The following is a 57671-nucleotide window of genomic DNA, read 5'->3' as shown; positions in this document are numbered from 1 at the left end:
TTCATATCCTCTCTTTATATTCTTACATTATTTTAAACACAAAGAAAAGAATCAACGAGATAAAAACAAATCCACTATTTTCACCCCATCTAATTTCAATATAAAAAATAAAACATTAGTAATTTATTTTTTGATCTTTTTAAGTCTAGATACATACTTAACGCATAAGCATAGCCGTTTAATGCTTATATTTTTAGGTAAGTAAGAAGATGTACTATGAAAAAACGATAATATTTTGAACTAGGACTAAGTAATGCTCGAAGGGCTCAGCTATTACACTTGGGTATAGTAGTACCAGTTCAGAGTAGTAATGCCAGCCCAGCAATAGAGCAACTAGTTGCTTACATTAGAATTCCAATATTTAAAGTTAAAAATAAACAGAGTTTAAAATTAGTTATCTTTTTAATTTTTAATCTGATTAAAAATTAATGACACAGGTTAATTCCTAAAGTCATTAATAAATAAGAGGTCTACCATGAAACGAATTGCTACTTTAATTTTTGCTTGCTTGGTATTTTCTTCACCTGTTTCGTTAGCTCAAAATGAAGGACATGTTTTTGGTGCGGGCGTAGACTGTACCTTCAGTGACGGCACAGTTAAGCAGTTGCCTCGAGAATTATGCAAGATGTATGGGGGCGTATATAAATAGCCTCTGAAGCTAATTGATTAAACGAAGTTTATCTGAGTCAGGTAATCCACTCAGGTGAACTTCGCACGCAATATAAAAATATTAATTTCTCAATGATTAAAACTTGTAAAAGTCAGAGCCGATAAAAGCATCCCACCCTCTTTGCCATTCAGCTTTAATCATTGTCTCTTGTGGCTGATCAGCACATTGGTCATCATAACGAACACCCTGAACACCTTTCTCAAACGCTTTAAAGGGATCGCAATACGCAGCTTTACCTGCGTCATATCCGCGCTTGTATGACGCCTCATCAAAAGCGACGGTTTCTTTCAACTGAGGTAGAATGTCGTTGTTATATTGGTACCCATTTGCACCAAATCGTTCGCCTTGACCAAACCAGTATTCTTCTGCTGTTTTAGGGCCATTACTACATGCTTGAAGAGAAAGAAATACAAGTGAAACTAATAAGACTTTCTTCATACCCCCCCCCTTTAAAATACTAACGATAATGTGCAAAAGATAAAAAATATTAAATAAAAAAGCTGAGCACATGCTCAGCTTTTTATAATTACTAATTATTTTACACCGAATGGCATAGTTAGAATTAGTTTAAAGTCTGTTTCATCATTAAATGCGTTAGAGTATGGACCCCAATCTGGCGCATCTGAATCATTGTAGAAGTTCGTGTAGTAGAAGCTGATGTTAGCATCTTTAAGCGCGCCACCTTGAATTGCATAGTTTGCGAAGAAGCTGTAAGCGTACTCTACCAACTCATCGTAACCTGATGCTTTAGCACCACCACCGTAAGCACCGCTCAGACCCGCACTAAATCCGTTACCACCGATATCCGAGAAGTCACGAGCTGCAGACAAGAAGAATGCATATTCACCATCGTGGTTAAAGTCAGAGCGGTTGTTCCACCAGATTTCATACGCACCGTTGGAACCACCGTATTGCTCAGTTAAACGGTAAGCCATGTTACCGACTTGACCACGTTTGTCATCAGAATCAGCCGATGTGTAAGTCGCTTCAGCACGGAAGCTGTATTGATCCATAGATTTAGAAGTCAAAAGCGCTACCTGGAACGCTGTGCTGTCGTATTGGTTGTCATCATCAACAACGTAAAGTTGTGGAGACCAGTAAATACCGCCATCTGTAGTGCCTTTCACTTTGAAATGGAAGTTCTTACGATCGCCGTCAGTCAGACCGCCGTAACCTGCATCAAAAGAGATACCGTTATCTAGAGCGTAACGAGCACCAAATGAGTAAACATCGCCTGCTTCCTCACCTGCTCCGCCCCAGAAAGAGCCTTCATTGAACTCGTAAGTTTTTTTGAACCATGGCGCCTTGTATTCATCTGCGTAAACAAAGCCAAGCGCAAGTTTGCCGAAGTTCGCACCGATTTCACCACCACGGTATGTGCCTGGAGCGAATGACCAGTTCACACCTAGAGAGCTAGGAACTGATGGTTGGAAGTAACCTAGTTTTGCATTAAAGTTTTCACCAAACTTAAACTTAGCTGCTGCTGTAGCAAACGAAACGCCATTATCCGTTTCGTATGAATCACATGAACTACCAGCACCATATGGTGAGTCACAATCGAAGAAGTTCATTTCGTGTTCGAATGAAGCATTATTCCACATATCGAATGTAGAGTAGATAACTGCATCAAAACCAACTGTGTCTGCTACGTAGCCAGAGTGGAAACCGAGGTTAGCAAAGATTGAACCGTGGTCTAGGTTAGCAACTTTAGATGTATCATTTCCGTTTTCATCTTTACCTGCACGGTCACGTGCACGCAAAAAGAAGTTTACGTTACCGCTGATTGTTGACTCAGAGAAAAACTCTGAAACTGAACCCGCGTAGGCTGGGCCTACTGGATCTTCAGCCATAGCAGGAGCAGCAACTACAGCCCCCATCATTGCTGCAGTAAGAGCAGATACCTTAAAAAATTTGTCCATGGAAAAACTCCTAAAAATAGATATAGCTGTTTTTTCTATCTCTCCTTAAGTTGGCCGCCGAAGGAGAGAAGTATTAAGCTTCGTTATTCCTAACTTAGCTTTTTTAGTTTCTGCATACACACCGTGTATCACACGTCATTAAGACTAACTTCGCGACTAAAAACATCCAAATGGAACTTATTTTTTTTCTAAAAAAATATGAGCCACAACAAAGTTCCATATAAGTTATTGATCCAGATCTTATTTTTAAATATATCGAACACAAATAAACATTATCCAATACAAATCAACAACTTAGAATAAAAACCTCAACCAACTTGAAGTGCCTCGCAGAGTAGATAACAAAAAAATTTAATAATTCAGGGGGAGATCTTTATCACTGAAAAGATTAAAAACGTAAATTTTAGAGACGAGTTTAGAACTTAAAATAAGATGAAGAAAAGCCCCAGAGCCATAGCTACTGGGGCTTATTAGAAAGGTGTCTGCGTTTTTGTTTGACTTAATTCATTAAGTCGAGCAAGTCTTGCTCGGTTTTAATTTCAATCCCCAACTCTTGGGCTTTTGCCAATTTAGAGCCCGCATTTGCACCTGCGAATAAAATATCCGTTTTCTTAGAAACACTGCCCGTTACTTTCGCCCCAAGCGCTTGTAGTGCTTCTTTCGCTTCGGTACGACCTAACTGAGAAAGTGTCCCTGTTAGCACTACTGTCTTACCTTCTAGCGGTAATTCCACGCCTTGCTCAGGAGCATTAATTTCTGGCCAGTGAATACCCTGATCGAGTAAATCTTTAACCACTGCTTGATTTTTCTCTTCACCAAAGAAGGTCGTGATATGTTTCGCTACCACAACGCCAATATCCTGAACTTCAATTAACTGCTCTTCAGTCGCTGCTTGAATCGTTTCAAGGGACTTGAAATGCTGAGCCAAGTTGGCTGCAGTGGCTTCCCCTACCTCTCGGATACCCAATGAGTATAAGAAGCGAGGTAACGTAGTTAACTTCGACTTTTCTAATGCATTGACAATATTTTGCGCCGACTTTGGCCCCATACGCTCTAAGACCGTCAATACTCCTGCTGACAACTTAAACAGATCCGCTGGGGTTTCCACCATCTCGCGATCTACAAGTTGTTCAATAACTTTATCACCTAGGCCATCCACATCTAACGCTTTACGAGACACAAAGTGCTTCAGAGCTTGCTTGCGCTGCGCCTGACAAACCAATCCACCCGTACAGCGAGTAACCGCTTCCCCTTCGATACGTTCCACATGTGAACCACAAACTGGACAAAGTGACGGGAATACGATATCTCGCGCGTTTTCTGGTCGGCGCTCGCGAATCACTGAGACAACCTGAGGAATCACGTCGCCTGCACGACGAATCACAACCTGGTCTCCAACCTTCACTTGTAGACGTTCAATTTCATCAGCGTTGTGTAGAGTTGCGTTACTTACTGTCACGCCTCCAACAAAAACAGGTTCTAGTTTTGCTACCGGTGTAATTGCTCCGGTACGCCCTACCTGAAACTCAACTTCATTCAGTGTGGTGATCTCTTCCTGGGCCGGGAATTTGTAAGCAATCGCCCATCGCGGTGCTCTAGCGACAAATCCCAATCGTTCCTGAATTGCGATATCATCAACTTTAATCACGACACCATCAATTTCATACGGCAAATCATCACGACGCTGTAAGATATCTTGGTAATACGCTTTCACTTCAGCCAAGCTTTCCACGCGCTTGGTTTCAGGACACATCGGCAGCCCCCAGGACCTGATTTGCAGAAAGCGTTCATAATGACTAGCCGCCAATTCTGCTCCCAGAACAACGCCAACACTGTATGCATAGAAACTAAGTGGGCGCGAAGCGGTAATACGTGAGTCTAGTTGGCGCAAGCTACCAGCCGCTGCATTACGGGGGTTAACAAACACTTTGTCCCCTTTTTGACGAGCCAGCTCGTTCAGCTTTTCAAAACCTGCTTTTGGCATGAAAACTTCACCACGCACTTCAAGACGAGCAGGCCAATCATCACCTCTCAACTTCAGTGGAATAGCATTGATTGTTCGAACGTTTTCAGTAATGTTTTCACCAGTTGTCCCATCACCACGCGTCGCCGCTTGCACTAGAATCCCGTTTTCGTAGAGCAAGCTCACGGCTAAGCCATCTAATTTAGGCTCGCAACAATATTGCTTAACACTTTGGTTGCCGACTCGGTCTTGCGCTCGTTTGTGGAAGCTGTCTAGTTCACCATCATCAAAAGCGTTGTCTAATGAGAGCATCGGTACTTCATGTGTTACTTGGCTAAATTCAGATAAAGGTTTACCACCAACACGCTGGCTTGGAGAGTCAACAGTAACTAAGTCTGGGTTTTGAGCTTCAATTTCCAGTAATTCACGCATGAGGCGATCATACTCAGCATCAGGAATCTCTGGGTTATCTTCCACGTAGTAACGAACAGCGTGGTAATGCAACGACTCTTTTAGTTCTTCTAGTCGTTGAAGTACTGATTCAGACATATTAAAGCCCCGTATTTTTTCAATCGGTGAGGTTGGAATCGAAGAAAAAGGGCTCCAACCGGAGCCCTTCTTTATTTGGTATTAAGATTATGCGTTAGCCGTCTTAAACTCAACTATTTGACGACGATAAGCGGCCAAACGGTCTGGGGTCATCAGGTTTCTGCGATCATCCAGAACATTTCCTCCCATGTCGTCAGCAATTTGTTGCGCAGTACGAAGCATCAGGTTGAAGTTTTGTTCAGCTTCACCAAAGCAAGGTAAAGTCATAAAGAACGAGATACCTTTGGTGGTAAATTCTGCTGGGTCACCATGTTCTAACGTACCTGGATGCATCATGTTGGCAACACTAAACAACACTTTACCAGTACCAGACAGGTCAACATGTCGATGGAAGATATTCATCTCACCATAGAGAAGACCATTTTGCTGCATGCTATCAAACAGCTCTGTTCCCACAAATGGTTCTTCACCAGCACAATGCACGTTAAGAACAATCACCTGCATTTCTGGCTCAGGTTTTGGTTCCTCTTTAGGAGCTGCAACAGATAACTCTTCAGTTACTTCCGTCTCGTGCACCGGAGCAGAAAACGCAGGCGCTACAGATTCTTCTACCGTTGTTTGAACAGGACTTTGCATCACTGGCTCTTGTATAAACGGCTCTTGACCTACGACTTCATCATCGTGGTTTTTCGCAGCCACAAATGAAGGAACCTCTTCAGGCTCATCCTTGAATGGCTTGTCTTCCGGTACTCCGCCAAACAGAGGATCCGACTCAATCCTAGTATCAAACGTATTTTCCATCCCAAAGTCTGGTTCTTGGCGATCTTTACGAATGATTTCAAAATCGTCTTCAGGAGCAGAAGCGACATTTCGCTCTGGCTCGATTAGGCTAGCTTTACCTTGGTCAACTTCCAACTTGCCGAGCGGCTTGTTACCAAATTTTGCTTTGCCTTCTTTTTTACTGCTCCATAAACCATGAAACAGCAGCGCTGCGATGGCTAATGCGCCAACAACAATGAGTACGAATCGCAATTCCTGCATTATTTACTCTCAATATACTTGTTTGTTCTACTCGCACTTCCTTGAGCAGCAACCCAAGTGCAATAATTCTTAATGATACGTTTACTTTACCAAAACTATATGCAGGTTTAGAACAACTTAATGCAAGAAGTTCATTTTTTTGTTGTGATTCTTGCCACGATTCCACTTTATAAGAGGTCATTTGTTAGGGCATTGAAAGAAAAGTCGCGACAGGTACAATAAGTTTTCATTCTCTCAAAACGAAATGGATATGACGCTAAACAATCAGCCAAGAACCGGATTCGGTTATTTCCTATATGGGATAAAGCTAGCACTCTCACCTAAGATAAGACGCTTTGTCGTGTTGCCTCTACTTGCGAACATTCTGCTTGTTGGTGGAGCCATTTTTTATCTGTTCTCTCATCTTAATGCATGGATTGAAGGCTGGATTGGGCAACTACCAGACATTCTGTCCTGGCTCACGTATGTGCTTTGGCCTTTACTCGCGCTAACGATACTTGCGACTTTCTCTTATTTCTTTAGCACATTAGCTAATTTTATCGCCGCACCATTTAATGGTTTGTTGGCGGAAAAGGTAGAAGAGAGCCTGACCGGACAAAAAATCAATGACGATGGTTTTACCGCTGTGATTAAAGATGTTCCACGAGTATTAGCTCGAGAGTGGAGAAAATTGCTTTATACACTACCTAAAGCGATTGGCTTGTTTTTGCTGCTACTTATTCCAGCATTAGGGCAAACGGTAGGACCATTCCTGTGGTTTATCTTTACCGCGTGGATGTTGGCGATCCAATATTGTGACTACCCATTTGATAATCACAAAATCCCGTTCAATGATATGCGTTACAAATTGAAACAAAAACAAGGTAAGGCCTATGGGTTTGGTGTTTTGGTTTCCGTGTTTACCACTATCCCCATTTTGAATCTCATCGTAATGCCGGTTGCGATATGCGGAGCCACCGCAATGTGGGTCGCAGAATTCAAACATCAGAGATAATCAACTAGTCGCTTAAGAATAAGGAAAGGCTTCAGCTTTTCCTCTATTCTTTTGCTGAAAGAACGGACAACCTAATAAGATATAACTTTTTAATCCTTTTCCGTTTTTTTTAGACCTAATATTCTTCTAACTATATTCACAAAACGTGTAATGAAGGAACATCACTATGAGCAAGATCTACGAAGATAACTCTCTTACTATTGGTAACACTCCCCTAGTTCGCTTAAACAAAGTGAGCAAAGGTAACGTTCTAGCGAAAATCGAAGCGCGCAACCCAAGCTTCAGTGTTAAATGCCGTATCGGTGCAAACATGATTTGGGATGCTGAAAAATCAGGCAAACTTAAGCCAGATGTAGAATTAGTAGAACCAACCAGTGGTAACACAGGTATCGCGTTAGCTTTCGTAGCAGCCGCTCGCGGTTACAAACTGACTCTGACTATGCCTGAGTCTATGAGTCTTGAACGTCGTAAGCTTCTTAAAGCACTAGGTGCAAATCTAGAGCTTACTGAAGCAGCTAAAGGCATGAAAGGGGCAATTGCTAAAGCAGAAGAAATCGTAGCAAGCAACCCTGAAAAATACCTTCTTCTACAACAGTTCAACAACCCAGCTAACCCAGAAATCCACGAGAAGACAACTGGTCCAGAAATTTGGGAAGCGACTGACGGTGCTATCGACGTACTTGTCGCTGGTGTTGGTACAGGCGGTACTATCACAGGTACAAGCCGTTACATCAAAGGCGAAAAAGGCAAAGCGATTACTTCTGTTGCAGTAGAACCAGCAGAATCACCAGTAATCACCCAAGCACTAGCAGGTGAAGAAATTCAACCAGCTCCACACAAAATCCAAGGTATCGGTGCAGGTTTCATCCCTGGCAACCTAGATTTAGAACTTCTAGACCGTGTTGAGCTAGTAACTTCTGAAGAAGCAATTGAGATGGCTCGCCGCCTAATGGAAGAGGAAGGTATCCTTGCAGGTATCTCTTCAGGCGCGGCAGTGGTTGCAGCAAACAGAATCGCAGAACTTCCTGAATTTGAAGGAAAAACTATCGTAACAATTCTGCCAAGCTCAGGCGAACGTTACCTAAGTACCGCACTATTTGCAGGTATCTTTACTGAAAAAGAGAACGAACAGTAATACGTGTTCAAATCAATTTTTCGTTTAAAAAAGCCCCGGTCAGGGGCTTTTTTGTTGATCCCTGCCCCACCTTTGGTAATATCAGGGTGTTTTATTTCTAGCTTCAAAATAAAGAAGCAGAACACAAAAAGGTTTCAAAGTGATTACGCACGCAAACAGTTGCGTAATTGCAGAACTTTTGACTAGTATCAGATCTAACACGCTTTGAACTCTCCCGTGCTAGCGCACAAGTTATAAAGCAGTTAAGCTAAATCTAGTCACTACTAACAAAAAAATACATTTATTGGGGTATATCACATGTACGAGAAGCAAGTAGAAATCACAGCAGAAAACGGTCTTCACACTCGTCCAGCTGCACAGTTTGTTAAAGAAGCAAAAGCATTCGACGCAGACATCACTGTGACTTCTAATGGTAAAAGCGCTAGCGCGAAGAGCCTATTCAAACTACAAACACTTGGCCTAGTAAAAGGTACTCAGGTAACTATCTCTGCTGAAGGCCCACAAGCCCAGCAAGCAGTTGAACACCTAGTTGCTCTAATGGACCAACTACACTAAGAAAGTCTTCTACTCCAAAAGCCATTTTGTGAAAACAAAATGGCTTTGTTGGAAATAGGCTCAAAACTAAGCTAAAACTATTCGTTAGCGCACCCATTATTCTCCCGTTTTATAAAGTTGACCAAACTTAAGGTAAGGCTATGATTTCAGGCATCCTAGCATCTCCTGGTATTGCAATCGGTAAAGCACTACTACTTCAAGAAGATGAAATTGTCCTAAACACAAACACTATTTCTGATGATCAAGTAGAAGCTGAAGTTCAGCGTTTCTTTGACGCTCGTGAAAAATCTTCCGCTCAACTAGAAACAATCAAGCAAAAAGCGCTTGAAACGTTTGGTGAAGAAAAAGAAGCGATCTTTGAAGGTCACATCATGCTTCTTGAAGATGAAGAGCTAGAAGAAGAAATCCTAGCACTTATCAAAAACGACAAAATGACTGCGGATCACGCTATCCACACAGTTATCGAAGAGCAAGCAACTGCTCTTGAGTCACTAGACGATGAATACCTAAAAGAACGTGCAACTGACATCCGTGATATCGGTTCTCGCTTCGTGAAAAACGCACTAGGTATCAACATTGTATCGCTAAGCGACATCAATGAAGAAGTAATCTTGGTTGCTTACGACTTGACTCCATCAGAAACTGCACAGATCAACCTTGACTACGTTCTTGGTTTCGCATGTGACATCGGTGGCCGTACGTCACACACTTCAATCATGGCTCGCTCACTTGAGCTACCAGCTATCGTTGGTACTAACGACATCACATCGCGCGTTAAGAATGGTGACATGCTGATTCTTGACGCGATGAACAACAAGATCGTTGTGAACCCATCTGAAGCTGAGCTAGAAGAAGCGAAAGCAGTTAAAGCTGCATTCAAAGCTGAAAAAGAAGAGCTAGCTAAGCTAAAAGACCTACATGCAGAGACTATTGACGGTCACCGCGTCGAAGTTTGCGGTAACATCGGTACAGTTAAAGACTGTGACGGTATCATCCGTAACGGTGGTGAAGGTGTTGGTCTGTACCGTACTGAATTCCTATTTATGGACCGTAGCGCTCTACCAACTGAAGATGAGCAATACCAAGCTTATAAAGAAGTTGCAGAAGCAATGGAAGATCAAGCTGTAATCATCCGCACTATGGATATCGGCGGCGATAAAGATCTACCATACATGGATCTTCCAAAAGAGATGAACCCGTTCCTGGGCTGGCGTGCAGTACGTATCAGCTTGGATCGTCGTGAGATTCTTCGTGACCAGCTACGTGGCATCCTACGTGCGTCAGCGCACGGCAAACTACGTATCATGTTCCCAATGATCATCTCTGTTGAAGAAATCCGTGAGCTTAAGAAAGCAATCGAAGAGTACAAAGCAGAACTTCGCGCTGAAGGTCATGCATTCGACGAAAGCATCGAAATCGGTGTAATGGTTGAAACTCCAGCAGCAGCAGCAATCGCGCACCACTTAGCGAAGGAAGTATCTTTCTTCTCTATCGGTACGAATGACCTGACTCAGTACACGCTAGCCGTTGACCGTGGTAACGAGATGATTTCTCACCTTTACAACCCACTATCACCAGCAGTGCTTACTGTTATCAAACAAGTTATTGATGCTTCTCACGCTGAAGGTAAATGGACTGGTATGTGTGGTGAGCTTGCAGGCGATGAGCGTGCAACACTATTACTTCTAGGTATGGGTCTGGATGAGTTCTCTATGAGCGGTATCTCTATCCCTAAAGTGAAGAAAGTTATCCGTAACTCTAACTTCGCAGAAGTGAAAGCAATGGCTGAAGAAGCACTTTCTCTACCAACTGCAGCTGAGATTGAAGCTGTGGTAGAAAAGTTCATTGCAGAGAAAACTAAATAATCGCTAGTACCAAGTAATTCAACACCTAATGGCCATTAGACGGCGAAAAAAGTCGTCTAATGAACTATATTGGTATACTATAATTCGACAGAATAAAACCAAACCTTAGGAGCATGACACAATGGGTCTGTTTGACAAACTTAAGAAGCTTGTATCTGATGACAGCGCTGATGCTGGTGCAATCGAAATTATCGCACCACTTTCAGGTGAGATCGTAAACATCGAAGACGTGCCAGATGTTGTTTTCGCTGAGAAAATCGTTGGTGACGGTATTGCTATCAAGCCAGCAGGCAACAAAATGGTAGCTCCTGTAAACGGTACTATCGGTAAGATCTTCGAGACTAACCACGCATTCTCTATCGAATCAGACGACGGCGTTGAGCTTTTCGTTCACTTCGGTATCGATACAGTTGAACTTAAAGGCGAAGGCTTCACGCGTATCGCTGAAGAAGGTCAATCGGTTAAAGCTGGCGACACTATCATTGAATTCGATCTAGCTCTTCTAGAAGAGAAAGCGAAATCAACGCTAACTCCAGTTGTTATCTCTAACATGGACGAAATCAAAGAGCTTAACAAGCTTTCTGGTTCTGTAGTTGTTGGTGAAACTCCAGTTCTACGTGTAACTAAGTAATTTTTACTTAATTAAACGCAAAAAACGCTGCCATCGCAGCGTTTTTTATTACCTAAAATTTATCGACCCCAAAGCGAAATAAAAGCTAAAGACATGGCATTCGAGCCAACAAAAAACCAGAACTAAGTCTGGCTTTTATCTTGTTGTCATTCTGTCAGATTAATCTTTTGGGAAATTACCCCAATAAGCTTAACGCTGAGTTTGGTGCCTGTTTTGCTTGCGCAAGGATTGAACTTGACGCCTGCGATAGAATTTGTGACTTCGTCATTGCAGTCGTTTCTTTCGCGAAGTCAGTATCTTTAATACGGCTCTTCGACGCGTTCACGTTCTCGTTAATGTTGTCCAGGTTGTTGATTGCATGGTTGAAGCGGTTCTGGAAAGCACCCAGTTCTGCACGGTGGCTGTCTACGTACTTCAGAGCGGCATCAAGGATCCCAACAGACTCCTGTGCGCCACCTACGGATGTTACGTCGATAGTATCTACAGTGACTGCCTTGCTATCACCAAAGCCCAGTTCACTCGACAGACCTCCTGAGAATGACACTTCACCGTCAACGTTATTGTTACCAGCAAAGATTTGTAGCTTGCCATCTTCGTCTACAGACGCTTTGATCAGGCCAGTTTGGCCGTTAATGTAAGTCGCCAACTCTTCGATATCGTCGCCTGCTTTTGCGTTAATCGCGATTTCTTGCTCTTGACCAAAGCTGTCTGTCAGGCTGATTGTCAGGTCTGACTTATCCGCAGATACACTCCAGTCTTTTCCTTTGCTGTTTTCAGTCTGGTAGCTAACTCCGCCCATCATTTTATTATCAGAACGCATGTCTTTTAGCTCTAGCATGACTGCTTCACCGTTGTCCGCGCCGATCTGGAACGATTTTGCGCCGTGCGTGCCGTTAAGAAGCTTATTACCACCAAACGATGTGGTTTCCGCAATACGGTTCAGCTCATCATTCAACGCAGTCACTTCTTCCTGAATTGCTACACGCTCTGCTTTTGAGTTAGAGCCGTTTGCCGATTGAAGTGACAAATCACGCATACGCTGCAAAATGTTAGTAGTCTCATTCATCGCACCTTCAGCAGTTTGTGCAATCGAGATACCATCGTTCGCGTTACGAACAGCCACATCCAAACCACGACTTTGTACATTCAAACGGTTCGAGATTTGCAGGCCTGCAGCGTCATCTTTTGCGCTGTTGATCTTAAAGCCCGAAGACAAACGCTCCATTGACGTTTGTTGCGCTGAGTTTGCGTTGTTTAGGTAACGCTGAGCGGTCATCGCTGATACGTTTGTATTTACATTCACTGCCATGGTGATTTCTCCAATTGATTTTCCGATATTGCGGTTTCCGACGTCTCGGAAAACCAAGTAGTTCTCTCAAAGTTACTTTTATTAACGACATAAAATTCAGAAGCTTTAGAGAAAAATTGAAAAAAGTCACTTAGCGAGATTTAGCTAAAAGAATCAAAGAAAAAAAGGAAAAAGTACTCAAGTTTATGCCGATCATGCCGAGGGAGCATTCGCAACGATAACCAGTAAAAAAGCTGAAAAGTAAAGAGTTAGAAGCGTGAGAACTGGAAACTATTAAGATTAAAAAAAGAAAAAGCCCCTTTCCTTTGAGAGAACTGGGGCTAGGTTGGTCGCCAGAGCCTATGTGGAGATTAAGAGAAATGAACACATTTCCGGCATACCGGGTGCAACTTTACATTGAAAATGATTGGCAGGTGAGAGATGAGAGAGCCGCTCATTCTGTTATGAAGTTGCTTGCCACAATCCCGTATTCGTATCCACGTCTGGATAATGTGAATACAGGCTCTATACCCAAACAACCCTGCATATTGAAGTCGTTTGGGTATAAACTACTGCAATAGTGACATGGCAGAGTTTGGCAACTGTTTCGCTTGAGCAAGAATTGAAGTACCTGCCTGTTGCAAAATTTGTGCTTTAGTCATTTGCGTCGTTTCTTTAGCAAAGTCCGTATCTTTAATTCGGCTGTTCGATGCGTCTACATTTTCCTGAATATTCGCCAAGTTGTTGATGCTGTGGCTCAGACGGTTCTGCTTAGCACCAAGATCAGCACGCTGCGAGTCGACATATTTCAGCGCAGAGTCCAATACAGAAATCGCATTCTGAGATCCCTTAACCGACGTCATATCAATATCTTGCACTGATGTTCTCACTGGCTCATCACTTAGGCCAAGTTCAGACGCAAGTCCACCAGAGATAGAAATATCGCCTTGAACGTTTGGATGAGCAACGAAAATCTGTAACTTACCATCTTCACTGACTGACGCGTTGATCATATCTGACTGGCCATTAATATACGTCGCGAGCTCTTCAATATCATCGCCTGCTTTGGCGTTAATGCTAATTTCCAGATCATCAACATTGCCGTCTTCATCCTTGCCCATGCCTGGCAGGGTCATATGTAAATCTGCTTTAGTAGGATCGACTTCCCAGTCTTTGTCTTTGCCGATTTCAGAGAAAAAGCTTACACCACCCATGCGTGTATCATCAGCACGGATACTGGTGAGTCCCATGATCATGGCTTCACCAGAGCTTGCGCCGATCTGGAATGCCGCTTCACCGAATGAACCGTTAAGTAAGCGACGGCCACCAAATGACGTCGTTTCAGCAATACGGTTTAGCTCATCAATCAACGCAGAAGACTCTTCGTTAATAGCCTGACGCTCTGCCGGAGAGTTGGTACCGTTTGATGACTGAATCGCCAGGTCACGCATACGCTGCATCACTGACGTTGCTTCGTTCATCGCGCCTTCAGCCGTTTGTGCAATCGAGATACCATCGTTCGCGTTGCGCATAGCAACATCCAGACCACGAGATTGTGCGGTCAGACGGTTAGAGATCTGCAGACCAGCCGCGTCGTCCTTCGCACTGTTAATCTTATGACCTGATGACAGGCGCTCCATCGAAGTATTTAACTCGTCAGTCGCTTTGTTTAGATAACGCTGTGCGGTCATCGCTGAGACGTTAGTACTAACTGTTACAGCCATTTTGCTCTCCTTTTGAGTTCGCAAGCTCTTGCGAAGCGGCCAGCTTTACTCTCATTTGGATAGGCACTGACCGTAAGAATGACTCACTAAACCTGCCTGAATACAGGGTTAGAAATTAAAAAATCTGTTCTGAAAATCTCAATACAATTTGTATGCCAACTTAAAGTTCACTTAGGAGCATGATTACAATTCCCTTGTAAACAATGAGTTATATTAAAATAAGGACATACAATATGATAAAACCAATCTTCACCGTACCGATTTTTGCCGCTCACGTTGCCATCAACATCGTTGCCGCTTTCGGTAACAGTATGCCGCTTCGAGAACCGAACTGAATTTGGGGATTTATCGCACTTAAGGCTTGGCACATAAGGCATTAAAATCTCGCTAACCGATTCAGGTTCAGATTAGCGTATTGAATCTAAATATAATTAAACAACGTCAGATCTTTGGTTTTACCAAAAGCTTGTTGTGAAGCTTGCAGCGCACGTGAGTTCTCGCTGAATTCAATGACGGCCTTAGAGTAATCCAAGTCTTCAAAATTACTCTTTGCCTTCGCCAATGACAGATTAAAATCTTCGTGATTTTGTTCTTGGATATCGAGTGTACTTAACCTTGCACCGGTTTCTGTGCGCGCCTTATTCAGATGAATGAATGCCGCCTGAAACTCTTCGGTCATTTGATGTAGCTTCGCCGTTGCGGATGAATCTGATACTGATTTGTCCGACCATGACATGGCTTGTTTAAAGGTATCGAAAATACTGAAAGACTCGCGCTTCTCAATTCCAATGCTGTCCCCAGGCGTTATCTGCCCTTTTACATGCACTGTTAACCCGTTGTACTCAATGCCTTGTTCCGGGGAAAATTCATCTGCGTCTACCACTCTGCCGTTGCGCTCTAACTGGTAACCAAATTTGCCGTTATTCATATCGACAAATGTCACGCGGTACGACGCCATATCATCACTATCACTATTGGTAGCTTGACCCAGCAACAGTTCAGAGCCATTTTGTAAGTCGTAGTCTGGTTGGTAATCACCAAACGGGTTAGGGATTTCCATGAACAGCTTGCTGCCCGGATCATTCATTGGCATTTCAAGCATATTGGAGACTTTCATCTTGCGCTGATAATCGTCACCAACGTACTTCACACTGTCATCTTGATCTCGATAAAAAGGCTGGTTTTTCGGTTTCGTGCCCGCAAACACATGGTTCCCGGTCTCATCTTGCACATTGACCAAGTTGAAGAAGTTATTCGCGATTTCTTCTAATTCACGCTTTTTGGCTTGCCTGTCTTCTACCGAAAACGCACCATTAATCATCTCCATCGTGAGACGTTTTGATTCATCAGTGAAGCTCTCTGCGTTCGCAATGCTCACTTCTTGGTTTTCTAAGCGGTTACGTACTAAGACGATAGAGCTCAGGTACTGTTGTAACTGTTCTTGCTGCTGACCAATGTTCTGGATGTAATGCGTTGCCAGTGGATCATCACTTGGCTTAAGCAGCTTCTTACCAGAGGCAAGTTGCTCCTGGTTGTGATGAATCTTGTTCTCTTGGCGGCGCAAGTCATTTTGTACGGACTGATAGTTGTGGAAACTAGAAATTCGGGTTAACACTTATCTCCTCTCCTTACCTCAGTTGTAAAATGGTGTTGAAGGTGTCATTCGCTGCCTGCATTACGCGTGACGACGCCATGTAAGCCTGCTGAAATTTCATCATATTGGCAGCTTCTTCATCTAAATTGACACCCGAAATGGATGCCACACGCTCTTTTGCAGCTTCGTGCTCCAGACTCGCGACGGACGCTAAGCGGTTAGCCGTTGCCGATTTCAATCCCACTTCCGTATTCAGATTGTGGTATACATCAATCAAAGTGCTCGACTTGCCATCCATCATTTTGTTGGTCTGTAACTGCTGCATTTTTCTCAAGTTACCGTTGCCACCTTCTGACGGCACCAAGTTGGCAGTAAATTTGTCGTTCAGCAACGCCCCTTCACTCAGCTCAAAGGACGTTACATTGCCATTTTTATACAGCGGATGGTTCTGAGGCACTGAGATTTCGATGATTGGATTGTCTTTGTCCAAAGGGTAAGAATATTTGTCTGACAGCAGATTTCCTTTGTTATCAGTAATCTTTAACCACGCTTTGTCGTGCTTTTCGTCAGCTGGCTGCACCGTAACCTCAAACTCTTTGACGTCACCGGCTTGATGAATCTTGAATTTTGCGCTGCCTTGAGCAAAGGTTGTGGATGCTTCATAGCTTTGTGCCGCAATTGCTTTAGCGTCGTTGGTTTCCATTTTAATGATGGAGGCACCACTACGGGTAGGACGCAACAGTACTCGTTCTCCAGCGGCAAGGCCTTCGCCAATCTGCACTTTCATACCATCAAGCACAAAAAATGAATCCGACTGTTCGATAGCCAGTTGAATCTGTTCGCCTTTCGGGGTCGTCACGCTATATCGGTCACCATCATAGCGCAGCGCGTATTCTCCACCTTTGAGAGCCGAGATATCATCCACATAGACGGCCACATCAGCCTGTGAATCAGGAGCGGCTGATACGCGCGATTTTGCGACCAAGTCTGAGTTCACATCGGTGAATATGTCTTTGCCAATTTTGCCGTTTAGGTCCAGCCCTTGGGATTGCAACTGATTCACTTTGTGAGAAAAACCTGTGGCCAGTCTGCCCATCTCATCCAGTAATTGTGGAATGTGCTGGTCACGCATATCTAACATCGCACCAATTTTGCCGTCGATATCATCCGATTTAATCGCCTTAATACCATCCCCTTCCACCATGGCTAAGCGTCGCTGGTGAACATCAGGGTAGCCATCAATCATTTTTAACTGACTGGCCTCTGTGCCGGACACCAAGGTATGGCCATTGCCGATATGGACGTTAAAACCTTCTGCATTTTTGCGTGGGGTAACGGTCACTTTGGTGTATTCAGACAGTTCCGTAATCAGCTTTTCATGCTGATCCATCAGATCATTATGAGGACCGGGCGTGCGCATCATTAAACGGTGAATATCACGGATCTCCAACGCAAGCTGGTTAATGCGTTCAATGCCCATGTCCAATTTTTTGTTGGTCACTTCAGACTGTAAGCGCACCGTTTCATGGAAGTCGTTCAATGTGTCAGAAAAGATTTTTGCCTTCTCTAAGACCACTTTTCGCGCTCCTAAATCATTCGGGGTATCGGCCATAGTCTTAACCGCATCGAACCACTCATTGAGGTTTTCAGGAATCTTCTTGGAGGCAACAGAACTCAGCATACCAGACAGCATGTCGAGGTTATCTTGGGTATCCGTTTTGTTGGCATTGTTGGTCGATGACAAGTTGAGTTCATTAACGGCAAACTGATCCCAAGAGCGGCGAACATTTTCCACATGCACGCCCATTCCGTAGGTAGCTCCACCAAACTGGCGCGGATCGTTAGTACCTTGTATTACCGACTGACGACTGTAACCCTCTGTATTAACATTAGAAATGTTATGACCAGTGGTATTTAACTGTCTCTGAGCGGTAAGCACACTTTGAGTACCTACATTCAGAAGATCTGACGCCATACATGCCCCCAAAAACGAAAAAAACCGGTAAAAACCGATCACCTGGACAAACAAAAGCAAAAGGTATGCCAAGCATAAAGGTGAATAGGAACTGTCGATAAAAGAAAGGCTTGCACAATGGCAAGCCTCGATGATGCATTAGGTGCAGTAGATGCTCGTGAGCTCTACATGCTTTCGATTTTCTGTTGTACTTGCAGAACTTTATCCGCGTATTCTGGATCCGTCGCATAACCAGCACGATGAATTCCACGAATGAACGATTCAGAATCGCCACGCTGTTGCAGTGCCGTCTCGTAACGAGGGTTGTCGTTTAAGAAACGAACGTAATCGTTGAAGCTGTCTTGATAGCTTGAGTATGAACGGAACGTCGCCGTCTCTTTCACCGGCGTATTGTCATGAAACTCTAATGTTTGAGTGGTGACTTTATCTCCCTGCCAACTGCGATCAGCTTTGATGTTAAACAGATTGTTGCTGCTGCCACGCGCATTCTTAACTACTTTTTGTCCCCAGCCTGTCTCTAACGCTGCTTGAGCAAGAAGCAGTGATGGTTCAATCCCTAATGCTTTGGCCGCCTTTTCTGCATATGGCTTCATTGAGTTAACAAACGATTCCGGAGAATCAAATCGAGTCGGAGCTTGAATGTTAGAGACAGTACTGTTTGGATGAGATAGCTCACCAGATTCCATCAGACGCTGCTCGATATCACGCGCTTTTTGCGGATCAACACGGCGATATTCTGCGGCACTGTTTGCCGCTTCACGCACTGTCGTTTCACTCTTATCGTCGCCCTGCCCTGCAGTCAACTGAGCCACAATCATATCTGCCAGCCCCATTGAGCCCGAAGCGCTCAGTTCACTCGCCATCTGTTCATCCAGCATCTGACGGTAAAATTTTTCGTTCTGGCTGTTCATGAAATTCGACTCGAAACCTTCATTCGCTTCACGCATCGACTTGAGCATCATAGAAGTAAAAATAGACTCGAACTGTCGCGCTGCCGCACGCAACGCCTCATGTTCACCATCTTTACCCTCTTTTACCGCTTTCTGACGCAAAGTATCGAGAGAACTGATGTCGTGAATAAAGCCTATATCGTTAGGATTATTAATCATTGCCGCCTCCTAACGCCTTAAATGATGATCAACTGGCCTTCAATCGCACCAGCCTGTTTTAACGCCTGCAATATAGCCATCAAGTCTGAAGGCGCAGCGCCCACTTCATTGACTGCGCGAACCAGATCATCCAGTGTCAAACCCGGCTCAAATTTGAACATCTTGCCCTGCTCTTCATTCACTTCAATATCAGAATCTGGTACCACAACAGTCTGACCGCCTGAGAAAGCATTCGGCTGGCTTACGCTAAGGTTTTCTTTAATTGCAACGGTCATACCGCCATGTGTCACCGCCGCTGGCTTAAGACGCACATGCTTGCCGACAACGATAGTGCCCGTACGGGAATTTACGATGATTTTTGCTGCTCCATCGGCCGGATCGAACTCCAGATTTTCAATGGCTGATAGAAACGCCACACGCTGACTTACATCACGTGGCGCACGCACGCGTACCGACGTTGCATCTACCGCACTGGCCATTTGTGGACCAAGGAAGTTGTTAACGGCATCTGCCATGCGTTGCGCGGTAGTAAAATCAGATTCAAGCAGGTTGAATGTGATGTAATCACCGCGACCAAACGGGTTTGGGATCTCACGTTCTACCGTCGCACCACTGGAGATAATGCCGACCGTCGGGTTATTACCGACAATCTTTGAACCATCGGCACCTTCGGCACTAAAGCCACTGACAACCAGATTGCCTTGCGCGACGGCATAAACCTGACCATCCAAACCTTTTAGAAACGTTTGTAGCAAGGTACCACCACGCAAGCTCTTCGCACTACCAATGGATGAGATTGTGACATCTACTTGCTGACCCGGCTTGGAAAAAGGCGGCAACGTGGCCGTTACCATTACAGCGGCAACATTTTTGATTTTTGGCTTGGTGCCCGGCGGCAGTTGAATGCCGAAGTTTTGCAGCATGGCCGCGAAACTTTGCTCAGTAAACGGGTTGGATTCACCAGAGCCTGGTAAGCCTGAAACTAAGCCATAACCCACGAGTTGGTTGCTACGTACACCTGCCACTTGCGCGACGTCTTTGATACGTGCGGCTTGGGCTGCGGTTGAAAACAGGGCAACACTCATCAGGAATAAAAGGATTCTTTTCATGCTTACTTATCTCTTGCAGTCTAATTGCCGTTATGTGGCGTCTTAAAGCGCTACATTAAAGAATCGTGCCAAAAAGCCCGGCTCTTGCATATCTTGCTGAAACCCAGTTCCTGAATACTGAATTCGGGCGTTCGATACACGGTTTGAAGCAATCGTATTGTCGAAGTTGATGTCATCCGGGCGGATTGTGCCGCTCAGACGAATGTACTCATCGCCGGTATTAAGTGTCATCCACTTCTCTCCACGAATGACAAGATTGCCGTTCGCCAGAACTTCAATTACTTCAACGGTAATGTAACCACTGATACTGTTGCTCTGGTTAGCGGAAGCGTCACCCGTAAACGAGTTGTTGCTGCTTAAGTCATAGGAAAAGTTGTATTGACCACCCAGTTGCAGCTCTTGCCCACCAACAGATAAAGGATCCATGGTTGAATCATTGCTTTTCGACAAATCTGCATTTGCACTCTTAGTTGCTCGCGTGGTTTCATCCAGCGTAACCGTGATGATGTCGCCAACACCTCGCGGTTTAGAGTCATCATAGAGGTCGGTAATGTGCTCAGGGCTGAAAAGAGATCCTGTTGCCGCTGCATAATGTTCTGGTTTCTGCTTTGGATGAATTGGAGCCCATGCAGGATCGCCCGCTAGCGGATCGGTTCTGCCGCGTAATGTATCCACAATGCCGCTGCTTTCTTCTTTTGATTTATCGCCTTCAACAGCGTCGACAACCGTCGTTGCCTGAGAAACTTCATCCGCTTCAATCGGATCTAACATGGCACATCCAGACATGGTGCTGATAAGCGCAAACAAGCAAATACGTTTAATCATAAGTTCCTCAATTCCTGAGCTTAGCCGTTACAGCTGCTGGTTAACAAAGCTCATCATCTTGTCAACGGATGAAATCACTTTAGAGTTCATTTCATAAACGCGCTGTGCTTCGATCATGTTGACCAGCTCTTCCGTCACGTTCACATTCGACGCTTCCAGCATGGATTGGCGAATCTCACCCAATCCATCCAAACCCGGAACACCTTCTTGCGGGTCACCGCTTGCACCCGTCGGTAAGTAGAGGTTTTGACCGATAGGCTCTAAGCCTCCAGGGTTGACGAAATCGGTAATGGTCAACTGACCGACAACCTGGTTATCTTGCTGACCACGAACACGTACAGAAACTTCACCGTCAGTACCGACAGTGATTGAAATTGCGTCGTCAGGAATCACAATTTCAGGCTCTACCGGATAACCAGAACCTGAAGTCACCAGCGTACCTTCACCGTTCAGCGTAAACTGACCATTGCGGGTGTAACCGATGTTGCCATCCGGCAAGGTCACCTGAAAGAAGCCGTCACCCTCGACCATCATGTCGAGCGCGTTAGTAGTGGTTTGAGCATTACCGTGCGTATGCACTTTTTGTGTCGCAACGACCTTAGAACCTGCACCCAGCATCAAACCACTTGGTAATTCTGTGTTCTGCGAAGACTGGCCACCCGGCTGATTAATGTTCTGGTAGAACAAATCTTCAAATACGGCACGGCTTTTTTTGTAGCCGACCGTCGAGGCGTTCGCCAGGTTGTTTGAAATCGTTGCGATGTTGGTTTGTTGGGCGTCTAAACCGGTTTTACTAACCCATAGTGCTGGATGCATTGTGAACCTCTAACTCTGTTAACTCATACGAAGCAGCGAATCTGAAGACTTATCCATCTCTTCAGCGGTGCTCATCATCTTGACTTGCATTTCAAACTGACGCTGGAGGTCAATTAGTGCCGTCATTTCACCTACGGCATTGACGTTACTACCTTCAATAGCTCCGGTTTGGATACTGATAGATGCGTCTGCTTCGTAAGGCTGGTTTGGAGTTTTATGGCGAAATAGACCATTGGTGTCTTTAAATAAGCTTCGATCGTCAGTACCGACCAACTTGATGCGATCAACTACTTGCAATTCTTCTGCTGGTGCGCCTTGAGGAAGTACAGAGATGGAGCCGTCACGACCGATTTCGATTTTTGAGAGGGGAACTGGCAGGGTAATTGGCGCGTCGTTTTCGCCCAGTACGACGTGACCACTCGCGTTGGTCAGTAAACCGTTCTGATCCACTTTTAGGTTACCATTGCGCGTTAACCCTTCTTTGCCGGTGTGATCCAATACAGAAATCCAGCCGCTGCCTTCAATGGTTACATCCAGATCTCGTCCTGTAGTAATCACACTGCCTTGAGCAAAGTTATGTCCCGGACGCTCTGTCATGCTAAATACACGTGAAGGGTGTCCTTCACCATACGCTTGCATTGAACGAGCTTGAGCTAAATCTGCTCGAAACCCCGTGGTGCTTACGTTGGCCAGGTTGTTGGCACGCAATTGCAGAGCCTGCATGTTTTGCTTGGCGCCACTCATTGCGAGAAACAGTGCGCGATCCATAAATTACTCCCAAATATCCTCTGTACCAGAGAATAAAAGCAATAGTTATGCCATAAAGAAATAACATTAATATTCAGCATCTTAATGAGAAAATAAGGGGGGTAAGAAGAAATTTTTAGAGCCTAAACTAGGAAAGAGGCAAGGTTTGGATCCTCTTAGCGGCAACAGCGGCAACAAAGCGATCAAAGAATGTTTGCCCAAAGTGAGGAATTTTTGGGCTAAGCATTTAATGAATATCGTAAGGTGACCAAGTAATCAGGCAAAAAAGCTCTACTTGGTCACGCAGGTTATCGAATCTGCAGGATATTTTGCTGTAGCTGGTTATGCACTTCTAGCGAACGTGAGTTTGCCTGGAAGTTACGCTGAGCAGAGATCAGATCCACCAGCTCCTGTGTCATATCGATGTTTGACTGCTCCAGCACACCATTGTTAAGAGTACCGAAAGAGCCTTTATTTGACTCACCCCAGATTTTATCACCCGAGAACTGGGTTGAATCCCATTGAGTGCCACCTTTTTTATCCAGACCTTGCTCATTAGGAACACGAACCAGAGCGACTCGGCCTAAAGTGATGTTCTCACCGTTTGAGTAAGTACCCAAAACGCTGCCGTTTTCATCGAAGTCAACTTTAGTTAAGAAACCCGTTGTTGCGCCATCTTCATCGAACTTAGTCAGCTCAAATGGAGCCGCAAACTGAGTTGCAGAATCTAAGCCGAAGTTCAGTGTTTGCATTGGATCGGCACCGTTGAGGTTGATTCCCGCATTTGCTCCTGCAGCTTCACCACCTTCACCGGCTGTACCACCTAACGCGACAGACGTTATTGGGTTACCACCATTCAAGCTAGCCAAAGTACCATCGTTGTTGAACTTCATGGTATGACCAACGTGGCCTGATGCTGTTGTCGCATCACCTTGAGCAATGTTGAGCGGCTTTTCACCGTCTTTGTCTGTTACCGTATAGTACGAGTTCCAGGTGTTCGGCTGAGTCTGATCTTTCAGGTAGTAAGTGGTTAATTTGTAAGACTGACCCATTGAGTCATAGATGGTCGAAGACGTTGAACGGTTATAGGTATCTGGATCGGAAAAATCAAATTGAGTTGGATCTTTCAAGTCACCGTTCGCAGGTAAGTTTACGCCCACTTCAATGTTCGCCGTTTGCTTTGGCTTACCAAATTCGGCTGGAATATTGATTGGCTGTGGCTCGTAGGATGACACTTCACCAGACTCTGGGTTTACCTGATAACCAAGCAGAAACTCGTCGTTTGCCGTTACCATGTAATTGTCTCTGTTCAAATGGAAAGCACCGTTACGTGTCATCTCATTTTGCTGTGGGATAAGACGATCTTTCGCCACGGCGAAGAAACCTGTGCCAGATATCCGTAAATCCATCGGGTTGTTGGTGTAAATACTTGAGCCTTCGTGGAACTGTTGCGCCACCTGACTCGCTTGAGCACCACCACCCGGCGTGGTTTTTGCGTTTGTAAACAAAGAATTAGAGTACACATCAGCAAACTCCGCACGAGACTCTTTAAAGCCGTACGTGTTGGCGTTCGCAATGTTGTTACTGGTCGTGTTTAAATCCAGTTGAGCGGCGGACAAACCGCTTAAAGATACATATGACATTCCAAAGTCTCCTGATCTCGCGTGCTATGAACTACGCTTTGCCGACTTCCAACACTTCTGCAAGTCGAACTGGTGATTCAAAACCAGCCAGATTGAGTAATACGTTTCCGTCGCCCTTACCAAGTAATACACTGTTTACGTTGGCATAAGTGGATACCGGGAACTCTTGCGACTTCCCATCAACTAAGCCAGACGCTTTTACTTTGTATTTACCCGCAGGCAATGGATTTCCGCTTTCATCATTACCGTCCCAAAGTACGCGTGTGTCGCCGGCTGGTTTCGAGCCTACCTCAAAAGTACGAACCAATTGGCCAGCTTCGTCTTCTACACGAACAAATAAATTGTCGATAGATTGCGAAAGCTTAACCATTGCCGCCATTGGAGCATCATCCTGCTTCACACCCGCCGCACCAGGAACCAGAACATCACGCCCAACCAAAGAGGAAGCTTGTAATGCCTGATTCGATGTCATTGACGAGTTAAGACTCTCAAACTGAGTGTTCATCTTGCCAATACCATCTACGGTCGCAAATGACGCCATTTGCGCAATCATCTGGTCATTGCTGACCGGCTTAAAAGGGTCCTGCTGAGACAATTGCTTGGTGAGCAAAGATAAGAAGTCTTCCTGTTTAAGGTCCTGCTTACCTGTGTTCTCTTCCGCTTTCTTGTTCTCTTGAAGACTCTTAAGCTGGTCGATATAGGACAAGCCGCTTTGACCAACGTTATTAAATCCGGCCATACGCTACCTCCTTATCCTTATTGACCCATCTGCAGCGTACGCAGCAGCATTTGTTTACTAGCATCAGCCACTTGCACATTGGTTTGGTATGCGCGAGAAGCCGAAATCATATTCGCCATTTCTTCCATTACATTAACGTTCGGCTTGTAGATATAGCCTTCTTCGTTTGCAAGGGGATGATCAGGGTTGTACTCCGCATTGAGCGGTTTATCGCTTTCTACAATCCCCAATACTTTCACCGGCACCGTATTACCGCCACGCATGGCGTTACCTAACTCAGCACCAAATACAGCATGACGCGCTTTATAGGTGTCTTTTGCAGAGCTGCTGACACTGTCCGCGTTCGCCAAATTGCTTGAGGTAGTATTCAGACGAACAGACTCAGCGCTCATTGCAGAACCTGTCACATTGAAAACGTTAAATAAGCTCATCTAAATTATTCCCCTTTGATAGCCTTGGTTAAGTTCTTGAATTTACCGCCTAGAAAGTCGAGTGATGCCTGATGTCTGATTTGGTTTTGCATAAACAGATTACGCTCTAAATCCACATCAACCGTGTTGCCATCGCCCGTATCAGGTTGTGTAGGAAGACGATACAGCTTGTCCCCTATCAAGGTTGTAGTGGCAGGAATATGCCGACCATCTGTTCGGCTAAGACTAATGCTTGCCCCAGAGGTTGCCGCTTGTAGTTCCTTCGCAAAGTCTAAACCTCTTGCTTTGTAACCAGGCGTGTTGGCTTGCGCGATGTTGGAGGAAATCACCTCAGCATTGCGCTCACGTACGCCCACCGTGTGTTGGTGGATGCCTAGTGCATTGTCAAAAGATATAGCCATGTTTGCCTCTACAATTAAGAACTGACCGGTATAAATAACTGAAAAGCAATTAGTATGCCAATTAGGGAGGAAAGGGCCTAGGTTATAAGATCCTAGATCCTAGATCCTAGGTCCTAGAAGAGTCCGTTGGGAATTAAGCGATAAACCTAAATACTTTATTTGCTTCTTAGGATTACGGATTACGGATTACGGATTACGGATTACGGATTACGGATTACGGATTATTTTTCAACCACCTAACCGCAATGTCAAACGCTTCTGTATTCTGTAACCTGTATTCCAAAACAACAAGTACCTCAGCTTATGCTTTTCACTGAGTTTACCGTCAACACACCTAAAACCTTCCCTTTAAACCGTCATTCCGAGGAGCCAAAGCGACATCAGGAATCTACTAGACAATAGGTACGTAAACCAAAGTAAGCACCTTTAATAAAAGCAAACGCGGATAGTAGATCCTGAATCACGCTCCTTCGGCGCTGTCCAGGATGACGTCATTGGGCGGTAAATTTCTGTAATCTGTAATCCGTAAGCGAAGCGCTCCGTATTCAAAATACAATCAGCACGTTAGTTAATACTTTTCACTGAACTTACCACAAATAAACCTAGGACCTAGTTCCCTAGCCCCTAGGATCTTTAAGTTTATAAATAATGCCCGGGTTACAGCGCACCATTTCAAAACGATCCGTCAGTCCGGTCAAAGACTCTGACGCCCCCAGCAATAGATAGCCACCCGGATTTAACTGGTTTGCCATCTGGTTAAGCACTTTTGATTTCATCTCTGGCGAAAAGTAAATCAGCACATTGCGGCAAAAAATGATGTCAAACTTCCCCACCAGAGCGTAACTATCAAGCAAGTTTTGCGGGCGGAAGTTGACCAGCCGCTTTACATTGTCTTTCACCTTCATGCGACCATCGCCAGCATCTTCAAAAAAGGTGCGGCGACGCTCAGGAGACAAACCACGCCCCAAGGCTAAGTTGTCATACACACCAGCACGACACATCTCCAGCATACTGGTCGATATGTCGGTCGCAGTAATAGAAATATTTGGCAGCAATCCCGGTTTACGCTGCTGCGTTTCCAGAATGGTCATCGCGATTGAGTAAGGCTCTTGACCCGATGAGCTGGCTGCCGACCAAATTTTAATCGGGCGCTTGTTTGCCGCTACTTCCGGCAATAATTTCTCAGCTAAAACCGTGAACGGATAAGTGTCTCGAAACCACAATGTTTCGTTTGTCGTCATCGCATCTACAGCAGAAATGCGTAACTCACGATTACGCCCTGAAACCACATCACGTAGCAAATCAGACAACGATGCGAGCTTAAACTTGGTCACTAACGGACTTAATCGGCTGCGCACTAAGTATTGCTTACTATCGCCTAACACAATGCCACATTGCGCTTCTAAAAAACGGCTAAAGTCACGATACTCTTGATCACTGATTGTAATAGCAGTCATTAATGTCTCTTTTATTGTATTAATGCAGATTTAACCGCGTTCCCCAGTTCGTCCGGGTTAAATTTCGCGATGAAGGTATTCGCCCCCACGCGATCAACCATGGCCTGATTGAAAACGCCACTCAAAGAAGAGTGGAGGATAACATAAAGGTCTTTCAAATCAGCATTTCGGCGAATTTCAGCGGTTAATGTATAACCGTCCATCTCGGGCATTTCGATGTCAGAAATGACCAAAGAAATCTGTTCGTAGATATCCCCTCCGCGAGTCATCTCAAGCAATGTTTTGTAAGCCTCTTTACCATCTTTAGCCGAGACAACTTCAAAACCAATTGAACGAATTGCTCTCTCGAGTTGTTTTCGTGCCACCGTTGAATCATCAACAATCAAAATACGGCGTACGATAGATTTTTCTTGCTCCGCCTGTGCGATTTCCTTACCAATCGCCGCATCCATCGTCTCATCAACTGGCGCGATTTCAGCCAAGACTTTTTCTACATCGAGAATTTCAACTAACTCGTTGTCGATGTTTGTTACCGCCGTCAGATAATGCGCTTTACCCGCACCTTCAGGTGGAGGCAGAATGGCTTCCCAGTGCATGTTAATGATTCGCTCGACCGAAGAGACCAGGAACGCTTGGATTGTCCGGTTAAATTCGGCGATCACAACAAAGCACTTATCAATATCAGTCGTTGGGCGACCACCAATTGCCAGACTCAAATCAATAACCGATACGTTATGGCCTCGGATATGAGCAACACCTTTTACTAATCGGTGCAGATTTGGAATTACTGTCAGCCTTGGACATTGCAGTACTTCTCTTACTTTGAATACGTTAATACCGTAACGCTGCCGCCCCATCAGTCGAAAGGTCAACAATTCCAATCGGTTTTGACCGACGAGTTGCGTACGCTGATTCACTGAGTCAAGAATCCCCGTCATATGCTCATCTCCATCTCAAACTTTTTGTTTTTAAATGATACTCTACCACTGGCAAGCATTGTTCCAGGGAGACCTTATGGCGTATTTCACTATCACTTCGACCACATTGACTAAGACAATATGTAGAGCGGTATTCACAAAGTACGCTAAGGCTATCGGCATCTTACTCTGTATGTTTAGCTTTTTTGTTCATTCAGCAACAGAGAGTCAGATCGAACAAATAAAAACGGCGGCCGAGCAGCATATTCTTGCCACGGTGGAGCAACCTGCAGGCGGCGAGTTAACCGTTAATGCGGCAAATATTGACGCCAGAATTAAAGCGACAGACTGCCCCGCCCCTCTCGATACATCGGCATCCACCACCAGCAGTACGCGCAGCAATATTAACGTTTTAGTTGAGTGTCCCGCCGACGACTGGCAAGTTTACGTGCCGGTGCGCATTTCTGTTTCGGTACCTATGGTAGTCAGCACTCGACAACTTAGCAGGGGAGAAATCATCAGCGCCTCTGACATCACCACTTCCATGATTGAATTACAACGCTTTCGCAAAGACGGCTTCACTGGCTACGATCAAGTTGTTGGAGCCAAATTAAAACGCAGTGTACGCCTTGGCGATGTCGTCGAGCGGAATGATGTTTGCGTCGTGTGTCGCAACGAAAAAGTGACCATTAAAGCGGTAAAGGCGGGCATGACGATCACGACCCAAGGCACCGCGTTGCAAGATGGCTCATCAGGGGATCAAGTGAGAGTGAAAAATGATAAGTCTCAACGTATAATAGACGGCATAGTGACTGACATTGCGGAAATCACCATCAACTTTTGACCTTTTTAGACACCAAAAGCGCATTGTGAAAATCGATCAATAAAAATGATTAAAGTTATTTTGGCATTGGTCGATAGTCTGAGTACCAGTATTACGATACAAGGCAAGGTTAAACATGGCAGGTATAGATAATATACGTTCAGGTCAGATGATGACGACAAACAGTCGCGCACCTGCACGTAATGACTCGAATGCTACCAGCACAACAGAGTCGAAAATAGCGCCAGCACAACAAGATGCGGTTTCGTTAAGCCAGCAAAGCAAGGCTGTCAGCAACCTCCACAAGGATTTGGCTGCATCTCCGGCTTACGACAGCGCAAAAGTGGCGGCAATCAAAGAAGCAATTGCAAATGGTTCATACAAAGTTGACCCAGAAAAACTGGCAGACAGTATGATTAAATTTGAAAATGAATTGCAGGGTAAAAGTTAACTGACTTAGGCCCTAGGTAAGTATTCATGGCAGCATTAGCCGATCTCATCAACTTCCAATTAGAAAATGCTAAGGCACTTTCTGTCGTTTTGCGTCAGGAAACACAAGCGATTACTGCACGTGTCTCTTCTGAGATCGAAACCATTGCCAAACAAAAAATGACACTCATTGATCAGCTCAGAACCACTGATCAGCGAATCGCCTCTCACCCGCATGTCAACCAACTTACCGAAGATGAGCACCTAAGTCAGGTCGTTGCACAGATCCAGTCGATCATCCTGAACTGCCAACAAATCAATCAAGTGAACGGAGAGTCTCTCAGTCGAGCACAACTGAGTTTCAACAAGCTCAACAACATGCTTCAACACACCCACGGCAAAATCGGCATGACTTACAATGCCGGTGGCAAAACCCACACTATTTCGACTTTAGGCACTAACTTAAAAGCCTAAGTTGTCTCCTTCACGGTATCCGCCTTCTATCAGCCCTGAATGCTACACAAAAAACGACCAATTGTTGCCAATTAGCCGCCCACGAATATCTGCATTTTCAGGAGAGTTAGAACAGGGTCTGCTGACGCTTTTCCGGCACCTGTTGTACTTCACCATAATCACGAAGCTTATCCATTTTACGGATATCCAGACGAAGCTCAGTGACATAGCTGTCTTCTACCAAATAACTTCGCACCACTTCCGCACCACGGATAACACCATCAACAGCGCCTGATGTTCGCTCTGTACCTAAACGCTGATCTTGCAACTCAGCACGGCCGCTGACTCGCATACCGTAAACCTGCTCTGCCAGCTCTCGATAGGCATCAATCTTAGACGCACGCATTGCTCGCACACGTTTTTCTTCCACTGTGCGACCGGATTGCTCACTCACACTCGCGTAACCTACTGCCACTAACAGTTCATCCTGACGCATCTGCTGCAGTGGCTGGCAACCCACCAGCACCAACGTAGCAATAACAAATAATAATTTCTTCATGGCTAAATCCTATGGGCGGAGAATCACGGTGTATGGTTGTCGAATTGTTGGGTCTGAGCGAATCAGCACGCCATCCTGAGTGCGAATGCTGTTCAGCGTATCTAAATCACGGCCAATACGATCCGCAGGCAAGAAACCTTGTGCCGTTGCCACCACAATTCGACTTTGCATACCAACCACACGCGCGTTAACCAGTACGCCGCCTTCCTGACGTAGCATAGTGCCCGTCAGCACATACTGAATTTGCTGCTCTTGCGCGAGATCTTTCCAATCTCGGCTTAGCGCAAAGTCCCCTTGTTGAGTAACTTGAATAGAGCCTGTAGTTTTGAAGTCGACCACCTGAAAACCACGGCGCTGAAACTGGTGAATAAATCCTTCCGATACTGAGTTACCCAGCCAGTTCGTCGCATCCATATTTTGCAGATCAACAAATGACGTAATTGCAATCGGCGTACGTGCAGAAACCGCAACGTTAGACACCATCAACTCTTCGGTCATGCTTTCGATAAAAAAGTCCATCGTGTGACGTGGGCTATCCATCAACATGAATTGGCTGCCTGCATAGGGTTCTTTACCATTGTAAATTGGTGAGTACGCGCACGATGTCAAAAGCGTCATCATCGATACGGCAACAAGCCACTTTTTCATGGTTTGATTCTCCAGATAATCTTGGGTGTCACTGTTCTTTATCATTCCTGGCAAGAAACGTAATGTTGGAACAGTCTTTGCTTTTCTTTTGTTTGTCCAAACAAAGAAATGGCCACCAAACTGCACTGAGTTTGCTATAGCAATATTTATACCCGAACGGTTACAAACCATGAAAAAAACAATAATTAGCGTATTTTCAATCACTTTGGCTTTGCTTCTGCCTTTTCGCGCCTTCGCAGCCTGGTATGAAGTGACAGGTGTTGCCACGATCGTTTCTTCAGAAGATGCGGCAAGGCTACACGCGATGGAAGACGCTCTATTTAAAGCCGTCAACTTTTCGGGTGCCGATATAGGTAGCGTTAGTAAGTTAATTCCGCTATTAGAAGAGAGCCGCAAAGAGTACCAGTTTACTAACCACGAGGTTCGTTACATCCTCGTCGAATCTGAGCGTAAACGCGGCGGTAAAATGGAAATAAAAATCCGCGTCGACATCTATCCATCGGCAACGGGTTGCCACACGGCTCAATATAAGAAAACGATATTAATCGGAAATATTGATGTCTCGTCCCCTCAGCAAGCTGTTATGGGTCAAATTTATCAAGTTGGTGATGATTTCAGCCATGTCGTGAATCGCCAAATCGATCAGACGTCGCACAGTTTCGTGTCTGTCGGCACTACCGACTACTCAATCAGCCGAAGCGACCCGATGCGAACACAAATGATCGCACAGGATAATGGCGCTCAATACATTATTGGTGGCGTGATTACTGACTTAACCGCAACCGTTGAATCTCAAGTATTGCAAGATGACATAATCAACCGACAGTTCGCGCTGGAGATGAAAGTCTATGATGGCAAAACTGGCCATGAGGTCTTCAATAAAAACTACCGCGAAGTGGCTCGTTGGCCATTCGCAAAGACCAGTCAGGTAGACACTCGAAGTGCACGATTCTGGGCGTCCACTTTCGGTGAAATGATGCTGCGCGTTAGCCGCAATATCATGCTAGATTTAGAGTCCGAGCTTTCCTGTAAGATCACCTTACCGGAAATCGTCGCTGTTTTTGGCAATACTGTCACCATGGATCTAGGCCGGATGCATGGCGTGAACGAAGGAGATAAGTTGCAACTGTGGCATACCGCCTCCTTCATCGACCAAAATGGCTTACCACGCAATAAAGTATCGCAGAGTGAAATCACATTAACCGTATCTCGCGTCTATGAGCAGGAAGCAGAACTGAGTATTGACCAGCCAAACCTGGCATCAAGCGTACAAATCGGCGATGTAATGAGCAAGATGTTATAAAAGGCAAGATTATCCCTTGAGATATGCTCACTTTTGAATATCATAGATGACGCATCTTATTTGATTATACCAACCATGGTACTTGGTATTACGCCCTCATGGCACAGTGGATAGCGCAGTCCCCTCCTAAGGGACAGGTCGTAGGTTCGAATCCTACTGAGGGCGCCATATCAAAACCTTAGTTCACTATTGAGCTAAGGTTTTTTCTTTGTAGTGACAAGTATACTCAAGTTTTAACTCTCTGCCCGTATCGGTTGTGAATACCCATTTTCCCAAAGCCATCCATTCATCAGATTTCGGCTCCTTCAATAACGCGGTTTGACCACTTAAAATCTAATTGAAAAGAGACTATTTACAGTTTTATATTTTATGACTTTAATTATTGATGAGCTTTGCTTACCTTTCCGCGAATAATAACGATATTAGTTAGCCTATGTCTAAGAGCAATTTAATAACTAACACTGGACACCGCTTTATTTCCAAAGGCAAAACAGCCTTTAAGATCCACATTCACACTCCTGAGGATACGGTGTTGCACCGCTCTGTGGGATTTGTGCGCATTGGAGAAGAAAAAGGCTTAAAGAAAGCCATCAAATTGAGAAATGAATTAGGACTGCAGATGTGGGGCAAGTTTTGGCGGCGCCTTTTAAAAGATCCCTACCTGATGACAAGATTGCCGCACAGCGTGGAACCGAAAATTGTACATAAACCGAACCCGACATTGGAAAATCCGGACAACCGAGACACTTGTTACATTGCGAAGTGGCGAGAGTTCAATGAGAATGGTGAATATAGGTATAAAACCGTAGTACGCTCAATCAGTAAATACGGCAAGCTTGCCGCTTATATGCAAACCAAGAAAGCCTTACTAAAGGCACACAAAGATAATCTGGAAATACTCACGTTTATGGGGCGCGTCACCAGTATCAATCTAAAATAACCCACTTTACTCGACCGATTCTCTGGATATTTTCTCTTTGGGATCAATAGCAGATTCAGCGGTTCCAGATGAAAAAAACCCCCGAGATCATGCTCTTGGGGGCTTTTGGATTTCAGAATTCTATTCTGTGCTCAAAAAGTATCTTATTGCTGAACTTGGTATTCAAATTCAGGAACGATAACTTCTACGCGACGGTTTTGTTGACGACCTTCACGAGTTTCGTTTGATGCGATAGGGTTGTTTTCACCTTCACCGCGAGCTTGGATGCGTGATGCATCAATACCTTTTTCCACTAGAGCGTTAGCTACAGACTCTGCACGCTTCTCAGAAATTTTTTGGTTGTATGCTGCTGAACCAGAACTATCTGTGAAACCTACAACTTCAACTTTAGCTTGTGGGTGTTCGTTTAGGAAAGCAACCAAGTTGTCTAGTTTAGCTGCGCTTTCTGATTTAAGCGTTGTGCTGTTTAGATCGAAACCACCAGTGCCGATAGTTTGAGTTTCAAACGTTTTTGTTACGACTACTGGCTGTTCTTCAACCACAACCACTTCTTCCACTACTGGTGCTTCTTCAACTACTGGCTCTTCGCTGCCGCCGAACTTAAATGAAACACCTAGAGTCGCTGTGTTGCCTGTTGCGCGGACTACATCGTTGTTGATGTCAGTGATAGTTTGGTATTCCGCACGAGCTGTTACGTTTTGGCTTATGTTGAATTCAAGACCTGCTGCGCCTAGGTAAGAGTAATCGTCTTTGCCGTCGAACATAACGTACGCACCACCAACTTTACCGTAAATTGCGATGTCTTCAGTAATTGGCAGGCTGAACTTAGGAGCAAGAGTGATTGCTTCTACATGACTGCCGAATGAAGTCTCGTCGAAATCACCAATGTTATCGAAGCCTGCTTCTAGTGCGATGTAGTCGTTGAACTCGTAACCCACAAAAGCACCAAGAGTTGAGTCATCTTTGTCGCAAGACTGACCTGCTACACAAGCATCTTCCAACCAAGATTTACCCATTTTACCGCCCACATAAACTTCTGCTTGAGCTGCTGATGCCATAAGTAAAGATGCTGAAATTACCACTGCTAGTTTTTTCATTATTGATTCCTATAAAGAATTACTTTTATTAGATCACGAAATGCGCCATCTGACTGACGTTGTATTTCAATTTTTATTCATTCCTTGAGCCTATTACCGATAGCAAACTCCAATCATGCATATGCACAATATCTAACGAAGAGAGCTTGGGTAGCATTCCAGTACCGTGATTTTTATCGCTATCTGTTTTTCACTGGCGGGGTGCACTATAACGCTAAGAAAACTCGAGAAAAATCCCAAAACTGTCAATTTAGTGTCATCAAAAAAACAAGCATAGCGTGATCTAGAGCACTCAAAACCAGCCACAACAGTCACGCAAACGTTTGCGTGCATTTTCACAAAAGTAATGCTATAGCATTTTACTTTCTCACAACTGAGACGATATTTGGGGAACTTTATAGATATTGGATATAAATCATAAAGATATTTCGATGATAGATGGTCAAACAATCATCATTGGGAGCGGGTTTAGATTACAAAATCTTATCGATAAAAGAACATTCTGACATCATTTTTGGCAGAGTTATAAGCACTAGATGAATTAGCTTCTTCCTCTTTCCAGACGATCTCAGGGCAAAAAAAACCGCGGTAAACACCGCGGCTTTTTGACTACTTATTCACTGCTATTATGCATTCGCTTCACGTTCAGCGATGTACTCTAGTGCCATTTTGATGCGAGCGATACAACGTTCTTGGCCAATTAGAGCCATCACAGCGTCAACAGATGGAGACTGGCCACCGCCTGTTACTGCTACACGTAGTGGCATACCAATTTTACCCATGCCGATTTCCAGCTCTTCACAAACAGCTGCGATCACACCGTCTTTGATGCTTTCAGTTGTCCACTCAGTTAGCGCTTCTGCTTTTGCAAGTGCAAGCTCTAGTGGCTCTTTTGCCACACCACGCAGGTGTTTCTTCGCAGCACCCGCTTCAAACTCAGAAAAATCTTCGTAGAAGTAACGAATCTGCTCAGCCAGCTCAACAAGAGTATTGCAACGCTCACCCACCAGCTTGATCACTTCTGTGATTGCAGGACCGTTTGTTACGTCCAATTTCTGTTGGTCTAGGTGCCATTGCAGGTGCTTAGCAACATATGCCGGCTCTGAAGTTTTGATGTAGTGGTTGTTCAACCATTGCAGCTTGTCTGTGTTGAATGCAGATGCAGACTTAGATACTGCGTTTAGGCTGAACAGGTTGATCATCTCTTCTTGTGTGAAAATTTCCTGGTCACCGTGAGACCAACCCAGACGGATCAGGTAGTTGTTCAGCGCAGCAGGCAGGTAACCCATATCGCGGTACTGCATTACAGATACAGCGCCATGACGTTTAGACAGTTTCGCACCGTCGTCACCTAGGATCATCGCACAGTGAGCAAATGTTGGTACAGTTGCACCCAACGCTTCGTAAATGTTGATTTGACGAGGCGTGTTGTTGATATGGTCTTCACCACGAACAACGTGCGTAATGCCCATATCCCAGTCATCAACCACAACACAGAAGTTGTACGTTGGAGAACCATCTGTACGACGAATGATCAGATCATCCATTTGCTCGTTACGGATTTCTATACGACCACGGATTTGGTCGTCAAACACTACGCTACCCTCTTTCGGGTTGCGGAAACGAATAACACAAGGATCGCCATCTTTTGCCGCTGCGTTTGCCGCTTTGATTTTTGGATGGTTTGCGTCGTAACGTGGCATTTCTTTATTAACTTCTTGCTCTGCACGAATTTCATCCAGCAGCTCTTTAGACGCATAACATTTGTATGCCTTGTCTTCAGCAAGTAGCTTATCAACCACTTCGTTGTAACGATCAAAACGTTGAGTTTGGAAGTAAGGACCTTCATCCCACTCCAGCCCTAGCCATTCCATACCTTCTAGAATCGCGTCAACTGCTTCTTTAGAGTTACGCTCAAGGTCTGTATCTTCGATACGCAGAACGAATTCACCACCTTGGTTTTTAGCATATAGCCAAGAGTAAAGTGCAGTACGCGCACCACCAACGTGTAGATAGCCAGTTGGGCTAGGAGCAAAACGAGTTTTAACCGTCATTTGAGTTCCTTAGGGTTAATGTTCAACGAGAGACGTCTCGTTGTAATGCAAAGGATAAAAGTGGCGACATTTTACCATCGTAAGTCAATTCTACAATCATTCCGTGTTGATATCTTCATTCTTCATAAACCTTGACCTTACCCTTGCAGGAAGGTTTAAGCTTATTATATTGCTACTCGTGAGGACAAATTATGAATCAGTTCGTGGTACCGATGTCAGGACTAAATTGCATGGGCTGTGCAAGAAAAGTAGAGAAGACTTTACATGCCAACCATAGTGTTGAGATCATCAATTTGTCTCCGACCTCTGTTGAAATCAAAACCGACGCTTCTCTGGAAGAACTCGTTGAATCGATTGAATCTTTAGGTTATCACGCAGGCTACAGCTACGACTTCAATTTATCCGGTCTAAACTGTGGTGGCTGTGTCAAAAAGCTCTCATCGTTATTAGAGTCAAACTCAGACGTTATCTCATTTGAGGCTTCTACTACTCAATTAAGTATCCGTACTCTCCTTTCTGAGGAGCAAGTCATTGAGCTTGTGGCTGGCTTAGGCTACACGGCCAGTAAAGAGTCCCTTGCAGACACTGAAATTAAAGTGCCTGAAATAGAAACTCAACCGAAGACAGAGAACGAGCCGGATAGCACGTTGGAAGAAATCCCACCAGCAAGTCACGCGCAACTGCAAATGCTGATTCAAGGGATGACATGTGCAAGCTGCGTTACTTCGGTAGAAAAAGCACTCACCAGCGTTCAAGGCGTTGAAAAAGCACAGGTAAACCTTGCCGAACAAAGTGCTTTGGTCTTTGCGACACAAGATTCAGAAGCTTTGCATCTAGCTATCGTCGAATCCGTCAAACAAGCCGGATACCAAGCGGAAATACTGCAAGATGCCGCTACGCAACAAGAAAAGCAAGCACAGCAACAGCTGGCCCAACAAAAGCGCTTTAAGCTTGACGCGATTGCCGGCATCGTGGTCGGTGTACCTCTGATGCTTTGGGGTATCGCAGGTGGGAACATGATGATTCGCAACACCAATGACCAACTAGTTTGGAGCGTGGTCGGCATCATATGTCTACTGCTTCTGGCAACTGCAGGCCGCCACTTTTTCAGTAACGCCTGGTTAGCTGCGACCCACAAACGTGCCACCATGGATACACTGGTTGCTCTCGGTACTGGTGCGGCGTGGTTCTATTCTATGCTTGTGGTGATTTTCCCAGATTGGTTTCCTTCAGCGTCACGCCATGTTTACTTCGAAGCGAGTGCGATGATCATCGGTTTGATTTCTCTCGGCCACTACATAGAGGCCAAAGCTAAAGCCAATACCACTCGCTCGTTGCAGGCGCTGATTAACTTGCAGCCGCAGCAAGCAACAGTCATCACCGAGCAAGGCGATCAACCAATCAGCGTTGAGCAAATCGCGCTGGGCATGAAACTGCGAATCAAACCAGGAGAGAAAGTGCCGGTAGACGGTATTGTCCTACAAGGGGAATCTTATATTGATGAGTCGATGCTAACCGGTGAACCTGTACCTGTATTAAAAGGACAAAACGCAGAAGTCTCAGCAGGCACACTCAACACCGATGGTAGCCTAGTCATAAAAGCGACTGGCATAGGTGCCAACACCATGTTGGCGCGCATTATCCGTATGGTACGAACCGCGCAAAGCAGTAAACCCGCTATCGCCAAGTTAGCCGACCAAATCTCCGCTGTATTTGTTCCTGTTGTCGTAGGTATTGCCGTGCTAGCGGCCCTGGTTTGGTTTGCTGTTGGGCCAGAACCGAAAGCCAGTTACATGTTGGTGGTAACAACAACCGTTTTGATTATCGCCTGCCCTTGTGCACTGGGCTTAGCAACACCACTCTCCGTTACTGTTGGGGTAGGTAAAGCTGCCGAGTTGGGGATATTAATTAAAGACGCTGATGCACTTCAGCTAGCGAGCAAAGTCGATACGGTAGTATTCGATAAAACCGGTACGCTGACACAAGGGAAACCAAGTGTGCAGCTAGTGTTTACTCACGCCACCAGCCAGGATGAGTTGCTTGCGCTGGCGTATGCTGCCGAGCGCCAGTCAGAGCACCCTCTGGCCAAAGCTGTGTGCGATTTCGCGGTAAAACATAAAGCTAAAGAAGTTACCTTAGACAAGTTCGAAAACATTCGCGGACGCGGCATTTCGGCTATGTACGAGGGCCAACCGCTGTTTATAGGTTCATTGCAGTTTATGCAGGGCGAAAACGTCGACACAAATGTGCTTAAACAAGCGATTGACGAATGTGCCCAAAATGCATGGACGCCAGTTGCCATCGCTTTAGATGGTCAGTTAATAGGTCTGATTGCCGTTGCAGATCCAATTAAATCTGATGCGAAGCAAGCGATCTCTACCTTGAAATCACAGGGCATCAAAACAGTGATGTTAACAGGTGATAATCAGCACGTTGCGGATGCCATTGGTAAAGAACTCGGCATTGATGAGGTGATAGCCCAAGTCCTTCCAGATGAAAAAGCTAAGCACATTGAACAGCTTCAATCTAAAGGACATAAAGTAGCTATGGTTGGAGACGGCATCAATGATGCTCCTGCTCTCGCGCTTGCCAACCTTGGCATTGCGATGGGTAGTGGCAGCGATGTCGCTATCGAAAGCGCTCAAATGACCATCCTTAACACTTCTCCAATGGCAGTGGTGCATGCCATTGAGTTGTCGCGCGCTACACTTAAGAACATGAAGCAAAACTTATTTGGTGCCTTTGTTTATAACTCGTTGGGTATTCCTGTCGCCGCTGGCGTGCTCTACCCGGCGTTCGGCTTTTTGCTCAACCCTGTAGTTGCGGGAGCGGCAATGGCACTGTCTTCCATTACTGTCGTTAGTAACGCGAATCGACTACGACTGTTTTCAGTAAAATAACCACTTATTTAGAGGCTATTATGAAGTTGAAACTTTTGACCTTTGCCATGCTTGCGACCGTATCAGCCAACGTGCTGGCAGCCGATGTCATAAACCATAAGTCACCATATTGTGGCTGCTGTGGTGACTGGACAAAACACATGGAAGAGAACGGCTTTACGGTCGAAGAGAAACTGCATGAAGATATGAATGCAATCAAAAGTAAGCTCGGCATTAGTAACCAACAGCTTTATTCTTGCCACACGGCAGAGATCAATGGCTACCTGTTCGAAGGCCATGTGCCGGCCACCGACATTAAAGCATTCTTAGAAAACCCACCAAAAGGCGCTAAAGGTCTGACCGTACCGGGAATGCCTGTCGGTTCTCCAGGCATGGAATATGGAGATAAGAAAGACAGTTACACCGTATACGCTTTTAATGAGCAAGGCCAAGTTTCCGCATTTAGCCACCACGAAGGTAACGACAAGTAAAAACAAGCCCAGCATGATGACGCTGGGCTTTATCTTAGCTACTTAATGGACAATTAAGACGAAATCGTTAGAAGCCGTATGAGGCACCAAATACAAATGCGTTGTTCACTAGGCTGTCACCATCTGCATTTTCTGCACCGTGAGCCTGAGAACGAAGTTCAAAATATGGCTGAACACCTTTGCGAGTCCACGTCGCACGGAACTCGTGGTCCATGGTATCTGCGTCAATCATGTATACGTTGTTGTAGCTAAGCGTCACATCCTCATTCATTACATAACCAATGCGGTTATCCATGCGGTAATCGGTATCTGCATCGGCATCTGTCGCATCAATATGTGCTCGAGTACGGTTGCTCAGAGAAATACCGTTATCGAAGTTATAACCAATTTTCACAAGAGGACGGTATTGAAGGTTTTCGCCCGCTGAGAACAAGTGTTGGTAACCTGCAGCAACCCAGAGACGATCAGTGATATTAAATGACTGCTCACCCCCTACCGTAATGTAAGGTGTTATGTTCCCTGCTCCACCATTTTTGCTTTCAAGTTTGCCAAGTTGAATACCATCGAATTCGGTGTAAACCGTAAAGCCACCAAAAGAATTATCGAAAGTATGACCAGCTTCTAATGTGGAAGTAACATCCGAACCGTGAATTCGGCCATCATCGTGAAATTGAACGTTACCCGTTACGTAAGAAGAGTCAGCAAAAGCGCTAGAAGCGAAAGCAAGAGAAAGTGCACTCAGTGCAAAAATGTGTTTCATAATAACTGCCTTTATTTATTCACGTTATGCGATGTTTTTAAGGACACCTGTGACCTTACATCGCAAAGTTGGGGATGTGCCTTCATGGCGTTGGCAATATTGAAACAATTAATTTTTGATGAAAAATAATTCCTTTTAAAAAGTGATCCTGTTCAAAACAGGCATAAAGCCTCTTCAAGAAATAAAACAAATACAATAAGTTATGACAAATTTCAAAAATCACTCAAAAAATTAGAATTCGATCGAAATCACAAGAAACCAACGAATGTAGAACATTTCCCACATTCAGATCACACTGTAAAAATAAACTTTCACAGCTAACTTTTTTGTTGATGCAAAATAATAGGATATCTATCACACTTAATTCACGTCAAAAAATAAATAAACCCTCATTATGATGAAGAGGGCTTAGTTTAAGAGCGCCTTTGAGAGGATGAGTTATTTGACGCTCGTCACACGATTCATACGCTCACCCGTCGCAGTTACACAACGAATACCTCACCAGAAACTGCTGGTCGATCATTGTCGACGTAACTCAGCCAAGTTTCACCGTCCAGTGAATATTGAAGCGTAACGCCAGGGAATTCGGTGACGTGTTCTATGCTCAATCTAGTATCAAGCAGTCGTTTAGGTATAAAGTAATACACAGATGTGACTTCAATATACTGGATGAAATAATGTTATCCGGGATTCAGTTCGAGGATAAAAATATGTTTCGAATAATGACCGTTGTGTCATCTTTCATGGTTATCTTTACGTCCTTTTCATCCTACGCAGAGCCTCAATATTGGTTAGCAAAAAAAGGGGCCACCGAATACATGATTATTGGATCGGTGCACGTGGGTGATAAAAGCATGTATCCTTTACCTAAGGCCTTGACTGAATATCTGGAGCAGAGTTCAGGTTTAATCATTGAGGCAGACGTTAGAAATACATCAGATTCAGCTTATCCTCCTGTCTCTACTCGAACCAAAGACGTACTGGATAAATTGCAGCGTCAACATCTCATAGACATAGCAAGGGATTTGGGTATAGCAGAAGCTCAGTTGCTCAATGCCCCTCCTTGGAATACCGCGCTTATGATTCAACTCGGTCTCGTTAATAAGCTGGGTTATGTTGCTGATGAAGGTGTTGATATGCATTTGATTAGCTTGGCAGAAAAAGAGAACATTCCTATCGTTTCTCTTGAATCAGTGCAGTTCCAGATAGATTTGATTACCGGCCAACCGGATGAAGGTAAAGAGATGCTACTGTCATCGATCAATGAATATGACGCCGGTGAAGAGCTGGTCGAGTGCCTCATTGAAAGCTGGAAAAACGGTGATGGCAGCATGCTGGAAGAAGCATCTTTGACAGATAAAGCCACTGAAGACTTTAATGAAGCCTTCCTTTACGCACGCAACCGGGACTGGGCGAAGAAGCTCGACACAGGCAGCATACTCCCTCAAAAACAAGCACTCTATACCGTCGTGGTAGGAAGCCTGCATTTAGTCGGTAAAGATAACTTAATTGATTTACTGGCCAAACGCGGTTTTGAAATCACACCACTTGGAGACATACGTAAAGCGAAATGTGATATTTGAAGATAGGGACTAAGGTTCCTAGGTCCTAGGTCCTAGGTCCTAGGGGGAGATCGTTGGAACTACCGAGGATCACGTCAAGTTGATATGTTGTGGTTTGGGATTACGGATTACGGATTACGGATTACGGATTACGGATTACGGATTACGGATTACGGATTACGGATTACGGATTACGGATTACGGATTACGGATTACGGATTACGGATTACGGATTATTTTTCAATCAATCCAATTTGATGTCAAACATTTCGGTATTCTGTAATCAGTATTCCAAAAGCAACAAGCACCTGAGCTTACATTTCTAACTGAACTTACCGCAGACACTCCTAGAACCTAGGAGCCTAATCCCTAGGACCTTTAGAACGCAAAAAAGGCTCTGTATTTCTACAGAGCCTTTTTTAGAAAGTGATCGATGAAGAGCCATATTCTAACTTCAGGCGAACCCCACTTTGGTTCCCTATCCATATAAAATTATTTAAGCTCTAAAACGACGAAAGCCTGCTTAAAAGCAGGCTTTCTTAAAGTGGTCGGTGAAGAGGGATTCGAACCCCCGACCCTCTGGTCCCAAACCAGATGCGCTACCAAACTGCGCTATTCACCGAGACGTTGACTTGGAACTTTGCTTTGACTAAGAGGCGCTCCCTCTGGTCCGCTATTCCTAACCCCGGAGATGCGTTACTAATCACGCTAATCTTCGAGATGTTTAACTGAGGACTTCTCCCCGCCAACGAGGTGGTATATTACGGATTCTGATCAGAGACGCAAGTGGTTTTTATAAAAAAACGTAATGTCTTAATTCGTTTGGTGAATTACTGAACACTAGCACGCAAAATGTGACTAATAACCCACAATAAAACACAGTTTATTAACCTCAGCAACATAATTGATCCAGATCAGTGTGCCCAAAAACCCCAACATTTAATTTGTGCCTATCGGGAAAATCTTGGAGGAAACATATGGACTTTTGGCTTGATCTCCTATTTGGTAATGCAGTAGGTCTATCATCGATGATAGTAATCTTCGGAGCAATCGGTCTAATGTTGTTTTACGGCGGTTTCTTCATGTACAAGATCATGAACGATAAATCTCCTCACTAGAATCTCGCTTAGCCCTATAAACGCTTTGCACCGGAGTTGGTTACTTGCCTACTCCGGTTTTTTATTGATCTTTCCCCACCTCTCGTTGGTATAATCGACCTACCCAGCTCTTAATGAGATAGCCACTATGTCTCACGATGACGATTTTGAACTCTTCCAACAAATGATGGGAGATGTTAAACCCATCACTCAAGACACCGCCGAACTCAAAAAAGTTCATCAGGTGACAGATGCCCAGCTTGCGAAGCGCGAAGCGGCAATATGGTTAACAGAAGACGACCCTGAATACCTCTCTCTCGATCATGCAGAAATGCTCAAACCAGATGATTTTGTCGAGTTCAAGCGTGATGGCGTGCAAGATGGCGTATATAGAAAACTGCGTCTTGGTAAATACCCAATTCAGGCGCGTTTAGACTTACACCGAAAAACACTCAAAGAAGCGCGCGATGAAGTCGTTAAATTTCTTAAACAATGTATCTCGATGGATATACGTACTGTTGTGATTGTTCATGGCCGGGGCGAACGATCGAATCCACCCGCTTTAATGAAGAGCTTTGTAAGCAGTTGGCTGCAGCAGATTCAAGAAGTACAGTGTGTTCACACAGCCCAGCGTTTTCATGGCGGCAGTGGCGCTGTCTATGTATTACTCAGAAAGAGCACAGATAAGAAGCTGGAAAACCGAGAACGACATCAAAAACGGTTAGGTTAAGTTTCGTCCCGGTGCTAGAATGCGCGACTTTATTATTTCCCTTCACTGACGCTTGAAGGGATTATCTATTCACCGCCGTTGTGAAACGTTAGGAGTACAACAACATGTCACAAGATAACGCGAAGCGCTTAAATAAGTTCATTAGTGAAACAGGATTTTGCTCTCGTCGAGAAGCTGACAGACTGATCGAACAAGGTCGTGTCACCATTAATGGTAAACAACCAGAAATGGGCACTAAAGTTTTACCTGGCGATGACGTACGAGTCGATGACAAGCCTGTTTCGGTAAAAGAAAAGCCTATCTACATCGCATTGAACAAACCTACCGGTATTACTTGTACGACAGAGCGTGATATCCCCGGCAATATTGTTGATTTTATTGGTCATAAAAAACGTATCTTCCCTATCGGTCGTCTGGACAAGCCTTCTGATGGTCTTATCTTTTTGACTAACGATGGTGACATCGTCAACAAAATCCTTCGCGCAGGCAATAACCACGAAAAAGAGTACGTGGTGCGTGTTGATAAACCGATCACTGGCGAGTTTCTGAAACAAATGTCGAGCGGTGTGAAAATCCTCGATACCGTCACTCTTCCTTGTAAAGTGACGAAAGAAACTAAGTTTTCTTTCCGAATCGTACTTACTCAGGGCCTCAACCGTCAGATCCGTCGTATGTGTGAAGCACTGGGTTACGAAGTGTTTAAGCTACGTCGTGTGCGTATTATGAACATCTCCCTAGATGGTATTCCAAACGGAAAATGGCGTTACCTCACTGACGATGAAGTGGCAGAAATTATGGCAATGTGCGATGGTTCTGTCGGCACCGAAGAAGCTTCTCAAGTGGATTCTAAAGGGCGTAATATCCGTAAAGCAACAGACGCTAAACTGTTTGATAGCCGTGAAGAGAACCAAGGCTCTACCGCTCGACGTAATCAAAAAGCACGTACATTCCGCGGTAACAACGCAGATGAGTTCCGTCACGCGCCTAACTCGAAAAAAGGCCAACAAAAAAGACGTCAGCACGATGACGATAATGCTCGTCCATCAAAAGAGCACTTCAAGGCGAAAGCACAGGATTCCGATCGTAAACCAAACAAACCAAAAGTTCGTTACGACAACCCAAATGCGGCAAAACCATCTAAGCCAGTGAAGCGCAGCAGCGGGACACTTAGCCTGAAAAAATAAACAAAGAAAAGGACGCCAATGCGTCCTTTTCCTTTATCTGCAGCTTATTGACTCATAGGTCGCAAACTTGTTGGTTCTGAAGTTGCAAACTTATAGACACAAAGGCGCAAACTGACCACGAGTTAAGGTCAGCAGATCCTGAGGAGCGAGTTCAATTTCCAGCCCTCGTTTGCCGGCACTCACACAAATAGTGTCTTGTTCCATAGCACTTTCATGTAAAAAAGTGGGCAGTGCTTTCTTTTGGCCAAGCGGACTGATGCCCCCTACTACATAGCCCGTTGTTTTCTGAGCAATATCAGGGTCAGCCATATCAGCTTTCTTTCCCTTTGCGGCTTTTGCTGCCAGCTTGAGATTCAATTTTTGATCAACTGGGATGATGGCTACCGCAAGGTTTTTCGGTTCGCCATTTAAACAAAACAGCAAAGTTTTAAATACTTTTTTTGGATCTTGCCCCAACACCTCTGCAGCTTCTAGTCCATAGCTTTCTGCTCTCGGGTCGTGCTCATACTGATGAATGGTGTGTGGGACTTTCTTCTTTTTCGCAAGGTTAATGGCCGGAGTCATCAAGATTCTCCTTATAAAAATAAAAAACGCAGCTCCCGTCTAATGGGAGCTGCACTTTTAGTTAATGATATCAGCGAGATTGAGTCAATCGCTTTTTCACTATGAGGCTCTACTGATAAATAACCGTGTCAGTTGCGTATTTGATTTGACCCGTAGGTGCATAACGATTGACATCAATCGGACTGTGAGACTCGAGATAATCTTTTAATACTTCAGCATCGGTAAATCCCGTATTCACGTAGCCCGCATGAGTATCAATTTTTGGATAACCATCACCACCCGCTGCGTTATAGCTTGGTACGGTAAAGCGGTAGCTACCATCTAAACGAAGTTGTTTATCCCCAATAAAGACATTCGTGACTTTGCCATTTTCAATACTCATTGCAATGCCAGCAAATTGAGCATAAGCACCAGAATCCACGGGCTTAGTTGCCACAACATTCAGATAATCAAGAACCTCTTGGCCCGACATATCCACATACGACACCATATTGCCAAATGGCTGAACCGTCAGAACATCTTTGTAGGTAATATCCCCTTTTTCAATAGAGTCGCGAACACCACCTGAATTCATCACAGCAAAATCGGCTTTAGCACGCTCCATATGAGCCGTAGCGATCAAGCGGCCAAGATTAGTCTGCTTAAAGCGAACCACATCACGATCACCTTCCAGCTTGCCATTTGACTCAGCAATTTTAACGTTGAGTTTCCCCTGGCCTTTTTCTTGATACGGACGCAGGAAATCAAGCATGGCATTATCCTGAGCTATTTCATCTTCAACAAGAATGTGCTGTGACTGTCCGTTTATTTCCACTTTTTTCTTCAAGTTGACTGGGATGAGATCATAACTCACCATCGAAAGCTCACCATTGTGGAACTCGTAATCGGCACGCCCAACATACTTGCCCCACTCATGGGCTTGAACAATATAGGTGCCGTTCTGCTGGTCTGGTTGACACTCATCACCCGGTTGGAAGTTTTTCGTCACAACGTTTGGACCTTCCATACAAACCGGCTCTTGTGAATGGCCACCAACAATCATGTCCAAATCTCCAGTGCCTAAGTAACGCGCCAACGCCACGTCACCTGGAGCATTGATACCCCGCTTACCATTTTCATAATGTCCCATGTGGGTAACAGCAAAAATCAGGTCCGGATACTCGGTCTTTTTCAGCTCTGCGATTAGCTTTTTCGCTTCTTCCTTTGGATCACGAAAGTCTATTTGACTGATAAATTCAGGGTTACCTAATTTTGCCGTGTCTTCCGTGGTGAGGCCAATAACAGCTATTTTGATGCCTTGCTTATTAAACATGGCATATGGCTGAAACATGCGATCACCCGTTTTTTTGGAGTAGATGTTGGCAGACAGCATCGGGAAAGTTGCCCACTCTTGCTGCTTAAACAAAACGTCTAACGGGTTGTCAAACTCATGATTACCTAACGCCATCGCATCGTAACCAATTTTGCTCATGCCTTTAAAGTCAGGCTCTGCATCCTGTAGATCGGATTCTGGAACTCCGGTATTAATGTCACCACCAGAAAGAAGCAACACACTTCCTCCCTGTGCTTCCACCTCTTCACGCACATCATCAATCAGCGTTTTACGCGCAGCCATACCATATTCTTCATATTTGTTCTGCCAAAAACGACCATGGTGATCGTTGGTATGCAACACAGTTAATCGATAAGTCGTATCTTTATTCCATTGAGGGATAGGTTGAGTTGCACATCCGGCAAGAGTAGCCAGGATGACCGCACTCAACGCGGTTTTTACCATCAGACGCTGCTTCATTGTTTTACCTTTTTCTTTTATTGATTTGCTGCTTTGCATTTGAAAGATGCTCGTAGACCACCTCATTCAAGCGAGGAAGAACATCCTAAGCCATTGATTTCTTAATTATGGTCGATTGTCTTCGAATCTCAAACTCATCAATCCCAGTTTGAGAACTTCGTTCTTTCGGATAAAAAAATAGCCAACACACGGTTGGCTATTTATCAGTTTGAAATGAACTTCGATTATTTAATATCGATGTCCGCAAAGCTCTTAATTAAGTCGTCTAACGCTTTCATTTGCGCCAGGAACGGCTCTAGCTTGTCTAGTGGCAATGCTGATGGACCGTCACAACGTGCTTGATCTGGATTTGGATGCGCTTCAATAAACAGACCAGCAATACCCGTTGCCAGGCCTGCTTTTGCCAGCTCAACCGTCTGCTCGCGACGACCACCTGAAGCTGCACCTGACGGGTCACGCATTTGTAGTGAATGAGTAACGTCAAAAATGATTGGGCTACCTTTTGATGCCTTCTTCATTACGCCGAAACCTAGCATGTCTACCACTAGGTTGTCGTAACCGTGGCAAGATCCGCGCTCACACAGAATGATTTTATCATTGCCACACTCAGCAAACTTCTCAACGATGTTACCCACTTGACCAGGGCTCATGAACTGAGGTTTCTTCACGTTGATAACTGCACCTGTTTTCGCCATTGCCTCAACAAGGTCGGTCTGACGTGCAAGGAACGCAGGAAGCTGAATAACATCTACCACATCTGCCACTGGCTGTGCCTGTGCTTCTGTGTGAACATCCGTGATGATTTTCACGCCAAAAGTGTCTTTTAGCTCTTGGAAGATCTTCATACCTTCTTCAAGACCAGGACCACGGTATGAATGAACAGAACTGCGGTTAGCTTTATCGAACGACGCCTTAAATACGTAAGGAATGCCCAATTTGTCCGTTACTTTTACATAGTGCTCACAGATCTGCATAGCAAGATCACGAGACTCAAGAACGTTCATACCTGCAAATAGGGTGAATGGCTTGTCGTTAGCAACCTGAATGTCGCCAATATTAACGATTTTCTGTTCCATTTTGATTCTCTTTTTCTATCTACGATAAGCCTTATCCGGCTTATCGATAACATTAGTGAAGCGTGACGTGTTTTTCACTCATCACGTTTACTTGTGATTTTAGTAGCTCAGATGCCGGGTCATCAGGGCACTGGTCAATAAAGTATTGGAAATCAGACGCGGCAACTTGATGACACTCTAACTGCTGGAAGATAAAACCGCGGTCTCGTATTTCATATGGGTCATCGGGTACAAACGTAAGAGCCAGATTGGTACAGCGCAGCGCGAGAGTATATCTCTCCTCACGTAGCATGGCACTTTTGATCAGAGCAAGCCAGCGACCAATGATTGTTGGGTTGTCCGCTTCTGCGAAATGCTCTGGTTTGAGCTGAGCTAACGGACCTTCCTGACCAATTAACCAAGCCTGAAGAATCCTTTCGCCAACATATTCGCCATTAAACGGGTTGATATAGTCAGGCTTCTTATGCATCCAATCCACTTTGAGCAAGAACTGTGTTGGGAAGGAGATGCCTTTTAGTGGGAACCCAAGCTTGTTACCCAAATACAACATGATTGCGCCCAGACTCACTGGAATACCTTTTTTACGCTCCAACACTTTGTCAATAAAGCTGTTGTCAGAGTTAAAGTACTCTTGGTCATCGCCCTTAAAGCCCCACTCATGGAAAAAAAGACGCAGGAATGAATCAAAGCGTTGCTCTTCATCGCTTTCATATACTAAAGCGGCTTCCGCTTCTTGATACAGACGTTCCAGCTCTTGTTTTGCCCAATGAACATTGGTCTCCGAGTCAACAGACTTGTTCAGTTCTAAAGCGCCTTCCACCAGCGCCATGTTGTCAAAATCTTCGTCAAAAAAATCAAGCATGACGTTTACCCAAATAAAGTTGGACTCTTAGAAACTGCAATATTAGCCGCCATAACCAGCCAGCCAAGCGCTCCAAAGAAGCCGAAAATTTGCAGCAATTTATTTTTAGCCAACTTCAAAGCGAAGAAGCCCAAAGCAATGTACGCTAACACACAGGTGATCTTGTTGGTTAACCATGGAGCTGCGTCAGTAAACGGAATAAAGCCCGTTACGAAGATAAGAGCGATACCTGATACCAGCAACGCAGTATCAACAATGTGTGGGAACACTTTAAGAATACGACTGTTGCGTTTTGGAGAGTTCATCATCATCAACGCAAATCGGATCGACAACAAAGTGGCACTTAGCGCGATGGTTACGAGGTGAATATGTTTTAGAGCTACGTACATTTTTCTTCTCTTTTAATGAATGACTGCTGACTGACTCGTTATTGTTCTAAGGCAAAACAACCGAGCGTTACTCGATCGTTACCACCATAATCTTTTTCAGTGACGACTTGCTGATAACCAAAGTTATTCATGATGTCTCTCACTGCTTGTCCCTGATCATAACCGTGCTCAAACACAAGCCAACCACCCTCTTCGAGATACTGACGAGCAAGATCCGAAATATGACGAATATCTGCCAGACCGCCTTCATCGGCTACAAGTGCCGATTTTGGTTCGAAGCGAACATCACCTTGAGCTAAGTGCGGATCTTTTTCATCGATATACGGTGGATTAGAAACGATTAGAGCAAACTTTGTTCCCGGAGCGATAGGTTCGAACCAGCTACCTTGGTTAAATATCACATTTTTGATGTTTAACTGAGCAGCATTGAACTCAGCCAGCTCCTTGGCCTCTTGTTTTAGATCAACACCCATCACCTGACGCTTCGGCAGTTCAGATGCCAGCGCTAACGCGATTGCACCAGTACCTGTGCCCAAATCTAAGATAGGCCCAGTCTGCTCGTAGGTTTTGTCCAAAGCGACTTCGACCAGGCGCTCGGTATCCGGTCTTGGGATCAAAGTAGAAGGAGAAACTTTCAGTGGTAACGACCAGAACTCACGTTCACCGACTATGTAAGCGACTGGCTCTCCAGTCAGTCGTCTTTCAAGTAAGGTTTCAAATTGAGTTTGCTGTTCTTGTTCCAGTGCTTTCTCTGGCCAGGTAAGAAGATATGTTCTTGGCTTTCCAAGAACATGACAAAGAAGGACAGCTGCATCAAGAGAAGGCGACTCTTTGCCGCCTTCTGTCAGTTTTGCCGTGGCACTTTTCAGTGCTTGCTCAATAGATTGAACCTGGCTCATCGATTAAGCGTTCTCAGCTAGCGCCGCTAGTTGGTCTGCTTGGTGCTCTTGAACAACAGGATCGATCAAGCTTTGTAGTTCACCTTCCATCACTTCATTCAAACGGTAAACCGTAAGGTTGATGCGGTGGTCGGAAACTCGGCCTTGTGGGTAGTTGTAAGTACGAATACGGTCGCTACGATCACCAGAACCTAGCAGGTTACGACGCGTGTCTGATACCTCTGCCGCTCGCTTAGCTTCTTCTGCCTGAATAATACGTGCAGCAAGAACAGCCATCGCTTTCGCTTTGTTTTTATGCTGTGAACGCTCGTCCTGACACTCTACGACAGTACCCGTTGGCAAGTGAGTAATACGGATTGCAGAATCCGTGGTGTTAACGTGCTGACCACCCGCGCCTGATGAACGGAAAGTATCAATTTTAAGGTCCGCCGCTTTGATTTCTGGAATCTCAGCTTCTGGTACTTCCGCCATAACAGCAACGGTACAAGCTGAAGTGTGAACACGACCTTGAGATTCAGTTGCAGGTACGCGTTGTACGCGGTGACCGCCTGACTCGAATTTCAATACACCGTAAGCGCCATCACCGCTTACTTTTGCAATCATCTCTTTGTAACCGCCGTGCTCTGCTTCATTTGAAGACATCACTTCAATACGCCAGCCTTTCTTCTCCGCGTACTTACTGTACATACGGAATAGATCACCAGCAAAGATGCCCGCTTCATCACCACCCGCACCTGCGCGGATTTCCAGGAAACAGTTGCGATCATCGTTTGGATTTTTTGGCAGAAGAAGAATTTGCAGTTCATCAGCAAGACGCTCAATCGCGGCTTTGGCTTCTTTCATTTCTTCCTGCGCCATTTCACGCATTTCTTCGTCGTCTTCTTTTGCCATCTCTTCAGCGGCTGCAAGATCGTCTTGCGCTTGTTGATAAGCTTGGAAGCACTTAGTTACTTCCTCTAGCTGAGAGTACTCTTTAGATAGAGCACGGAATTTGTCCTGATCGCCGATTACATCAGGATCACCAAGAAGATGTTGAACTTCTTCGTAACGTTCTACTAGCGTTTCTAGCTTAGTCAGAATAGAGGCTTTCATAGTGTCGTTTTCTTAATAAAAAAGCGTGAGTTACAGATCATCCAAACCAAGAGTTTGTCGGATGACCGTTAATTTTGCTGGTTCGCCTTGCTCCGCTGCACTTTGCAGTGCTCGTGTTGGGGCGTGAATCAGTTTGTTGGTAAGTTTATTACTGAGCTCGCGCAGCACTTTCTCAGGGTCTGTGCCAGCCGCTAATGATTGCAGACTTTTGCTCAATAACTCTTCACGTATATTGTTTGCTGACTCGCGATAATCGCGAATACTGTCTACCGCTTGCAGTGAACGTAGCCACGTCATAAACGCAGCACTTTCCTCACTGACAATCGCCTCTGCCTGAATCGCTTCTACTTTACGTTGCTCAATGTTGCTGTCGATTATCGACTGCAGGTCATCTACTGAGTACAAGTAAGCATCATTCAGTTCACCGACTTGAGGCTCTACGTCTCGAGGGACAGCAATATCAACTAATAAGATAGGTTGATGACGACGTTTTTTCAGCGCCGTTTCGACCATCCCTTTACCAATAATAGGTAACGGACTTGCTGTTGAGCTAATCACAATATCAGCTCTAGCAAGATGGTCAGGTATTTCATTTAAGCTAATCACTTCTGCACCGAACTGCTCAGCAAGAACTTGTGCCCGCTCTTTCGTGCGGTTAGCCACAATCATTTTTGTGCAGCCGTTCGAGGCTAAGTGCTTGGCAACCAGTTCAATGGTTTCACCAGCTCCGACCAAGAGTACTGTGGAGTCAGATAGTGATTCAAAAATATGTTTAGCCAGCGTACATGCAGCATAGGCCACGGACACCGCATTACCACCAATATCAGTTTCAGTACGAACACGTTTCGCGACAGAAAAGGTCTTTTGGAACAGTTTATCAATCGATGCATCCACCGTCTGATGTTCACGTGAGTCGGAAAAAGACTGTTTTACCTGCCCCAAAATTTGAGGTTCACCTAAAACCAGAGAATCGAGACCACATGACACCCGCATCAGATGTTTGATCGCGGATTGCTCTTCATGCACGTACAAACTCGGCATCAGCTCTTCACGACTCACCTGATGAAACTGCACAAGCCAATCGATTAACTTGTTTCGCGCGCCTTGCTTCACGTCGCAGTACAGTTCAGTTCGGTTACAGGTTGAAACAATAACACTGCCGTTAACCGCTTCGTGCTCTCTAAGTTGCTTGAGGGCTGGCCCGAGTTTATCAGGTCCAAACGCCACTTTCTCGCGCAAGTCGACAGACGCTGTATTGTGATTGATTCCAATAGCAAGCAAGGACATCTAACGTGGTATCTCTGAGATCGAATATTAAATAGGTTCAGAATTTTACTGTAAGCACGCATTTATTGAAAGGGCAAGCCGGATTTGTTTTCCTAAGTCCGTCTTTTCAATGCTATAGTTGTGAGCGAACGCCGATGAAACTGATTAATAAGCCATCAAACATGACCTTACGCCCCTTTATTATTTTTGTCTTGTCGAGTCTGCTGCTTGCTGGCTGTACCTCTGTTCCGGAAAGCATCACCAGTGTGGAATGGCAAACTCATGAGAAAAAACTTGAAACCATTCAAGATTTTCAGGTTACCGGCAAACTCGGTTATATAGGCCCAGACCAACGACAAAACCTGAATTTTTTCTGGAAACATTCAGCAGCCTTCAGCCAACTTCGCTTAACGACGATTCTTGGTCAGACAGCATTAAACCTCACCATCACGCCACAAGGTGCCACGGTAGAGACCTACGATGACCAAGTACTCTCTGCGCGTCATGCCAATCAACTGATCTACCGACTCACAGGCTTAATGATGCCTGTTGAACATATGCCAGACTGGTTACTCGGTTTACCAACCGATGCAGACACATTCCAACTCTCTCCAGCCAATACATTACAAGCATTGAACAAACAGATTGGCCAAAACGATTGGAACATTGCCTACCAACGTTACAGCGATGTTCAATGGCATAAACAGACCCTGCCACTGCCTAACAAACTGAAGCTGTCTACGTCGGACGTAAAAATAAATCTACTGATCACCAAATGGAACATCACTCAATGATCGACATTTCAACCCGTTGGCCTTCACCTGCGAAATTGAATCTCTTTCTATATATTAATGGTCGTACTGAAAACGGTTATCACGAACTACAGACTCTTTTCCAATTCGTTGATCATGGTGATGAACTCACGATCCAAGCCAATCATTCAGGAGAAGTCACCCTTTCTCCTGAGATTGAAGGTGTCCCTCTTCATGATAATTTAATTTGGAAAGCTGCAACCGCGCTACAAAAATATGCTGACTGCCCACTGGGTGCCCACATTGATCTTAATAAAGTTTTGCCTATGGGTGGCGGTATCGGCGGTGGTTCTTCAAATGCTGCGACCGCGTTAGTCGCGCTTAATTACCTCTGGCAACTGAATATCAGTGACGATGAACTCGCTGAGATTGGCTTGAAACTTGGCGCAGACGTGCCAGTATTTGTACGTGGATTCGCCGCATTTGCAGAGGGCGTGGGTGAAAAACTCTCTCCAGCTTATCCGGAAGAAAAGTGGTATCTCGTCGTCAGACCAAACGTCTCTATCGCGACAGTTGACGTATTTCGTCATCCAGATCTCACAAGAAACACCCCAAAACGAGATCTAGCCACACTTTTAAACACCCCAAACGTAAACGATTGCGAAAAAATTGTACGAATGCTTTACCCAGAGGTTGATAAGCAACTTTCATGGCTGCTACAATATGCGCCGTCAAGATTGACTGGGACAGGATCTTGCGTTTTTGCCGAATTTTCGAGCAAATCAGAAGCAGAAACTCTCCTTGCACAACTCTCTGATGATGTCTCGGCATTTGTCGCTCAAGGGCGCAATATTTCGCCACTAAAAGAGACTTTGGCTGAATACCAATCAGCCTCACACCGACCTAATTAAAACTGGACGCAAACCCGAGGTTTCCACCGTGCCTGATATGAAGCTATTTGCTGGTAACGCAACACCTGAACTAGCCCAACGTATTGCTGATCGTCTTTACATTTCTCTTGGTGATGCATCTGTTTCTCGCTTTTCTGATGGCGAAGTTGCAGTTCAAATCAATGAGAATGTTCGTGGTAGCGATGTTTTCATCATTCAATCCACTTGTGCACCGACTAACGACAACCTAATGGAATTGGTTGTTATGATTGATGCAATGCGCCGTGCTTCAGCAGGCCGTATCACTGCAGTTATCCCTTACTTTGGCTACGCTCGTCAGGATCGTCGTGTACGTTCTGCTCGTGTGCCAATCACTGCAAAAGTTGTTGCTGATTTCCTATCTAACGTTGGTGTTGACCGCGTTCTAACTATCGACCTACACGCAGAGCAAATCCAAGGCTTCTTCGATGTACCTGTAGACAACATCTTCGGTACACCAGTACTGCTTGAAGACATGCAAGCTCGTGGTCTGGACAACCCAGTAGTGGTTTCTCCTGACTTAGGTGGTGTTGTTCGTGCTCGTGCAACAGCTAAAGCACTAGGTGATATCGACATCGCTATCGTAGATAAGCGTCGTCCACGTGCAAACGTTTCTGAAGTTATGAACCTTATCGGTGATGTTGAAGGTCGCGACTGTGTGATCGTTGATGACATGATCGATACCGGTGGTACTCTGTGTAAAGCGGCTGAAGCTCTTAAAGAGCGCGGTGCAAAGCGTGTATTCGCTTACGCAACTCACGCAGTATTCTCTGGCAACGCAGCAGACAACATCAAGAAGTCTGTTCTTGACCAAGTTATCGTAACTGACTCTATCTCTCTATCTAAAGAGATGGCTGCGACAGGTAAAGTAACCACACTAAGTCTATCTCGCATGCTTGCTGAAGCGATCCGTCGTATCAGCAACGAAGAGTCAATTTCTGCAATGTTCAACTAATTCGGACATTTCAGTTACACTGATTTTTAAAACACCCCTACTTGGGGTGTTTTTTATTTGTGCGCAGGATAAAGGGAGATGTTACGCGTTGAGACTGATTTAACTCAAAAGATCTATCTCACCCTAGTTCACCCACTGCCAATATTCTGTGCTATCATACTGCGCTTTTTGAGATTCCAGAGAGATCCTAACCTTGAGTCAACAAATCAAACTTCTCGTTGGTCTTGCTAATCCGGGACCAGAATATGCCAAAACTCGCCATAATGCGGGGGCTTGGGTTGTAGAAGAATTAGCACGCGTTCATAAAATTACCCTAAAGAACGAACCAAAGTTCTTTGGTCTGACTGGACGCATCATGGTCAACGGACAGGATCTCCGTTTGCTCATTCCAACCACTTTCATGAATCTATCTGGCAAATCTATCGCTGCTTTAGCGAAGTTTTACCAAATTAAGCCAGAAGAGATCATGGTTGCTCATGACGAGCTAGACTTACCGCCAGGTGTCGCTAAGTTTAAAAAAGGTGGTGGTCACGGCGGGCACAATGGCCTGCGTGACACAATTAGCAAACTAAGCAACAACAAAGATTTTTATCGTCTCCGTATTGGCATTGGCCATCCGGGACACAAAGATAAAGTGGCAGGTTTTGTACTGGGTAAAGCTCCGGAAAAAGAACAAGAGCTTTTAGACGCTGCAACCGATGAATCGGTGCGTTGTCTGGACATTCTGATTAAGGATGGCCTATCAAAAGCACAAAATCGCCTCCACACGTTCAAAGCTGAATAAGGTTACTATCATGGGTTTTAAATGTGGCATCGTTGGTCTTCCAAACGTTGGTAAATCAACTCTGTTCAACGCACTAACTAAAGCAGGCATCGAAGCAGCAAACTTCCCGTTCTGTACCATTGAACCAAACACTGGTGTAGTTCCTGTGCCAGATCTACGTCTAGATGCTCTAGCAAAGATCGTTAACCCACAGAAAGTGCTGCCTACTACAATGGAATTTGTAGACATCGCTGGTCTGGTTGCGGGTGCATCACGTGGTGAAGGACTTGGTAACAAATTCCTGGCAAACATCCGTGAAACTGACGCAATCGGTCACGTAGTGCGTTGTTTTGAAAACGACAACATCGTGCACGTATCAGGTAAAGTATCTCCGATTGAAGATATTGAAGTAATCAACCTAGAGCTTGCACTGGCTGACCTTGATTCTTGTGAACGCGCTATCCAGCGTAACGCTAAGAAAGCAAAAGGCGGCGACAAAGACGCGAAATTCGAATTGACTGTACTTGAAAAGCTTCTGCCAGTACTGACAGAAGGTGGTTCTGCTCGTACCGTTGAGCTTTCAAAAGAAGAGCTAGAAGCCGTTGGTTACCTGAACTTCCTGACTCTAAAACCAACAATGTACATCGCTAACGTGAACGAAGATGGTTTTGAAGACAACGAATACCTAGATGCGGTACGTGAATTCGCGGCAAAAGAAAACAACGTTGTTGTACCTGTTTGTGCAGCGATTGAGTCAGAAATGGCCGAACTAGAAGATGATGAACGTCAAGAGTTTCTGGCAGATCTAGGTATCGAAGAACCTGGTCTAAACCGCGTGATCCGCGCGGGTTACGAACTGCTAAACCTTCAAACTTACTTCACCGCAGGCGTGAAAGAAGTTCGTGCATGGACAATCCCTGTAGGTGCAACGGCACCAAAAGCTGCAGCGAAGATCCACACTGACTTTGAAAAAGGCTTCATTCGTGCAGAAGTTGTTGGTTACGACGATTTCATTGAATACAAAGGTGAAAGTGGTGCGAAAGACGCGGGTAAATGGCGCCTAGAAGGTAAAGAATACATCGTGAAAGACGGTGATGTTGTACACTTCCGCTTCAACGTTTAATTAAATGAATGAATTTTAAACACTTCATTTACATAAAGAGCCAGCTACCATGCTGGCTTTTTTTATACCTTCAACAAACTACCTAAAGTTAACTACCCCGCTG

54 protein-coding genes, 2 tRNA genes and 1 pseudogene are annotated in these 57671 nt (G+C 44.9%); 23 read left to right on the top strand and 34 right to left on the bottom strand.

What is annotated here, in order from left to right; all coding sequences use genetic code 11:
- The first annotated feature begins 475 nt into the window (after positions 1 to 475).
- A complete protein-coding gene (locus tag WJM94_RS10380) occupies positions 476 to 649 on the top strand; it encodes a hypothetical protein (protein WP_444494149.1) in 174 nt (57 codons plus the stop codon).
- A 96-nt stretch (positions 650 to 745) separates the two neighbouring features.
- On the opposite strand, the gene WJM94_RS10375 is transcribed toward WJM94_RS10380, so the two are convergent.
- The 4 genes from WJM94_RS10375 to zipA all read right to left on the bottom strand — a co-directional run bounded on the left by WJM94_RS10375 (position 746) and on the right by zipA (position 6142).
- The gene (locus tag WJM94_RS10375) at positions 746 to 1108 is read right to left on the bottom strand and encodes a DUF2799 domain-containing protein (protein ID WP_444494148.1); all 363 of its coding nucleotides are present in this window, start codon (positions 1106 to 1108) and stop codon (positions 746 to 748) included.
- Positions 1109 to 1203: 95 nt separating this feature from the next.
- Complete coding sequence (locus tag WJM94_RS10370; RefSeq protein WP_444494147.1) at positions 1204 to 2589, bottom strand: multidrug transporter; 1386 nt, start codon at positions 2587 to 2589, stop codon at positions 1204 to 1206.
- A 499-nt stretch (positions 2590 to 3088) separates the two neighbouring features.
- Complete coding sequence (gene ligA / locus WJM94_RS10365; protein ID WP_444494146.1) at positions 3089 to 5101, bottom strand: NAD-dependent DNA ligase LigA; 2013 nt, start codon at positions 5099 to 5101, stop codon at positions 3089 to 3091.
- Between the two features lie 87 nt (positions 5102 to 5188).
- Complete coding sequence (gene zipA, locus WJM94_RS10360) at positions 5189 to 6142, bottom strand: cell division protein ZipA (protein WP_444494145.1); 954 nt, start codon at positions 6140 to 6142, stop codon at positions 5189 to 5191.
- A gap of 250 nt (positions 6143 to 6392) precedes the next feature.
- Between zipA and cysZ the strand changes: the two genes are divergently transcribed.
- The 5 genes from cysZ (at position 6393) to crr (ending at position 11322) form a co-directional block, all read left to right on the top strand.
- A complete protein-coding gene (gene cysZ, locus WJM94_RS10355) occupies positions 6393 to 7136 on the top strand; it encodes a sulfate transporter CysZ (protein ID WP_444494144.1) in 744 nt (247 codons plus the stop codon).
- Between the two features lie 166 nt (positions 7137 to 7302).
- Positions 7303 to 8271 carry a cysteine synthase A gene (gene cysK, locus WJM94_RS10350; RefSeq protein ID WP_444494143.1) on the top strand — a complete coding sequence of 323 codons (969 nt, stop codon included), beginning with the start codon at positions 7303 to 7305 and terminating at the stop codon, positions 8269 to 8271.
- Positions 8272 to 8568: 297 nt separating this feature from the next.
- Positions 8569 to 8826 carry an HPr family phosphocarrier protein gene (locus WJM94_RS10345; RefSeq protein ID WP_258458068.1) on the top strand — a complete coding sequence of 86 codons (258 nt, stop codon included), beginning with the start codon at positions 8569 to 8571 and terminating at the stop codon, positions 8824 to 8826.
- Positions 8827 to 8966: 140 nt separating this feature from the next.
- Complete coding sequence (gene ptsI, locus WJM94_RS10340) at positions 8967 to 10691, top strand: phosphoenolpyruvate-protein phosphotransferase PtsI (RefSeq protein WP_444494142.1); 1725 nt, start codon at positions 8967 to 8969, stop codon at positions 10689 to 10691.
- Between the two features lie 121 nt (positions 10692 to 10812).
- Positions 10813 to 11322: a PTS glucose transporter subunit IIA gene (gene crr, locus WJM94_RS10335; RefSeq protein WP_248331168.1), complete on the top strand. Its 510-nt coding sequence runs from the start codon at positions 10813 to 10815 to the stop codon at positions 11320 to 11322.
- A gap of 175 nt (positions 11323 to 11497) precedes the next feature.
- Here crr and WJM94_RS10330 read toward each other — a convergent pair whose 3' ends face one another.
- The 15 genes from WJM94_RS10330 to WJM94_RS10260 form a co-directional block, all read right to left on the bottom strand.
- Positions 11498 to 12631, bottom strand: coding sequence for a flagellin (locus tag WJM94_RS10330; protein ID WP_444494141.1), 1134 nt, complete (start codon positions 12629 to 12631; stop codon positions 11498 to 11500).
- Between the two features lie 548 nt (positions 12632 to 13179).
- Complete coding sequence (locus tag WJM94_RS10325; protein WP_444494140.1) at positions 13180 to 14334, bottom strand: flagellin; 1155 nt, start codon at positions 14332 to 14334, stop codon at positions 13180 to 13182.
- A 421-nt stretch (positions 14335 to 14755) separates the two neighbouring features.
- Positions 14756 to 15949 (bottom strand): flagellar hook-associated protein FlgL, encoded by a 1194-nt coding sequence (gene flgL / locus WJM94_RS10320; protein ID WP_444494139.1) that lies wholly within the window; start codon positions 15947 to 15949, stop codon positions 14756 to 14758.
- Between the two features lie 13 nt (positions 15950 to 15962).
- Positions 15963 to 17903 (bottom strand): flagellar hook-associated protein FlgK, encoded by a 1941-nt coding sequence (gene flgK, locus WJM94_RS10315; RefSeq protein ID WP_444494138.1) that lies wholly within the window; start codon positions 17901 to 17903, stop codon positions 15963 to 15965.
- A 164-nt stretch (positions 17904 to 18067) separates the two neighbouring features.
- Positions 18068 to 19012 carry a flagellar assembly peptidoglycan hydrolase FlgJ gene (gene flgJ, locus WJM94_RS10310; protein ID WP_444494137.1) on the bottom strand — a complete coding sequence of 315 codons (945 nt, stop codon included), beginning with the start codon at positions 19010 to 19012 and terminating at the stop codon, positions 18068 to 18070.
- 17 nt (positions 19013 to 19029) lie between these two features.
- A complete protein-coding gene (locus tag WJM94_RS10305; protein WP_444494136.1) occupies positions 19030 to 20121 on the bottom strand; it encodes a flagellar basal body P-ring protein FlgI in 1092 nt (363 codons plus the stop codon).
- Between the two features lie 42 nt (positions 20122 to 20163).
- Positions 20164 to 20943 (bottom strand): flagellar basal body L-ring protein FlgH, encoded by a 780-nt coding sequence (gene flgH / locus WJM94_RS10300; RefSeq protein WP_444494230.1) that lies wholly within the window; start codon positions 20941 to 20943, stop codon positions 20164 to 20166.
- A gap of 30 nt (positions 20944 to 20973) precedes the next feature.
- Positions 20974 to 21762, bottom strand: a complete 789-nt coding sequence (gene flgG, locus WJM94_RS10295; RefSeq protein ID WP_444494135.1) for a flagellar basal-body rod protein FlgG — start codon at positions 21760 to 21762, stop codon at positions 20974 to 20976.
- 18 nt (positions 21763 to 21780) lie between these two features.
- Entirely contained in the window at positions 21781 to 22530 is a 750-nt protein-coding gene (locus WJM94_RS10290; RefSeq protein WP_444494134.1) for a flagellar basal body rod protein FlgF, read from the bottom strand.
- A gap of 287 nt (positions 22531 to 22817) precedes the next feature.
- Entirely contained in the window at positions 22818 to 24152 is a 1335-nt protein-coding gene (gene flgE, locus WJM94_RS10285) for a flagellar hook protein FlgE (protein WP_444494133.1), read from the bottom strand.
- 31 nt (positions 24153 to 24183) lie between these two features.
- Positions 24184 to 24891: a flagellar hook assembly protein FlgD gene (gene flgD / locus WJM94_RS10280; RefSeq protein WP_444494132.1), complete on the bottom strand. Its 708-nt coding sequence runs from the start codon at positions 24889 to 24891 to the stop codon at positions 24184 to 24186.
- A gap of 17 nt (positions 24892 to 24908) precedes the next feature.
- Positions 24909 to 25322 (bottom strand): flagellar basal body rod protein FlgC, encoded by a 414-nt coding sequence (gene flgC / locus WJM94_RS10275; protein ID WP_444494131.1) that lies wholly within the window; start codon positions 25320 to 25322, stop codon positions 24909 to 24911.
- Between the two features lie 5 nt (positions 25323 to 25327).
- On the bottom strand, positions 25328 to 25723 hold the full coding sequence (gene flgB, locus WJM94_RS10270; RefSeq protein WP_444494130.1) for a flagellar basal body rod protein FlgB: 396 nt from the start codon (positions 25721 to 25723) through the stop codon (positions 25328 to 25330).
- A gap of 617 nt (positions 25724 to 26340) precedes the next feature.
- Positions 26341 to 27180 (bottom strand): protein-glutamate O-methyltransferase, encoded by an 840-nt coding sequence (locus WJM94_RS10265; RefSeq protein WP_444494129.1) that lies wholly within the window; start codon positions 27178 to 27180, stop codon positions 26341 to 26343.
- Between the two features lie 11 nt (positions 27181 to 27191).
- A complete protein-coding gene (locus WJM94_RS10260) occupies positions 27192 to 28118 on the bottom strand; it encodes a chemotaxis protein CheV (protein ID WP_444494128.1) in 927 nt (308 codons plus the stop codon).
- 76 nt (positions 28119 to 28194) lie between these two features.
- Between WJM94_RS10260 and flgA the strand changes: the two genes are divergently transcribed.
- The 3 genes from flgA to WJM94_RS10245 all read left to right on the top strand — a co-directional run bounded on the left by flgA (position 28195) and on the right by WJM94_RS10245 (position 29823).
- The gene (flgA, locus tag WJM94_RS10255; protein ID WP_444494127.1) at positions 28195 to 28941 is read left to right on the top strand and encodes a flagellar basal body P-ring formation chaperone FlgA; all 747 of its coding nucleotides are present in this window, start codon (positions 28195 to 28197) and stop codon (positions 28939 to 28941) included.
- A 115-nt stretch (positions 28942 to 29056) separates the two neighbouring features.
- A complete protein-coding gene (flgM, locus tag WJM94_RS10250) occupies positions 29057 to 29371 on the top strand; it encodes a flagellar biosynthesis anti-sigma factor FlgM (protein ID WP_444494126.1) in 315 nt (104 codons plus the stop codon).
- Between the two features lie 26 nt (positions 29372 to 29397).
- Positions 29398 to 29823: a flagella synthesis protein FlgN gene (locus WJM94_RS10245; protein WP_444494125.1), complete on the top strand. Its 426-nt coding sequence runs from the start codon at positions 29398 to 29400 to the stop codon at positions 29821 to 29823.
- A gap of 106 nt (positions 29824 to 29929) precedes the next feature.
- Here the strand turns inward: WJM94_RS10245 and flgP are convergent, their stop codons facing one another.
- Positions 29930 to 30361 (bottom strand): flagellar assembly lipoprotein FlgP, encoded by a 432-nt coding sequence (gene flgP / locus WJM94_RS10240; RefSeq protein WP_444494124.1) that lies wholly within the window; start codon positions 30359 to 30361, stop codon positions 29930 to 29932.
- Positions 30362 to 30370: 9 nt separating this feature from the next.
- Complete coding sequence (locus WJM94_RS10235; protein WP_444494123.1) at positions 30371 to 31009, bottom strand: FlgO family outer membrane protein; 639 nt, start codon at positions 31007 to 31009, stop codon at positions 30371 to 30373.
- Between the two features lie 169 nt (positions 31010 to 31178).
- Here WJM94_RS10235 and WJM94_RS10230 point away from each other — a divergent pair, with 169 nt between their 5' ends.
- The 3 genes from WJM94_RS10230 to WJM94_RS10220 all read left to right on the top strand — a co-directional run bounded on the left by WJM94_RS10230 (position 31179) and on the right by WJM94_RS10220 (position 33252).
- Entirely contained in the window at positions 31179 to 32312 is a 1134-nt protein-coding gene (locus tag WJM94_RS10230) for a flagellar assembly protein FlgT (protein ID WP_444494122.1), read from the top strand.
- 92 nt (positions 32313 to 32404) lie between these two features.
- Positions 32405 to 32480: transfer RNA gene (locus WJM94_RS10225), tRNA-Arg, on the top strand.
- Positions 32481 to 32745: 265 nt separating this feature from the next.
- Positions 32746 to 33252, top strand: coding sequence for a Fe3+-citrate ABC transporter substrate-binding protein (locus tag WJM94_RS10220; RefSeq protein ID WP_444494121.1), 507 nt, complete (start codon positions 32746 to 32748; stop codon positions 33250 to 33252).
- Between the two features lie 143 nt (positions 33253 to 33395).
- On the opposite strand, the gene WJM94_RS10215 is transcribed toward WJM94_RS10220, so the two are convergent.
- Both WJM94_RS10215 and gltX read right to left on the bottom strand, forming a co-directional pair.
- Positions 33396 to 34349, bottom strand: coding sequence for an OmpA family protein (locus WJM94_RS10215; RefSeq protein ID WP_444494120.1), 954 nt, complete (start codon positions 34347 to 34349; stop codon positions 33396 to 33398).
- A gap of 626 nt (positions 34350 to 34975) precedes the next feature.
- The gene (gltX, locus tag WJM94_RS10210) at positions 34976 to 36403 is read right to left on the bottom strand and encodes a glutamate--tRNA ligase (RefSeq protein WP_444494119.1); all 1428 of its coding nucleotides are present in this window, start codon (positions 36401 to 36403) and stop codon (positions 34976 to 34978) included.
- Positions 36404 to 36594: 191 nt separating this feature from the next.
- On the opposite strand from gltX, the gene WJM94_RS10205 reads away from it, so the two are divergent.
- Positions 36595 to 39303: a heavy metal translocating P-type ATPase gene (locus WJM94_RS10205; protein ID WP_444494118.1), complete on the top strand. Its 2709-nt coding sequence runs from the start codon at positions 36595 to 36597 to the stop codon at positions 39301 to 39303.
- Positions 39304 to 39323: 20 nt separating this feature from the next.
- Positions 39324 to 39773 (top strand): DUF411 domain-containing protein, encoded by a 450-nt coding sequence (locus WJM94_RS10200; RefSeq protein ID WP_444494117.1) that lies wholly within the window; start codon positions 39324 to 39326, stop codon positions 39771 to 39773.
- A gap of 67 nt (positions 39774 to 39840) precedes the next feature.
- On the opposite strand, the gene WJM94_RS10195 is transcribed toward WJM94_RS10200, so the two are convergent.
- Together WJM94_RS10195 and WJM94_RS10190 are read right to left on the bottom strand one after the other, a co-directional pair.
- A complete protein-coding gene (locus WJM94_RS10195; RefSeq protein WP_444494116.1) occupies positions 39841 to 40533 on the bottom strand; it encodes an oligogalacturonate-specific porin KdgM family protein in 693 nt (230 codons plus the stop codon).
- 438 nt (positions 40534 to 40971) lie between these two features.
- Positions 40972 to 41120: pseudogene (locus tag WJM94_RS10190) on the bottom strand (chitobiase/beta-hexosaminidase C-terminal domain-containing protein); the annotation flags it as partial.
- 123 nt (positions 41121 to 41243) lie between these two features.
- On the opposite strand from WJM94_RS10190, the gene WJM94_RS10185 reads away from it, so the two are divergent.
- Positions 41244 to 42116, top strand: coding sequence for a TraB/GumN family protein (locus WJM94_RS10185; RefSeq protein WP_444494115.1), 873 nt, complete (start codon positions 41244 to 41246; stop codon positions 42114 to 42116).
- A gap of 524 nt (positions 42117 to 42640) precedes the next feature.
- Here the strand turns inward: WJM94_RS10185 and WJM94_RS10180 are convergent.
- Positions 42641 to 42717, bottom strand: a tRNA-Pro gene (locus WJM94_RS10180).
- A gap of 355 nt (positions 42718 to 43072) precedes the next feature.
- Here WJM94_RS10180 and WJM94_RS10175 point away from each other — a divergent pair.
- From WJM94_RS10175 to rluF, 3 genes are all read left to right on the top strand, one after another.
- Positions 43073 to 43213, top strand: a complete 141-nt coding sequence (locus tag WJM94_RS10175) for a DUF3149 domain-containing protein (RefSeq protein ID WP_014231074.1) — start codon at positions 43073 to 43075, stop codon at positions 43211 to 43213.
- A gap of 127 nt (positions 43214 to 43340) precedes the next feature.
- Positions 43341 to 43922, top strand: a complete 582-nt coding sequence (gene smrA / locus WJM94_RS10170; RefSeq protein ID WP_444494114.1) for a DNA endonuclease SmrA — start codon at positions 43341 to 43343, stop codon at positions 43920 to 43922.
- Positions 43923 to 44026: 104 nt separating this feature from the next.
- Complete coding sequence (gene rluF, locus WJM94_RS10165; protein WP_444494113.1) at positions 44027 to 45106, top strand: 23S rRNA pseudouridine(2604) synthase RluF; 1080 nt, start codon at positions 44027 to 44029, stop codon at positions 45104 to 45106.
- 90 nt (positions 45107 to 45196) lie between these two features.
- Here rluF and ybaK read toward each other — a convergent pair whose 3' ends face one another.
- The 8 genes from ybaK to hemA form a co-directional block, all read right to left on the bottom strand.
- Positions 45197 to 45670: a Cys-tRNA(Pro) deacylase gene (gene ybaK, locus WJM94_RS10160; RefSeq protein WP_444494112.1), complete on the bottom strand. Its 474-nt coding sequence runs from the start codon at positions 45668 to 45670 to the stop codon at positions 45197 to 45199.
- 109 nt (positions 45671 to 45779) lie between these two features.
- Positions 45780 to 47462 (bottom strand): bifunctional UDP-sugar hydrolase/5'-nucleotidase UshA, encoded by a 1683-nt coding sequence (ushA, locus tag WJM94_RS10155; protein WP_444494111.1) that lies wholly within the window; start codon positions 47460 to 47462, stop codon positions 45780 to 45782.
- Positions 47463 to 47686: 224 nt separating this feature from the next.
- Positions 47687 to 48538: a 3-deoxy-8-phosphooctulonate synthase gene (gene kdsA / locus WJM94_RS10150; protein ID WP_444494110.1), complete on the bottom strand. Its 852-nt coding sequence runs from the start codon at positions 48536 to 48538 to the stop codon at positions 47687 to 47689.
- A gap of 52 nt (positions 48539 to 48590) precedes the next feature.
- Positions 48591 to 49400 carry a SirB1 family protein gene (locus WJM94_RS10145; protein ID WP_444494109.1) on the bottom strand — a complete coding sequence of 270 codons (810 nt, stop codon included), beginning with the start codon at positions 49398 to 49400 and terminating at the stop codon, positions 48591 to 48593.
- A 5-nt stretch (positions 49401 to 49405) separates the two neighbouring features.
- Positions 49406 to 49789, bottom strand: a complete 384-nt coding sequence (locus WJM94_RS10140; protein WP_444494108.1) for a SirB2 family protein — start codon at positions 49787 to 49789, stop codon at positions 49406 to 49408.
- Positions 49790 to 49827: 38 nt separating this feature from the next.
- A complete protein-coding gene (gene prmC / locus WJM94_RS10135) occupies positions 49828 to 50688 on the bottom strand; it encodes a peptide chain release factor N(5)-glutamine methyltransferase (RefSeq protein WP_444494107.1) in 861 nt (286 codons plus the stop codon).
- Between the two features lie 3 nt (positions 50689 to 50691).
- On the bottom strand, positions 50692 to 51780 hold the full coding sequence (prfA, locus tag WJM94_RS10130) for a peptide chain release factor 1 (protein ID WP_444494106.1): 1089 nt from the start codon (positions 51778 to 51780) through the stop codon (positions 50692 to 50694).
- A 30-nt stretch (positions 51781 to 51810) separates the two neighbouring features.
- Positions 51811 to 53067, bottom strand: a complete 1257-nt coding sequence (gene hemA, locus WJM94_RS10125; protein ID WP_444494105.1) for a glutamyl-tRNA reductase — start codon at positions 53065 to 53067, stop codon at positions 51811 to 51813.
- A 134-nt stretch (positions 53068 to 53201) separates the two neighbouring features.
- Between hemA and lolB the strand changes: the two genes are divergently transcribed.
- From lolB to ychF, 5 genes are all read left to right on the top strand, one after another.
- On the top strand, positions 53202 to 53840 hold the full coding sequence (gene lolB / locus WJM94_RS10120) for a lipoprotein insertase outer membrane protein LolB (RefSeq protein WP_444494104.1): 639 nt from the start codon (positions 53202 to 53204) through the stop codon (positions 53838 to 53840).
- Positions 53837 to 54709 carry a 4-(cytidine 5'-diphospho)-2-C-methyl-D-erythritol kinase gene (ispE, locus tag WJM94_RS10115; protein WP_444494103.1) on the top strand — a complete coding sequence of 291 codons (873 nt, stop codon included), beginning with the start codon at positions 53837 to 53839 and terminating at the stop codon, positions 54707 to 54709. The genes lolB and ispE overlap by 4 nt, the downstream gene beginning before the upstream one ends.
- 28 nt (positions 54710 to 54737) lie before the next feature.
- Positions 54738 to 55682 (top strand): ribose-phosphate pyrophosphokinase, encoded by a 945-nt coding sequence (locus WJM94_RS10110; protein ID WP_444494102.1) that lies wholly within the window; start codon positions 54738 to 54740, stop codon positions 55680 to 55682.
- 193 nt (positions 55683 to 55875) lie between these two features.
- Positions 55876 to 56466, top strand: a complete 591-nt coding sequence (gene pth / locus WJM94_RS10105; RefSeq protein WP_444494101.1) for an aminoacyl-tRNA hydrolase — start codon at positions 55876 to 55878, stop codon at positions 56464 to 56466.
- 10 nt (positions 56467 to 56476) lie between these two features.
- Entirely contained in the window at positions 56477 to 57568 is a 1092-nt protein-coding gene (ychF, locus tag WJM94_RS10100) for a redox-regulated ATPase YchF (protein WP_444494100.1), read from the top strand.
- Positions 57569 to 57671: the final 103 nt, after the last annotated feature.

The organism is Vibrio sp. YIC-376 (assembly GCF_052353105.1).
GTDB lineage: Bacteria > Pseudomonadota > Gammaproteobacteria > Enterobacterales > Vibrionaceae > Vibrio.
This window is presented reverse-complemented; position numbering and strand designations above follow the sequence as displayed.

Bases quoted from the DNA above. Each gene is read 5' to 3' on its own strand.
- flgA (WP_444494127.1), top strand. From the start codon at position 28,195: ATGGCGTATTTCACTATCACTTCGACCACATTGACTAAGACAATATGT.
- WJM94_RS10205 (WP_444494118.1), top strand. From the start codon at position 36,595: ATGAATCAGTTCGTGGTACCGATGTCAGGACTAAATTGCATGGGCTGT.
- gltX (WP_444494119.1), bottom strand. From the start codon at position 36,403: ATGACGGTTAAAACTCGTTTTGCTCCTAGCCCAACTGGCTATCTACAC.
- WJM94_RS10140 (WP_444494108.1), bottom strand. From the start codon at position 49,789: ATGTACGTAGCTCTAAAACATATTCACCTCGTAACCATCGCGCTAAGT.
- crr (WP_248331168.1), top strand. From the start codon at position 10,813: ATGGGTCTGTTTGACAAACTTAAGAAGCTTGTATCTGATGACAGCGCT.
- prfA (WP_444494106.1), bottom strand. From the start codon at position 51,780: ATGAAAGCCTCTATTCTGACTAAGCTAGAAACGCTAGTAGAACGTTAC.
- ybaK (WP_444494112.1), bottom strand. From the start codon at position 45,670: ATGACTCCGGCCATTAACCTTGCGAAAAAGAAGAAAGTCCCACACACC.
- WJM94_RS10375 (WP_444494148.1), bottom strand. From the start codon at position 1,108: ATGAAGAAAGTCTTATTAGTTTCACTTGTATTTCTTTCTCTTCAAGCA.
- prmC (WP_444494107.1), bottom strand. From the start codon at position 50,688: ATGAGCCAGGTTCAATCTATTGAGCAAGCACTGAAAAGTGCCACGGCA.
- WJM94_RS10220 (WP_444494121.1), top strand. From the start codon at position 32,746: ATGTCTAAGAGCAATTTAATAACTAACACTGGACACCGCTTTATTTCC.
- WJM94_RS10330 (WP_444494141.1), bottom strand. From the start codon at position 12,631: ATGGCAGTGAATGTAAATACAAACGTATCAGCGATGACCGCTCAGCGT.
- flgG (WP_444494135.1), bottom strand. From the start codon at position 21,762: ATGCATCCAGCACTATGGGTTAGTAAAACCGGTTTAGACGCCCAACAA.
- flgE (WP_444494133.1), bottom strand. From the start codon at position 24,152: ATGTCATATGTATCTTTAAGCGGTTTGTCCGCCGCTCAACTGGATTTA.
- WJM94_RS10200 (WP_444494117.1), top strand. From the start codon at position 39,324: ATGAAGTTGAAACTTTTGACCTTTGCCATGCTTGCGACCGTATCAGCC.
- flgM (WP_444494126.1), top strand. From the start codon at position 29,057: ATGGCAGGTATAGATAATATACGTTCAGGTCAGATGATGACGACAAAC.
- WJM94_RS10290 (WP_444494134.1), bottom strand. From the start codon at position 22,530: ATGGATCGCGCACTGTTTCTCGCAATGAGTGGCGCCAAGCAAAACATG.
- WJM94_RS10305 (WP_444494136.1), bottom strand. From the start codon at position 20,121: ATGAAAAGAATCCTTTTATTCCTGATGAGTGTTGCCCTGTTTTCAACC.
- WJM94_RS10235 (WP_444494123.1), bottom strand. From the start codon at position 31,009: ATGAAAAAGTGGCTTGTTGCCGTATCGATGATGACGCTTTTGACATCG.
- WJM94_RS10265 (WP_444494129.1), bottom strand. From the start codon at position 27,180: ATGACTGCTATTACAATCAGTGATCAAGAGTATCGTGACTTTAGCCGT.
- smrA (WP_444494114.1), top strand. From the start codon at position 43,341: ATGTCTCACGATGACGATTTTGAACTCTTCCAACAAATGATGGGAGAT.
- WJM94_RS10145 (WP_444494109.1), bottom strand. From the start codon at position 49,400: ATGCTTGATTTTTTTGACGAAGATTTTGACAACATGGCGCTGGTGGAA.
- WJM94_RS10230 (WP_444494122.1), top strand. From the start codon at position 31,179: ATGAAAAAAACAATAATTAGCGTATTTTCAATCACTTTGGCTTTGCTT.
- WJM94_RS10380 (WP_444494149.1), top strand. From the start codon at position 476: ATGAAACGAATTGCTACTTTAATTTTTGCTTGCTTGGTATTTTCTTCA.
- WJM94_RS10345 (WP_258458068.1), top strand. From the start codon at position 8,569: ATGTACGAGAAGCAAGTAGAAATCACAGCAGAAAACGGTCTTCACACT.
- flgC (WP_444494131.1), bottom strand. From the start codon at position 25,322: ATGAGCTTATTTAACGTTTTCAATGTGACAGGTTCTGCAATGAGCGCT.
- WJM94_RS10175 (WP_014231074.1), top strand. From the start codon at position 43,073: ATGGACTTTTGGCTTGATCTCCTATTTGGTAATGCAGTAGGTCTATCA.
- WJM94_RS10185 (WP_444494115.1), top strand. From the start codon at position 41,244: ATGTTTCGAATAATGACCGTTGTGTCATCTTTCATGGTTATCTTTACG.
- flgK (WP_444494138.1), bottom strand. From the start codon at position 17,903: ATGGCGTCAGATCTTCTGAATGTAGGTACTCAAAGTGTGCTTACCGCT.
- WJM94_RS10245 (WP_444494125.1), top strand. From the start codon at position 29,398: ATGGCAGCATTAGCCGATCTCATCAACTTCCAATTAGAAAATGCTAAG.
- WJM94_RS10215 (WP_444494120.1), bottom strand. From the start codon at position 34,349: ATGAAAAAACTAGCAGTGGTAATTTCAGCATCTTTACTTATGGCATCA.
- zipA (WP_444494145.1), bottom strand. From the start codon at position 6,142: ATGCAGGAATTGCGATTCGTACTCATTGTTGTTGGCGCATTAGCCATC.
- cysZ (WP_444494144.1), top strand. From the start codon at position 6,393: ATGACGCTAAACAATCAGCCAAGAACCGGATTCGGTTATTTCCTATAT.
- rluF (WP_444494113.1), top strand. From the start codon at position 44,027: ATGTCACAAGATAACGCGAAGCGCTTAAATAAGTTCATTAGTGAAACA.
- ptsI (WP_444494142.1), top strand. From the start codon at position 8,967: ATGATTTCAGGCATCCTAGCATCTCCTGGTATTGCAATCGGTAAAGCA.
- lolB (WP_444494104.1), top strand. From the start codon at position 53,202: ATGAAACTGATTAATAAGCCATCAAACATGACCTTACGCCCCTTTATT.
- kdsA (WP_444494110.1), bottom strand. From the start codon at position 48,538: ATGGAACAGAAAATCGTTAATATTGGCGACATTCAGGTTGCTAACGAC.
- ligA (WP_444494146.1), bottom strand. From the start codon at position 5,101: ATGTCTGAATCAGTACTTCAACGACTAGAAGAACTAAAAGAGTCGTTG.
- flgB (WP_444494130.1), bottom strand. From the start codon at position 25,723: ATGGCTATATCTTTTGACAATGCACTAGGCATCCACCAACACACGGTG.
- WJM94_RS10370 (WP_444494147.1), bottom strand. From the start codon at position 2,589: ATGGACAAATTTTTTAAGGTATCTGCTCTTACTGCAGCAATGATGGGG.
- WJM94_RS10325 (WP_444494140.1), bottom strand. From the start codon at position 14,334: ATGGCTGTAACAGTTAGTACTAACGTCTCAGCGATGACCGCACAGCGT.
- flgD (WP_444494132.1), bottom strand. From the start codon at position 24,891: ATGGCCGGATTTAATAACGTTGGTCAAAGCGGCTTGTCCTATATCGAC.
- flgP (WP_444494124.1), bottom strand. From the start codon at position 30,361: ATGAAGAAATTATTATTTGTTATTGCTACGTTGGTGCTGGTGGGTTGC.
- WJM94_RS10260 (WP_444494128.1), bottom strand. From the start codon at position 28,118: ATGACGGGGATTCTTGACTCAGTGAATCAGCGTACGCAACTCGTCGGT.
- flgJ (WP_444494137.1), bottom strand. From the start codon at position 19,012: ATGATTAATAATCCTAACGATATAGGCTTTATTCACGACATCAGTTCT.
- cysK (WP_444494143.1), top strand. From the start codon at position 7,303: ATGAGCAAGATCTACGAAGATAACTCTCTTACTATTGGTAACACTCCC.
- ychF (WP_444494100.1), top strand. From the start codon at position 56,477: ATGGGTTTTAAATGTGGCATCGTTGGTCTTCCAAACGTTGGTAAATCA.
- hemA (WP_444494105.1), bottom strand. From the start codon at position 53,067: ATGTCCTTGCTTGCTATTGGAATCAATCACAATACAGCGTCTGTCGAC.
- WJM94_RS10195 (WP_444494116.1), bottom strand. From the start codon at position 40,533: ATGAAACACATTTTTGCACTGAGTGCACTTTCTCTTGCTTTCGCTTCT.
- ushA (WP_444494111.1), bottom strand. From the start codon at position 47,462: ATGAAGCAGCGTCTGATGGTAAAAACCGCGTTGAGTGCGGTCATCCTG.
- ispE (WP_444494103.1), top strand. From the start codon at position 53,837: ATGATCGACATTTCAACCCGTTGGCCTTCACCTGCGAAATTGAATCTC.